The organism is Methylobacter sp. (assembly GCF_004322395.1).
Taxonomy (GTDB): Bacteria; Pseudomonadota; Gammaproteobacteria; order Methylococcales; family Methylomonadaceae; genus Methylobacter_A.
In genome coordinates, this window is record NZ_SCTW01000121.1 from 1 (window position 1) to 57,671 (window position 57,671).

Below are 57,671 nucleotides of genomic sequence, written 5' to 3' on the forward strand. Positions count from 1 at the left end.
ACGAAAAATCGGGAAAAACGGTTAAAAATGCTATTTATTAGATCCTGCAAAGCGGCGATTTTCGAAAAAAATCAGCTTGTCTGGCAAATAGGGAAAAAATGCGATTTGTTCAGTGCTTCCTTAGCAGTGGTCGTTTTTTTAACTATAATTTCAGGTCTTTGGCTTTTGATGACTAAAAGCGAACTGGTTAAGCGATTTGATAGCGCCTCTAGTACTATAAAGGAGATTCTAAAGCTTAATTACAATAAAGTTCTTATGGAATCTGAAATTGATGAATGTGTTGATCCGGTAATTACAAAAAACAGAATTTATCTAAAGACTCAGATTAAAAGGTACTCATGTTGGTGGATAGCAATATTAGGTGTTTTTATTTTTCTATTTGTTGTTGCTAATAGATATTTCTTATCCACTGAAAGTAAAAATGATAATAAAACTATGCAGCAACCTGTGAAAATTGATGAAAAAATTATAAAAAAATGACACCATCTCTCCCGATTCCCACCGATAACATTTATAAATTCGCATGCCTCTTCGGTCTTGCTCTGATCATGGCTTCTATTTTCTCGTACGTTTCGATTTACTCATCTTCCCTTGACAGAAAGGTCAAGTACATGGAAGTGATCATTCCGCTTGAGGCCAACGCGCAACGAAGTAAGGCCGATAACGATCTCATCGAATTAAACAAGACGCTCATCGAGGTATCGAAATCGAACGAAAAAATGGCAAAAATCATAATTGGCGTAGTGCTCGGTACAGGGATTGCTCTCAGCGCGGTCGGCGCACACAAATGGTACGAGAAGATTCAAAAGCGAGACGACAAACTTGCCCAGCTACAGATAGATAAGTTGGAGGTAGAAGTCACGAAGCTTCGTACCGAACTAGCTATCTCCATAGTGAGTTCTCCTGTAAGCGTCGACGAACCAGAAAATATTGCGCATGAGTAAGCCCCATAGATATAAGGTCGGGCATAAACAGCTTGCCCAACAGTTATTAAAAAATAAAAGTCTTGATCCCCCGAGCCGGAATTGAAGTTTTAGCCTGTAATCCCTGGCTCTTTAGATCGAAGTAAGTTGACTGCTCGGTGCGGTTCAAGACCACTACGGCCACGGTCCCATCGCTATTCAAAAATGCGCTTGCTTCAAGGCTGTCCAGGGTTTTGGCGCAGGCCACTCGGCGAGCCCCTGGGCGGATGAAACGGGAGAAATGACCGATGTAGTAATAAGAGCTTTGGTAGAGTATTTCTCCGGCCTGGGTGTCGGCAATAATCGGCGCGCTGCAAAAATTGCTCACATGGTTAGGGCCGCCCGTTTCATCCAGAACCATGTTCCAGTCCACCCAGGCCTCGGTCCAGCGGTTAAGATCGTTTATGATCGAGTGGGCATAACGCTCTCCGGTATCCCACGAACCGAGATGCGGTCCGGCTTCCTGGCAACCCTCTGTGAAAATCAGGTGTTTATCGGGATAGGCGTCATGAGTCAGCTGAACATTGTCGAAGTGATCCCCGCAATACCAGTGGAAACCGACGCCCCAGACATAATGAGCTGCCTTTGGATCGTCCAGCACGGCCTTGGCACGCTCAAACAGGCGGTCGCGATTGTGATCCCAGACAATCACTTTAACGTTGCCAAGCCCCGCATCATGGAGGGTTGGGCCAAGATGATCCCTGACAAAATCCCGCTCCTCTTCGCCTGTGTAAATACAGGAGTCCCAAGTTTGCGTGGCTTCCGGCTCGTTCTGCACCGTCAGCCCCCAAATCGGTATGCCCTCCTGCCCGTATTCTTGAATGTAACGGACATAGTAATCCGCCCAGGCTTGGCGATATTCCGGCTTAAGCTTGCCGCCGTTATTCATCATGCCGTTGGTTTTCATCCAGGCCGGAGGACTCCAGGGTGACGCGAAAAGCTTTAACTTGCCGCCGGATAAAGCAATCGCATCGAGAATCATCGGAATCAGGGCTTGCCGGTCATGCTCAATGCTGAAATGCTTAAGATCGACATCACCGTCCACTTCCGTATAGGCATAATTTCCAAGCGAGAAATCGCAGCTATTGATGTGGGTTCGGCATAAGCTATAGGCATTGCCGGTGTCTGGAGAGAAATAGGCTTGCAGAATTTCCTGCCGCAAATGGCTTGGCATTTTGTCTAAGGTTACCGCGGCCGCTTCCGTGAAAGCGCCTCCGAAGCCTTGAATTTCTTGAAACTTAACGGTCGTGTCTATGAACACGGAGGGATCGGAAAAATTCGTGGCAGGTTCGAACTCTACCGGCGCCAGTTCGGACAATCGATAAGCTGTGTCACGAGCCGTACAAAATTGCTTTACCAGACGCTGTTTTGTCATTTTGCTAACTCCATTTGTTGAGTGTTGCTAAAGAAGATAAGAGGGCCGCAGGATATGCTGAGGCACAAGTGCGCCTCCTTTCGTCGGTACATCCTATGCATTGTCTACATTCCAGTTAAGTTCTGTAACAATTCGGCTGAAACCGGCATCCAACGGAGCTTGAATTTCCAGTCGTTGTCCTGTGACAGGATGTGGAAAATTGAGCTGGGTCGAGGCAAGTAACAGTTGCCGACAATTTAATTGTTGCCGGAAAAAATCGTTGTGCTTACCGTCCCCATGAGTGGTGTCGCCGATAATCGGATGAAAAATATGCTTTAAATGCCGACGCAGTTGATGTTTACGACCCGTTTTTGGCGAAAGCTGTAATAAGGAATAACGACTGGTCAGGTAACGTCCCACCGCAAACGGTAATTCCACTGTGGCAAGACGTCGATAATAGGTAATTGCGGACTGGGCGGCTTTATCCTGTTGTGCCAGACGGTCGGTCATTTTATCCAATTGCTCCTGTAACGGATAATCGATAATCGCCCGCTCAGCGCTGTAACCGCGCACTACGGCCAGATAGGTTTTTTCCACGCTATCGGCCATAAAGATTGCCATCATTTTTCGGGCAATATCCGGATTTAACGCAAACACCAATACACCGGCGGTGGGTTTGTCCAGACGATGTAGCGGAAATACTCTTTGTCCCAGTTGGTCGCGTAACAATTGCACCGCAAAGCGCGTTTCATGGCGGTCTATATCTGACCTATGCACCAATAATCCTGCCGGTTTATTGATTGCCACCAGAAATTCGTCCTGATATAAAACAGGCAAGTCCGAATCAAACTCCGACCTTGGCGAGTTTGGCATTATTTCAGTCGTGTTCAAAATGGCTCCACTTTATAGCCGTGTTGGCGTAAGCGCCAATAAACCGTCTTTGCCTGCCAAATGCAATGCTCGGGTTAAAATTAATCTCATTTCCGATGGATCCCAAGCTCCTGCTTTTCCTCGTTCCCACGCGCTGCACTCATCGTTATACACATCTCGACGTAGGCCGGAATAAGCCTGTCCGCGCGTTAAGCGCTGGACTGGCGTTTCCGGCGCTCCGATTGCCGGAAACGCCCACCCTTGCTGACGCCGGGCGGTCTTATTCCGGCCTACATCCTGTCGGAATGACGACAGATCGGAGATACTTGTGTATAACGATGAGAGCTGGAGCTTGGGAACTAGCAAGGGCACAAAAACGCACCTTGCCAAACCTACCTCAACACCCCAGCCGGACTGGAATAACTGTCCAACACCTGCACATAATTCGCTCGTTCATACGCACTCGGATCGATGGCGTGTTGCTGGCTGACGCTGCCTTTTAGTTGATTGACCGACTCGTATTCATGCTCGCCCAGCCATTGTTCCATTTCAGTCAGGATTTCGGCTAAACGGCCTGTACCATGCTTTAGCAATACGCTGCACAAATGCACCACATCGGCTCCGGCCAACAGCGCTTTCAATACATCAGGTGTCTGATGAAAGCCGCCGGTTACCGCGAGCGATAGTTTCGTCCGTCCGTACAACAAAGCCGTCCATCGTATGCGCAACAAGGCTTCAGCTAACGATGACAGCTCCAGTTTCGGCACCACTTCCAGCGTTTCCAAATCAATATCGGGCTGGTAAAAACGGTTGAACAGCGCTATGCCGTTAGCTCCGGCAGCTTCCAGACGTTTGGCGAAATGAATCGGCGAACTGAATTGGGAGGAGAGCTTCATGATAATCGGCACACTGACCTGGCCTTTCAATTCCTGCAATATATCCAGGTAACGCTGCTCGACACTATCGCCGCTTTCCTCGGCATTGGCGGCCAGATGATAGATATTCAGCTCCAACGCGTCGGCGCCCGCCTGTTGCAATTGCTTGCCGTATTCGACCCAGCCGCTTAAGGAAGTACCGTTCAGGCTGGCTATGACCGGAATTGCCAAAGTCGACTTGAGCTGTTGCAGATGCTCCAGGTACTGTTCCTGGTAGGTTTGCACATTGTCCGGCACCGGATGGAACGAATCCGATTCATTATGTCCTATGGCTTGATTATAAAAAAACCGGTCCATTTGATGTTCTTCGGCTTCGATTTTTTCCTCGAACAGCGAATACATCACCAACGCCGATGCGCCTGCGTCTTCCAGTCTGCGCGCACTGTCCGTGTCCCTGCTCAACGGCGACGCCGACGGCACCAAGGGGTTAGCCAATTTCAAGCCTATGTAATCAGTCGTTAAATCAACCATTGTCGGTCTCCTTGGCGCTTTCGCTCTTGAGTTGGGCTTTCACCGCTGAAACACTGGTCGATTCGTTCCACTCCAGCTCAGACAGTTGTTTGTAATAATGGTAGCGGTTTTTAACATCCTGCTGCGCCTGTTCCAGAAAACGCTCGGCATCTTCGGGATGGGTTTGCCACAACATGCTGAAACGGGTTTCGGTTTTGACGAAATCGCGGTAAGGAATCGACGGTTCAGGAGAATCCAGGTGCATCGGGTTCTTGCCTTGTTTGATCTTGTCGGGATCGAAGCGGAACAATGGCCAATGCCCGCTTTTCACCGCCAGGTTTTGCTGCCGGTGATTGTTGGACATATCGACGCCGTGCGCGATACACGGTGCGTAAGCGATGATGATGGACGGGCCGTCGTGGGCTTCCGCTTCCAAAAACGCATTCAGGGTTTGTGTGTCTTTACCGGCATAAGCGACATGGGCGACGTAGACATTGCTGTAATCCATCGCCAGCAATGCCAAGTCTTTTTTAGCCGTCGCTTTGCCGCCGGCAGAGAATTTTGCGACTGCGCCCAACGGTGTCGATTTGGATGTCTGCCCGCCGGTGTTGGAATAAACTTCGGTATCCAGCACCAGGATATTGACATTGCGCCCGCTGGCCAAGACATGGTCGAGACCGCCATAACCGATGTCGTAAGCCCAGCCGTCGCCGCCGATAATCCAGACGCTTTTTTTGCATAAGCTGTCCGCCAACTGGGTTAAGGTTTGCGCTGCCTGACTGGTCAGGGGATGCAAGTGTCTTTTCAGTGCGACAACCCGCTCGCGCTGTTCGTAAATCCCCGCTTCATCGGACTGGTCGGCGTTCAGTATTGCATCGACCAATTCGCCGCCTAACGGCTCTCGCAGTGCAGACAACAATTCCCTGGCGTATTGGTTTTGCTTATCGAGGGCGATCCGCATGCCCAAACCAAATTCCGCATTGTCTTCAAATAAGGAATTGCTCCATGCAGGCCCGCGGCCTTCCGGGTTTTTAGTCCACGGAGTGGTCGGTAGGTTGCCGCCGTAAATCGAGGAACATCCGGTCGCATTGGCAACCACCATGCGGTCACCGAACAGCTGCGACGCCAGTTTTATGTACGGCGTTTCGCCGCAACCCACGCAAGCGCCGGAAAACTCGAACAACGGCTGCAATACCATCGAGCCTTTGATGGTATTGGTTTTCAACAGCCTGCGATCGTATTCGGGGATAGCCAAAAAGAAATCCCAATTGTCGCGCTCGGTTTCGCGTAGCGGCGGCTGGGGCTGCATATTGACGGCTTTGCGGCTGGCGTTGGATTTGTCCCGGATCGGGCAAATATCGACGCACAGCGTACAGCCGGTGCAGTCTTCCGGCGCGACCTGATAAGTGATCGACAAGCCGGCAGGAAAATCCTTGCCCAGCATAGCCGCGTGCTTGAAGGTAGGCGGCGCTTTGTTCAATACATCGTCAGAATAAATTTTGCTGCGAATGACCGAATGCGGACACACCATCACGCATTTGCCGCATTGAGTGCATAAGTCGGTTTCCCAAACCGGAATTTCCAACGCCAAATTGCGTTTTTCATAAGCTGCGGTACCGGTCGGGAACGTGCCGTCGATTGGCATTGCGCTGACCGGCAACGCATCGCCTCGTCCGGCAATGATTTCGCTGGTCACTCGTTTGATAAAGTCGGGAGCCGCATCGTTGATTCTGGACTGGATGTCGAATTGACTGCTAACCGCTGTCGGCAACGGAACCGAATGCAAGCTCGCCAGCGTTTCGTCGATGGCTTTGAAATTCAGCTCAACGATGCGTTGACCTTTCTTGCCGTAAGTTTTTTCGACCGCGTGTTTAATATCGGCAATCGCCTGCTCTTGCGGCAACACGCCGGATATTGCAAAAAAGCAGGTCTGCATGATGGTGTTGATGCGCTTGCCCATGCCGCTTTTTTCGGCGACTTCATAGCCGTCGATTACATAAAAGCGGATTTTTTTGTCTATCATTTGCCGCTGCATTTTGGCTGGGAGCGACGCCCAAACCTGTTCGACCGGTTCCGGCGTGTTCAATAAAAACACCGCGTTTTCCGCCGCATTAGCGAGCATGTCGTAACGCTCCAGGAAAATCGTCTGATGGCAGCCGATGAAATTGGCGTCGTTTTCTCCGATCAGGTACGTGGAGCGTATCGGTTTAGGGCCGAAGCGCAAATGCGAAACGGTAATCGCGCCGGATTTTTTCGAGTCGTAAACGAAATAGCCCTGGGCGTGCAGATCGGTCGCTTCGCCGATAATTTTGATAGTGTTTTTGTTGGCGCTGACCGTGCCGTCGCTGCCCAGGCCGTAAAACATCGCCTGGAACGTGTCGGCGTGAGCGTCGGTGCGATAACTCGCATCCCAATCCAGGCTGGTGTGAGTGACATCGTCGTGGATGCCGATTGTGAAATGGTTTTTCGGTTGCGGCTGTTTTAGTTCATCATAAATCGCCTTGATCATGCCGGGCGTGAATTCCTTGGAAGACAGACCGTAACGGCCGCCGACCACTTTCGGCATCACCGAGAACCTGGACTCGCCGCTGGAAAAGTCCTGGGCCACAGCGCCAAGCACATCCTTATACAACGGCTCACCATCCGCGCCCGGCTCTTTGGTGCGATCCAATACGCCGATTTTGCGGCAGCTAGCCGGAAGCGCAGCTAACAAGCTGGCGGCATCGAAGGGCCGGTATAAGCGCACTTTAAGCAAGCCGACCGACTCGCCTTGGCGGTTAGGATAATCGAGCGTCTCCGTTACGGCCTCCGCGCCTGAACCCATCATCACGATAACGCGCTCGGCCTCCGGCGAACCCACGTATTCAAACAAATGATAAGATCGGCCGGTCAGCTTGGCAAATCCGTCCATTGCGCCCTGCACGATCCCCGGCATCGCCTGATAATAGGCATTGACCGATTCCCTGGCCTGAAAATACACATCGGGATTCTGGGCCGTACCGCGTAACACCGGACTATCGGGCGTCAACGACCGGCTTCGGTGCGCCATTACCCATTCTTCGTGAATCATTGCCAGCATCACATCGTCATCCAGCATGGCAATCTTGGCGACTTCATGCGAGGTCCTGAAACCGTCGAAAAAATGCATCAGCGGAATGCGGCTTTCCAGCGCTACGGCATGGGCGATCAGCGCAAAGTCCATCACTTCCTGCGGTGAATTGGAACACAGCATGCCGAAGCCGGTCATCCGCGCCGACATCACGTCGCTGTGGTCGCCGAAAATCGACAAGCCCTGGCAAGCCAGCGAGCGGGCGGCGATATGGAACACGGTCGGCGTTAATTCGCCGGCAATTTTGTACATATTGGGCAGCATCAGCAGCAAACCTTGGGAGGCAGTAAACGTGGTTGCCATCGACCCGGCCTGCAACGCGCCGTGTATGGCTCCGGCGGCGCCGGCCTCGCTTTGCATTTCGGTCACTTGCGGCACCGTCCCCCATAAATTTACTTGTCCTCGTGATGACCATTCGTCGGCCCATTCGCCCATATTCGACGACGGCGTTATCGGATAAATCGCGATGACTTCGTTAAGCTTATGGGCTACCGTCGCGGCAGCCTGATTTCCATCAATTGTAAGTGTTTGCTGATGTTGCATTTGAACAGCTCCCGTGATGAACAAAAAAAGCGCAACTACCCTACTGAATTAAAAATTGGAAATTACGCATTGGCTGGCAGTATAGAACAGGCCGCATAGCCAATGAAAGAGCGGATTGTGATAAGGAATATTGTAACGTCTACCCGCAAAGCGGGATTAGAATCAAATAAAGGAATGTTGGGAAACAAACAGATGCTTAAAAATATTTATTCACCATAAAGACATGAAGTTTTATGTTCTTCGTGCCTTCGTGGTGAATTTTTTAAGTCTTTTAGCCGACTTACCAGCTATTTGAGATGAGACTGAGATTTCCGTAGGTCGAGTTAGTTTCAGCATAACCCGACCTAAGCAAGCACTACAGCGAATCGCCAATATACTTTTTGTAAAAAGGCCAGGTTTTAACGTGTAGATGTTTTCTAATCGGAGTTTTAATGACCGATACGCATAAAGCGATAGAGAACAAGCACCAAACCGCTGAGTATTCGTTCGGATCGGTGGTGGTAATATCGGAAATAAACGGCCCGATTAAATAATGGAAGCCGACAAAACGCCACGAGCCATACATAAGTGGCAGGTAAAAAGCCACCAGAATATAAGTAAGTGCGTGCAAACCCCAGTTAAAGCCGAACAGCCAGCTAACTGGATCTGACAACAGGCCGTTCAACGGCATTTGCCAAGCGATATGCCAGGAACCGGAAGTGGAACAGACACTTGGTCCGCAAAAGCCTTCTATGCCGATGTTGCAAGATCCCGCCCAGCCAAAAGGGTACATTTTGATCAGCATGGAGATCGTGCCGATAGCACAAATGGTATAGACCGTCGTGCGAATTTTTATTTTGACGCTTTCCGGGATGAAATACATCGCGACCATGTTGACAAAGAACGGCTGGAACGAGACGTGCAAATAGCCCAGCAGCGTGAGTATCTGGTTACTGGGGTTATCACATAAATCAATATAGACATAAGTGACCGCCTGTAATAATTCCATTAAGGCAAAATAAGTTAACGGAATCCAGAGTTCTTTCGATTCCCCTTGTTTAATCGCAACATAAGCTGCGGTACTAAGACCTGCGACGGCTAAAACGCCTGACGCTTCACCACTCCAACACATATAACTGACCTTTTTTTAATTATTAAATACTGTCTACTCATGAACAGGTAGCAGTAATGTTTTTATTGGCTATGCATTAGGTCGGTGTACCCGTTGAAAAATCAACAGGTAATCGACAGCCAACGCAGCTATAGCCTTGTTTCTTATAACCCGCCGGCAGGAACATTTGGTGATCGAACAAACGGTTGTAAACCTGCCCATTGTATTACAAATAGCCGGGAATTGAGAAAAGGTAATCCATCATGGAGAAGCGGTTTCAAGCGGCTAGCTAAATACCTTTATAACCCGAAGTGATCGGGTAACGCCGGTCGCGGCCGAACGCCCTGCCGGTAATCCTGATTCCCGGCGGGGATTGTCTGCGTTTATATTCGTTGCGGTCTACCAGACTGATGGCTCTTGCCACATCTTCGCGCTTGAATCCGGCTGCGATGATTTGATCGGCCGATTGATCCTTTTCGATATAACGCTCCAGAATCGGGTCCAGCACATCGTAAGGCGGCAACGAATCCTCATCGACCTGGTCGGGCGCCAACTCGGCGGAAGGAGGACGAGTGATAACCCGTTCCGGTATCACAGGAGATAGCGAATTGCGATAACGCGCCAATCGGTACACCAGCATTTTTGGCACGTCTTTGATCGGCGCAAAGCCGCCGGACATATCGCCGTACAGCGTTGCGTAGCCTACGCTCATTTCACTCTTGTTGCCGGTGGTCAATAACAGCTTGCCTTGTTTGTTCGACAATGCCATTAAAATCACGCCGCGGCAGCGCGCCTGAATATTTTCTTCGGTAGCGTCTTTGGCCGTACCGGCGAAAATATCGGCCAACATGCCGGTAAAGGCATTAACTGCCGGTTCTATCGGAATGATATGGTAGTGTACGCCTAAGGCTTTCGCTTCCAGCACTGCATCTTCGTTACTCATGTCTTGCGTATAGCGTGACGGCAACAGTACGGCTTCAACTTTATCAGCGCCCAATGCATCGACGGCTAACGCCAGAACCAGTGCCGAATCAATGCCTCCGGACAGGCCTAAAATCGCGCCTTGAAAGCCGTTTTTGCGCACATAATCTTTAATGCCCAGCACCAGGGCCTGATATTCGCTGGAGACCTCATTGTAGAGAGGAGCGCAGGTACTTTTCACAGGATGGTTGCCGTCAAACTCGACTACGCTAATTTGTTCTTTAAACTCCGCAGCCCGAAAGACGATTTGTCCCTGCGCATCGACGACAAAAGACGCGCCGTCGAAAATCAATTCATCCTGACCGCCGACCTGATTGACGTAGACCAATGGAATCTGCGCGGTTTTAACCTGACTGCAAATAATGGCTTCGCGTTGATGGATTTTTCCGGAATTGAACGGGGAAGCGTTAATGGTCAGCAGTAACTCGGCTCCCGCTTGTTTATTGTCTTCAATAATGCCCAGCTTCCAGACATCTTCGCAAATAGTCAGCCCTATAAACGTACCGTTGAACTCAAATACGCAAGGCTGGTTGCCCGCCGTAAAATAACGCTGCTCATCAAACACGCCATAATTGGGCAAAGCGCGTTTGCGATAACAGGCCACTATCGCGCCTTGATGCAATACCGCTGCACTGTTGTAAAGCTTGTCGCCATCGCGTTCGGGAAAGCCGACGATCATTGCAATACCGGCAACGCGGTCGGCCAGTTGATAAAGCGAGTTATTGGCGGCGGCAATAAAGTCGTCGCGTAATAACAGGTCTTCCGCCGGATAGCCGGTCAAGGTTAGTTCAGGAAAGACGATCATATCCGCGCCCAATTCATCACGGGCATGAATGGCGGCTTGAGTGATGTTGTCAACATTGGCGGCTATGTTGCCGACCAGAAAGTTGGTTTGGGCTAGGGCTATTTTTAGGGTCATTCGTTGAAATGTACTTAGGTAAGTTGTCGTGTTTTATTAACCATTTATGGCAAAGACTACTGGCATGTGGTCACTATATTCAAGCCAAATTTCCGGCTCTCCTATGAATATGCTGTTTTGATGATTAATTAAGTGGCTTGAAACAAAGGCATAGTCAATGTGATAGGGTCTTTCTTTTCTTCTATGAAGAAAGAATGTTGGCTGAGTTTCCTTGCCTTGTTCTTCATTTAACAGGGTGTGATAAACGCTCTTTACGTCATGTTTTTCCAATTCATTTATCACATCAGAATGATTCCACCATCTATCCCAAACATCCCAAATGCTGTTGCTATTAAGGTCGCCGCATAGCAAAACATCATTGCCGACAAATTTTTCCTTATGTAACTGTAGATACTTCCAAAGCTGACCAATATATCTAAATGTTGGTGAATTTGCTTGCTTAGTCCAAACGGCCACTAAAATGAATGAATCATTTACGATGCAAGGTAAAAAGGATTGAAGCCCTTCCGCACCCCATGTTAACGCTTTAATGTTATTCGCTTTCCTTGAGAAAATGCCAATGCCTTTGTTTTTATTTTCCCCAATCCATAAAAAATTATCAGCCCATTTTTTATATTCCGCCGATGACCTGTCAGGATCTTCGCATTCCTGAATAATTAATAAATCTGCGTCGAATTCTTCCAGAACCTGATATTTTTTTCGTAATGCACCATTACAATTCCATGTGATTATTTTCATTTTGCTTTATTTACAAACACCCTTTCATCGCCACGCCAATATCGGTCGGCGAACTGACTACCTCAATCCCCGCCGCTTTAAGCGCCGCGACTTTGCCTTCTGCCGTGCCTTTGCCGCCGGTGACTATCGCTCCGGCATGGCCCATGCGTTTGCCGGGAGGTGCGGTCTGCCCTGCGATATACGCAACCACGGGCTTGGTGACATGCGCTTTGATATATTCCGCGGCATCTTCTTCTTCGCCGCCGCCGATTTCGCCAACCATCACAATACCTTTGGTTTGGTCATCGTCTTGAAAACGGCTCAGCACATCGACGAAATTCATGCCGTGTATCGGATCGCCGCCGATGCCGACGCAGGTGCTTTGGCCCAAGCCTTGCGCAGTGGTTTGATGTACCGATTCATAGGTCAAAGTGCCGGAGCGCGACACGATGCCGATTGATCCGGGCAGGTGAATATGGCCGGGCATGATGCCGATTTTGCATTCGCCCGGTGTGATCACGCCGGGGCAGTTGGGGCCGATCAAGAACGCGCCGGTACCGGCCATTGCCGCCTTGACGCGTAGCATTTGCAATATGGGTATGCCTTCGGTAATGCAGACAATCAGTTTAATCCCGGCATCGACCGCTTCCATAATCGCGTCGGCCGCGAAAAACGGCGGCACATAGATGACGCTGGCAGTTGCTCCGGTATCGTTAACGGCATCCTGCACGGTATTGAACACCGGCAAACCTAAATGGGTTTCGCCGCCACGTTCCGGGGTCACGCCTCCGACTAATTGGGTGCCATAGTCTAGCGCTTGCTGGGAATGAAAAGTACCTTGTTTGCCGGTAAAACCCTGGCAAATCACTTTAGTGTTTTTGTCGATTAAAATGCTCATGCGGCCTCCTTTGCGAGTGCAACGACTTGTTCAGCAGCATGCGCCAAATCATCCGCCGCATAAAGATTCAGTCCGGTGTTGCTTAACAAGGCCCGGCCCTGCTCGGCATTGGTGCCCTCCAGACGCACCACGACGGGTACGCCGACATGAACTTGTTCGACAGCGGCCAAAATGCCCGCCGCGATAATGTCGCACTGAACGATGCCGCCGAAAATATTCACCAATACCGCTTTAACGCTGTGATCCGACAGGATCAGCTTGAACGCCTCGCAGACTTTTTCAACGCTGGTGCCGCCGCCGACATCAAGAAAATTGGCCGGTAACCCGCCTTTGAGCTTGACCAGATCCATCGTCGCCATTGCCAACCCCGCACCGTTGACCATGCAGCCGATATTGCCTTCCAGGGTGATGTAATTCAGACCGAATTGCTGGGCTTTGTTTTCTTTTTCATCTTCCTGCTCGGCATCTTTCATCGCCAGAATATCGGGATGCGCTTCGATTGCGTTGTCATCGAAATTGATCTTGGCATCCAGCGCCAGTAGTTCGTCGCTATCGGTTTCTATCAACGGGTTAATTTCAATTTGGCTCGCATCCTTGGCTAAAAAAAGGTCGTACAAGCCTTGCATGATTTTTCCCAAAGCTCTGATTTGTGTTCCTTTAAGCCCCAACGCGTAAGCGACTTTCCGGCATTGATAGCCTTGCAAACCGGCGGCAGGATGAACCGGAACCGAAATAATCTGCTCGGGCGTTTCGTGGGCGACGGTTTCGATATCCATACCGCCCGCGGCCGAGGCGATAAAAATAATGCGCTGGCTGGCCCTATCAACCAGTACGCTCAGGTATAACTCGCGCTTGATCGGATAGGTTTTTTCTATCAGCACCGAGTTAATCGGCAAGCCTTCCGCGCCGGTCTGGTTGGTCACCAGTCGCTTTCCGAGCATCTCGCGGCTAAACTCGGCCACTTCCGCCGAGCTTTTTGCCAGCTTTACGCCGCCGACTTTACCCCGACCGCCGGCATGAACCTGCGCTTTAACCACCCAACCGTCACCGCCCAGTTCTCCGGCAACCTGCTCGGCTCTTTCCGGCGTGGTCGCTTGCTTGCCGTCAGGCACCGGTATGGCGTAATACAAAAACAACTGTTTAGCCTGATACTCATGAATATTCATTTATTGCTCCTCAATTGACCGGGTTCGGCGGGTATTTTTTTCACACAGATGAAAACTAAATGCTACGCTTAATAACTTTATTGAGCATTTTAACGAAGTCCCTGCAAAACGCCATTTTAAAAGCAACATGCCGCCAAATACCAACGAGACCATCTTTCCCTGCCCCTTCTCCAAAGGCTACGGCATCCCCGCCCAGCAAGCCTGGTTATTACTGAAAGTTTTTTTAGGCTATCGGCTTATCCTGGCCGGTATGTTTGTCGCTTTGTTTTACAGTTACACGGATTCTTCATTGCTCGGCACTTACGACAGTAAATTATTCACGTATAGCAGCCAAAGCTACTTGGTACTTTCAATTATCTCCGTTATCTGCATAGCTTGGCGGCTCACAGGGTACACCACGCAAGCGCAACTGCTGATTTTTACAGACATACTCATTCTCACCTTGATAATGCACGCATCAGGCGGCATTGGCAGTGGCATGGGCACTTTGCTCGCAGTATCCATCGCCGCTGGCGGATTATTAATCGGCGGCCGCTGTGCGATGCTTTTTGCCGCGCTAGCCAGTTTGGCCGTATTAACCGAACAATTCGTTGCCAATTATTCGCACAGTTTTAATTCGACTTCTTATGCGAATGCCGGAATGCTGGGCGCAGCATTTTTTACGATTGCGTTGCTGTCATATATCCTCGCAAAACGTAGCGAACAAATATTTCAGCTTGCCGATCAACAGAAGCAAACCATCACCAAGCTGGAAGATCTGAACAAATACATTATTCAGCATCTGCAATCGGGCATCATTATCGCCGACAAGCAGCAGGCCATTCAGATGGCCAATCAATCCGCATTAAGGTTGGCAAATTTATCGAAAGTCCCAACCAAGCTTGGCGATATTTCGGCATATTTAGCTGAAGCCTTTCAAATTTGGTTATCCGATCCGGAACAAAATATTGTGCTGCTGCAACTACCGAATCAAACTGAAATTCATGGCCGGTTCATGCTCCTGCCAACAGGCCATGAGTTTTTTTATATGATTATTCTTGAAGATATTGCGCTTTATAATCAACAGGTGCAGCAAAGCAAACTCGCATCGCTAGGCCGGCTCACTGCCAGTATTGCCCACGAAATACGCAACCCGTTAGGCGCTATCAGTCACGCAGGGCAATTACTCTCGGAAAATTCACTTTTATCTATTCAAGACCAAAGATTGGCGGAAATCATCCAGACCCACTCGATCCGGGTCAATCATATTATTGAAGATATTTTGCAGCTTTCCAAAAGAACCGATTCAAGACGGGAAAAGATCCATCTGAAACCATGGCTGGACAATTACCTGAAAAATTTCACGCTTGAACATTCGGTCGATATTGACGCGTTCAAGCCCTCATGCCCTGCTGAATCCTTATGTGCGCTGATAGATCCCGGCCATTTAAGGCAGATCATGGACAACCTATGCAGGAATGCGCTGAAGTACGGTAAGCCTGAAGTTGGACCCATAGTTTTACGCGTTTTTGCGATACGGCATGCACCCTGCATAGAAATTATCGATAACGGGTCCGGCATCAGCCGCAAGCACCAGATTCACTTGTTTGAACCCTTTTTTACCACATCGTCCAGCGGCACAGGATTAGGACTTTATATCTCAAAAGAGCTGGCCGAATTAAATCAGGCAAAATTGAGCTATTATTTAACCGCCGATAACCGAAGCTGTTTTCGGCTTTGCTTATTGAACGCGGAACAGACATTAATTGATATATGAATAAACCACTGGCACTAATTGTAGACGATGAACCCGATATTCGTGAGCTGCTGGAAATCACCCTTAACAGGATGAATATTCAGACATGCTGCGCTGAAAATATTGTCAGTGCCAAAACATTATTACAACAAAAGTCCTTCGACCTTTGCCTGACCGACATGAATCTGCCCGATGGCAATGGTCTGGAGTTGGTTGACTTTATACAAACACTGCCTGTCCCGATACCGGTTGCCGTTATTACCGCACACGGCAACATGGAGTCGGCTATTCTGGCGATGAAAAAAGGCGCTTTCGATTTTGTTTCCAAACCGGTTGATCTACCTGCGCTTAAGTTGCTTGTTAACAATGCTTTAAAGCTTTCCGATGCGAGCCCTGCCAAAGAAAGAAGAACCCGGCACACGCTATTGGGCGAGTCTTTAATCATGCAGCAGATCAGGGCAAAAATTGAGAAACTCGCCCGCAGTCAAGCGCCGGTCTATATCAGCGGCGAATCAGGTTCGGGCAAAGAGTTGGTTGCAAAACTGATTCATCAGCAAAGCTCGCGTAGCGGCCATGCTTTTGTTGCGATCAACTGCGGAGCTATTCCGCACGAGCTGATGGAAAGCGAGTTTTTCGGACATAAAAAAGGCAGCTTTACCGGCGCGCTCAGCGACAAAAAAGGCTTTTTCCAGGCTGCGGAAGGCGGTACCTTGTTTCTTGATGAAGTCGCCGATTTGCCGCTGTCTCTGCAAGTTAAATTACTGCGTGCGATACAGGAAAAAAAGATCCGTCCAGTCGGGGAACAGCAGGAAATTCCGGTCGATATTCGCTTGCTCAGCGCCACTCATAAAAATCTTAGCGATATGGTCCGGGACGGCAGTTTCAGGCAGGATTTGTACTACCGTATCAACGTGATCGATCTTCACGTCCCGCCCTTGCGTGAGCGGCCTGACGATATACCTGCCCTTGTCGATCATATATTGGCCAAACTGACCGGCGCCGGCAAACAAGACAGGCCAACCCTATCGACATCAGCATTTGCTGCATTGCGACAGTATCGTTTTCCGGGCAATGTCCGCGAACTTGAAAATATTCTGGAAAGAGCCCTGGCGCTGTATGACGGCAATTGCATAGAGCGAGATGATTTGAATCTGCCGGTAGATGTGCATAATGTTGCTAAGTCTCCGGAATATGATCCGGCTTTGGGAACATTGGAAGAACATCTTGAGAAAATCGAAAGAAAGGCCATTACCCTTGTGTTGGAAGAAAATGAATGGGACAAAGCAGCAGCAGCCAAACAGCTGGGGCTGTCTTTCAGATCGTTAAGCTATCGCTTGAAAAAGCTTGAAATGGATAATTAACTGATGTTACGCATTGTCCACGAAAAGCACGAAAGCCAAAAGTAGGCGCCTCTACGACTGCATGGACGCAGGAGGTAGGCAGAAAACCGCTCCATGCGTTTTCTGCATTCGCCACATCCCTGTGGTTTAGCAACGCAGGAGCAGTTGCCGAGGCGACACAAAAAACATAGAACGGTATATTTCTTGGCTAACGATGTAATGCCAAGCATTCAGTTGCATCCCTTTTGACAACGTTCATACCAGATAGGTGACTTGATACAGGCATACCGGCCCCCCCTATCTAATCAGCAGGACACGCTTTGATTTTTGCATCCTTATTCCCCGCATACTCTTTTTGTGCTTTTCGTGCCTTTCGTGGACTACGCTTTCGCAGCTCGGATAAAAACAAACATCGCATAATCCCCTATGGGATAATTATTATTTTATCTCTAGCAACGCCATGAAATTTCCCACTCAATATCTGCTCAACCGGACAATCTGGCTTAAGATTCATCTTTATCTGGCATTAATCGCCGGATTCTTTTTTGCACTGATGGGCCTGACCGGCAGCATCAGCATTTACCGCGAAGAACTGGACGAACTGTTGAATCCAAAGCTGGTTATCGAGCAGCCATCGGGCAAACGCCAGTCTCTGGATAAAATTATGGCCGCCGTGCAAACAGCACATCCCAACCGTTACGGGTCATGGACTTTGGAAATGCCCCGGTCTCCCCATAGTATGATTACTGTCTGGTACGACAAGCCCAGAGAAACATTCTTTGAGTTATATGCGCCGCTAATGGTATCGGTAAACCCTTATACCGCCGAAGTTGTTGCCAGCCGGTTCTGGGGGCAGACACTGACCACTTGGTTACTTGATTTGCACACCCAGCTTCGTCTTGATCGTTTCGGTTGGAACGCGGTCGGCATTCTGGGACTGTTACTGATACTTTCCACCGGAACCGGAATCTACTTATGGTGGCCTGGTATTCGGGGGATAGGGGCAGCGTTCGTTTCACTTCCCAGCAAGTTTGGAATATACATTTCATACTCTACGGGGACAGAGGCCGCTCCTGGCCGTATCGGCATGGTGCAGCTTGCATTCGACCTACACCGCTTGGTTGGACTGTTCAGCGCATTAATCTTATTATTGCTGGCGTTCACCGGCTTTAGTCTGAGCTATCCATCGGTGTTGGAAACACTAGTCGGCTCATCCGGCATGGAACACGGAGAAACAGGGCGTAATATAGTCAGCACGGCGACTCCGAACAATCACCCGGTCGGCCTGGAATCGGCGGAATTTGTCGCACGCGGCCCGTTCCCAAAAGCCGAGCTCAGGCGGGTGACTACGCCCTCCGGCGATAACGGTATTTATCGCATCAATTTACGCCAAGGCAGTGAAATCAATCAGCGGCATCCCTACACTACGGTCTGGGTGGACCGCTGGAGCGGGCAAGTCAAAGAAGTGCGCGACCCATTCGGCTTTACTACAGGCGAAACTTTTACGTCCTGGATCTGGCCTATGCATACTGGCGAGGCTTTTGGCTCGACAGGCCGGTTTCTCTGGTTTCTTTCCGGTATAGGGCTATTCGTTCTTTATGTTAGCGGCCTGTTGCGCTGGCTGCATCGGCACGGCAAAGTCCAAGATCGGGAGATAGATTTTGCTGAACTACGTCCGCTATTGTATCGACTCAAAGATGGGACTTATCAAGCCGGTTTGATGCTCTTCCGGATAAGCATTTGGCTGTTGAATAGGGCAAAACTTTATGCGCCGCATGTTATAAAAAGCTGTGCAGCATTATTGCAGTGGCTACGTTCGATGCTAAGCCAACAAAAACGGCTAGAAAAAAATGACTGGGAGTGACGAGACTTCTTCCGGATCTACCGGACATATTTTGAAATTCGATCCCATAAATGCGGAAATTGATTTTTTATGATTTCAGGTTTAGCCAGTTCCATATCTTCGTATTCAAACCCGGGAGATACCGCTTCACTGATTAAGCCAAACTCGCCCGCCTCCAATACGGTCGCTTTCCAGCAACCTCCTCGGACAAGCAGTTGCAGTTGCTGTCCTCCATCAAGATCAAAGCCAAGCACTTTCCTGTCAAGGTTGCCGTCAGGATCGATGATTAAATAAGTTAAAGCGGAACCGCCGTGAAAATAATGGATGATGTCCGACTTATTCTTATGCAAATGGCCAATCGGACTGTCGTCAGTCAGCATATAAAAAATAGACGACAGTAAACATCTTTGCTTCGAATTAGGCAGCTCCGTTTTCAGACCGGAACTATAAGTTCTGGAAAAATAGCCGCCTTCAATATGGGGCTCTAACGATAACTTCTCGATGAGCTGTTGCTTATTCATATGAGACAGTTGGGTGGGACTTTCAGAAGGGCCCACCATAAAAGCTGTCGACTGACCGCCTTTACGGTGGGCTTGAGATTCGCCAGCTAGTTATGCGTGGCGATAATCAATTAGTTAGGCAGAGCAGCTAATTTTTGTTGAACTTGAGCTGTAACATCAATTTGTTCGCTGGCATAAATAACGCCATCGGTTAGCAGTAAATCAAAGTTTTGATCTTTAGCTATACCGCGAATAACTTCAACGATCTTGCTTTGCAATTTACCCAATTCTTCATTGCGGCGAACATTAAAATCTTCGCTAAATTCCTGTTGGGCTCTTTTTGCATCTCTCTTTTTGTTCAAGATGTCTTTTTCCATATTAGCTCGCGCCGATTCACCCATCACGGCCGCATCTTTGGCCATTTTATCGTCCATGCTTTGGATTTCTTTTTGTTGAGCAACTAATTGCTTGTCGCGCGGAGAAAACTCTTGTTCCAGACGTTTTTTAGCTTTTTCAGCTTGGGGGGCTTTTTCAAGAACGGCAGGTATATTCACAAAGCCAATTTTTAAATCGGCATAGCTTACATTGGTGATAAGTAACAGTCCTAAAAATAGGGCAATTTTCGTTTTCATCGTTAAACAGGTCTCGGGTTATAGTGAAATAAATTAAGAAATGAAAAAACTTGGAAGTTTTGTTGAATTATAAGGGCCGCAAGCTTTTTAAACAAAAAGATTTAAACAAACTGCTTTAAAATTTTGTTTTATGTCAATAAATTGTAGTATTGAGGACATAAATGGCGACCGACCGGCCGCCTCTATGGTTTATCGTTTGTTTAAAATTCCTTAGCGGCCTGCCTGACTGGCGCACTTTATACACATGCTGGAGTAGGGTATGGCTTTTAATCGTTCCTTGCCAATCGGCTCGCCGCAAACCTGACACAACCCATATTGGCCTTTATCTATTCTGTCGATAGCCTGTTTGACCATTTCTATTTCCGTTCTGGCCGCATTGCCCAAACTATCCAGCACTTCGTCATTCTCCGTTTGAGTAGCCTGCTCTTCAAAGTCCCTGTCTAAAGGTTCTTTGATATCCTGGGTAATTTTAGCAAGCCGATCATCAAGCTCTTCCAGCATGTCGATTAGACTGTGGCGCACTTCTTCATAGTCTTTCATAACAAATCCCTCTTTTTTGTCCAGTCATAGTGGCGTTTGAATCTTGCTCTATAATAAAGCCGAATTTCAATTCATTCGTAACTCAAACATCCTAACATCCCCCATGCAAAATGCAATCCATCAGCTTTTAGATTCGGCCAATCAAATTATTCTCGGCAAGCCCCGGCAAGTTCGGCTTGCACTTTGCTGTTTGCTGGCCCGCGGCCATTTGCTTATAGAAGATATTCCCGGCGTCGGCAAAACCACACTGGCGCACACGCTGGCAAAACTGCTGGGATTGAACTATCAGCGGATTCAGTTTACCAGCGACATTCTACCCGCCGACATCATCGGCTCTTGCGTATTCGATGCTAAAAATCACGAATTTAAATTCCATCCCGGCCCGGTCTTTAACCAGATGGTGTTGGCGGATGAAATCAACCGCGCCACGCCCAAAGCGCAAAGCGCGTTGCTGGAAGCCATGGAAGAGCGTCAGGTTACGGTCGAAGGAAAAACCTATCCGCTGCCCCAGCCTTTTTTTGTGATTGCCACTCAAAATCCGTCTCATCAAATAGGCACGTTTCCGTTACCTGAGTCGCAATTGGATCGTTTCTTAATGCGTATCGAGCTGGGCTATCCCGACCATCATGCGGAAAGACAATTGCTTAGCGGACAAAGCAGGCACAGCCTGTGCGAATCGCTGCCTGTGCAATTGCCGCCGGAACAACTGCAAGATATACAACAGGCGGTTACCCAGGTGCATGTGTCGGCTGCGCTGCTTGATTATTGCCAAGCCATTATTAGCTTTACCCGCAATTCGCCCGAGTATCACTGCGGGTTGTCGCCCAGAGCCGGTTTGGCGCTGTTGACTGCGGCCAAAGCCTGGGCATTTATGGATCAGCGTGATGCAGCTATCCCGGAAGATATTCAAGCCGTGCTGGCGGCTGTCGCAGGGCATCGGTTAAGAGCCGGCAACACCCAGTCGGAAGCGATTGTCGCCCCGATTTTAGCTAACGTCGCTGTCCATTGAACTTAAAAGAACGCTTTAGACTCAGCCGGTTTGTTTCAGGTGAAAAAGCCGTCGATATGCCGATCACCTTAAACCATCGGCGTATCTTTATTTTGCCTACCCAACGGGGCTTGGGCTTTGTCGTGCTGATTGTGCTGCTATTGCTGATTGCTTTTGTTTATAACAATAACCTTGCTTACATGCTGACTTTTTTACTGGCGAGTATTTTCTTCGTCACCATCTTACACAGCTATAAATCGCTAGCCGGCCTGGTTGTGCAAAAAGGCCGAAGTAAATCCGTGTTTGCCGGAGAAGCCGCAGGATTCGACATCCGTATCAACAACCCGACCGATATGGAACGCCACCAGCTAAAAGTTACATTGCAAGATACTCAAAATCTGACAATAAAAGCGCATAGCACTGAGCATATTACGCTTTACTCGATAACCCAAAAAAGAGGCTGGCACCAAGCGGGATCTGTCACGCTATCCAGCACTTATCCTCTGGGCCTGTTTCGTGCTTGGTCACCGATCCGCTTTAATCTTAAGGTCTTGGTTTATCCAAAACCGGCTCATGTTGAAATACCGTTTCCTCAAACGTCGTCAATAGACGTTCAACAGGGTTTTAGCCGCAAAGGCGGCGATGAGTTTTGCGGCTTACAGGAATACCAATCCGGCGATTCGATCAGGCACATACATTGGAAAACGTTTGCCAAAGGCTTGGGCGTGTTCAGCAAACAATACGGCGGCGAGCAGTCGTCAGAAGAAATTTGGCTGGATTACGACTATGCGCCCGGCCATAATATTGAAGAGCGTTTAAGCCAACTGTGCCGCTGGGTGGTCGATGCCGAGCAAGCAGAAATCCGTTACGGCTTTGTTTTGCCGGGATTGAATTTGCCGCCCGATAACGGTTTGGTGCATTATCAAAAATGCCTCGAAGCGTTGGCGCTGTTTTGATGATGTTAAAGAATTCACCACGAAGGCACGAAGAAAAGACTGGATGAGTTCACATTGGAGTCCTGAGAACGAGGAGAATGACCATGACGGATGTGGACACTTATCGTTATACATAAGTGCCTGGGTGACACGACGGTTCGTCATCCCGGCAGGGATTGCCGGGATCCAGACGCCATGGATGGCAATGCCAAAGCTAGCAACAAACCTTACAACGTGGAGTTAAAATCGAGCATTCACATCCCTGTGCTCTGGTTTCCGGCACAAATCCGTCTGGAACGGATTTGCATTTACCCGAAGGGCCCCGGGCAGGATAGCCCGGAGTGAATCCCTGCCGGAATGACGTGCTTTTAAATACTTGTGCGTAAAGACGAGCGCCGGGGCATGGGAACGATAAAACTTCATTACTTCGTGTCCTTCGTGCCTTCGTGGTGAATTCTTTAACTCTCGTAATAAAAAAACCCTAAGCCTATGAAACCCGAACTCGACAAGAACATTTTGATCTTCCTACTGTCCTCTATCGGGCTGATTGTTCTTCCGCATGTTTACAATATCCCACTAACCATCTTTGGCTTTTTTTGCCTGCTGTTTGGCTGGCGTTTTATCGGTATCTGGAAACAAAATTGGCTGCCGGGCAAACTGGTTATTTTGTTACTGGCCGTCATTGGAATCGCCCTGTTGTATAACCAGCATCAAGGCCTATTCGGACTCGATGCCGGAACTAATCTGTTTATTATCGCGCTAGGCCTCAAACTGTTGGAGATTAAAAAAGAACGCGATCTTTACCTGATCAGCTATCTGGCTTTTATCGTCGCGTCCTCCCAATTTTTATACGAGCAAAGCATGCTGATGGCGGCTTATATTCTGCTGGTTTGCTGTGTACTGTTGGCAACGTTGATTTCTATCAACAGCAGTAAAGTGCAAATATTCGGAGCATTAAAGACAGCGGCTATTATTACCGCTCAATCCCTGCCGATTGCAGTCGCTTTATTTATTTTATTTCCGCGTATTGAAGCGCCCAGATGGATGTTGTTTAACGAACAGCCCCACGCCAGGACAGGATTAAGCGACAGCATGGAACCCGGCTCGATCAGCGATCTCGGCGTGTCCGAAGAGCTGGTTTTCCGGGTGAAATTTGCAGGCGCTATTCCACCGTCCCGACAGCGCTATTGGCGGGGGCCGGTTTTGTCTTATACCGATGGCAAGCGTTGGACTCAGGCGGCTGTTCAAAAACCGTTGGGCAAACCTGTCGTTACCGGCACACCTTATCAATACACGATCCTGATGGAGCCGCAGGATAAAAACTGGGTTTTTGCGCTGGATATGCCCCAAGAGTTTTCTTCGCCTTTAACTCTGAATGCCGATTACCAGCTCACTACTTCAGGCAGACCCGATAAACGCGCCGAGTATAAAGTGACTTCCTATACCAACTACAAAACCGGATTGATCAACCCTAGCGAATATAAAGCCGCAACACAGCTGCCCGGCGAACCGTCCGATAAAATTAAACAGCTGGTCAGCCAGCTACACGGCTTTGACAGCCCTCCCGACAATTTTATCAATCAGCTGTTAAACCATTTCAGGACGGAAGACTTTCATTACACCCTGACTCCGCCACTGATGGAAGAAAATCCGATTGAAAGCTTTTTATTCAAGACCCATTATGGATTTTGCAGCCATTACGCTTCCGCCTTCGTGTATTTAATGCGCACCGCTCACATTCCGGCTCGCGTCGTTACCGGCTATCAGGGCGGGGAAATGAACAAAGTCGGCGATTTTTTGGAAATACGGCAAGCCGACGCCCATGCCTGGGCTGAAGTCTGGCTGGAGAACCAAGGTTGGGTTCGGGTCGATCCGACTGCGGCCATTGCGCAGGAAAGAATCGAGCAAGAGATTAGCGCAAACCGGCAAACTGCCTATTATGGTATCCCAACAGCCAACATACCGGCTTACAACTGGCTAAGAAAAACCCGGCAACTATGGAGCAGCGTCGATTACAACTGGCACCGCTGGGTTATCAATTACGACAACAAGAGCCAATCCAATTTTTTGTCGTCATTCGGCATCAATGATATTAAATCCATGATTTACGGGATGATCGCATTCATAGCGCCGATAATAGCCGCGCTTTGCTGGTTTATGCTCTATCAAAAACCGAAAACCGCCGACAAGGTTTTGCTTATCTATAACCGGTTTTGTAAAAAACTTGCCAAGCATGGATTGCTCAGAGGCGCCGGAGAAGGCGTTAAGGACTTTGGCGAAAGGGTGAAAATTAAATTGCCCGAGCAGACTGCGAATATTGATCAGATCACAGCACTATTTATCAAGCTGCGTTACGGACGAGTTGCGGCGGAAGAAGACTTTCGACAGCTCAAAACACTGGTTGGTTCGTTTCGGGTTTGATTGACAACCGATATTATTAATTGATGTTACCCCAGATACATAATAAAAAGCGTAGTCCACGAAAGACACGAAAGACACGAAAAAATTGGGACAGAGAAACATGGAACCCAGTGCACCTTTACTAAGCGTAATAGAGAGGATGTGAATGTTTTGGGTTACGCCGTAAGTCAAGAAACATACGGCTCTACCTTTTTTCGTGCTTTTCGTGCCTTTCGTGGACAATACGTAACATCAGTTACTAAATCGCTACAATCCGGAGATTGGGTTGCACCTTTTTGCAGCCCAACCGGATACGCTTTAAGCCTTTGAAAATTTCAACGTCTCATGTTCGACATCGACTTTTATGGTATCCCCGGCGACAAAATTACCGGCCAGTATCAACTGCGCCAGCGGATTTTCAAGCTGTTGCTGAATAGCGCGCTTCATCGGCCTTGCTCCGTATACAGGATCAAAGCCCGCCTCGCCTAACAAATCCAACGCCTGTTCTGAAATTTCAAAGCCGATTTCGCGATCCTGCAAACGTTTACGCAAGTATTCGATTTGAATATTGGAAATAGCGCGAATTTGTCCGCGGCCCAGCGAATGGAATACCACCGCTTCATCAATCCGGTTGATGAATTCGGGACGGAATTTAGTGTTAACAATTTCCATGACCGACGTTTTCATAACCGAATAAAGCGCTTCGCCGGACAACGATTGGATAATATCCGAGCCCAGGTTAGAGGTCATCACAACAATGGTGTTCCTGAAATCAACCGTCCTGCCTTGCCCGTCGGTCAAGCGGCCATCATCCAGCACCTGCAACAGGATGTTGAACACATCGGGATGGGCTTTTTCAATTTCGTCCATCAAAATGACCGAATACGGCTTGCGCCTGACCAGCTCGGTCAGGTAGCCTCCTTCTTCATAGCCGACATAACCCGGAGGTGCACCGATCAGGCGCGCTACGGAATGCTTTTCCATAAACTCGGACATATCGACGCGCACCATCGCATCGGGCGTATCGAACATAAACTCCGCCAGCGCCTTGCACAGCTCGGTTTTTCCAACGCCGGTCGGCCCCAAAAACAGGAACGAACCGTTCGGGCGATTCGGATCGGACAACCCGGCCCTGGAACGGCGAATCGCATTACTGACCGCTTTCAGCGCTTCTTCCTGGCCGACCACCCGCTTGCTAAGCTGCTCTTCCATCCGCAACAACTTGTCGCGCTCGCCCTCCATCATTTTCGATACCGGAATACCGGTCCATTTCGACACCACTTCGGCGATTTCCTCTTCGGTGACTTTGTTGCGCAACAAGGTCATTTTCTGCGCTTCAGCCGGTGCATCCGAATGCAACTGCTTTTCCAGTGCGGGAATAATGCCGTATTGCAACTCGGACATTTTTGCCAGATCACCGGCGCGGCTGGCCGCTTCCAGTTCGGTTCTGGCTTGTTCCAGTTTTTCTTTGATCGATGCCGAACCCTGTAACGAGGCTTTTTCCGCTTTCCAGATTTCTTCCAGATCGGAATATTCTTTTTCCAGATCGGCGATTTCTTCTTCCAGAATTTCCAGACGTTTTTTGGATGCGGCATCGGCTTCTTTTTTAAGCGCAACCTGCTCGATTTTTAACTGAATCAAACGCCGGTACAGTTTGTCCATTTCCTCCGGTTTGGAGTCGATTTCCATACGGATACGGCTGGCCGCTTCGTCGATCAGGTCGATAGCCTTGTCCGGCAACTGCCGGTCGGAGATGTAACGGTAAGACAGATTCGCCGCCGCGATAATGGCCGGATCGGTAATATCGACGCCGTGATGCACCTCGTACTTTTCCTTCAAGCCGCGCAAAATCGCCACCGTATCTTCAACGGACGGTTCATCAACCAGCACCTTTTGAAACCGGCGCTCCAAGGCCGCATCTTTTTCGACATACTTACGGTATTCGTCCAGCGTCGTAGCGCCTACGCAATGCAATTCACCGCGCGCCAGCGCCGGTTTCAGCATATTGCCCGCATCCATTGCGCCTTCGGCCTTGCCTGCGCCAACCATGGTGTGCAATTCGTCGATAAACAAAATAATCTGGCCTTCTTGTTTGGCAAGATCGTTTAACACCGCTTTCAGACGCTCCTCGAATTCGCCGCGAAACTTGGCGCCGGCAATCAACGCCGCCATATCCAGCGCCAACACTTGTTTGCCTTTGATGCCTTCCGGCACTTCGCCGTTGACGATACGCTGCGCCAGGCCTTCAACAATCGCGGTCTTGCCCACGCCCGGTTCGCCGATCAACACCGGGTTGTTTTTGGTACGCCGCTGTAAAACCTGAATCGTCCGGCGTATCTCGTCATCTCGTCCGATCACCGGGTCCAGCTTGCCTTGTTCGGCGCGCTCGGTCAGGTTGATGGTGTATTTTTTCAAGGCCTGCCGCTGCTCTTCGGCATTGGCATCATCGACCGGTTGCCCCCCGCGCATCGCATCGATGGCTTTTTCCACTGCTTGTTTAGTAACTCCGGCTTTTTTAAGCAAGTCCTGAAGCAAGCCTTTTTCATCAAAAGCCGCCAATAAAAACAGCTCGCTGGAGATGAATTTATCATTGCGCTTTTGCGCCAGCTTATCGGTTAAATTCAGCAGTCGCGATAATTCATTGGAAACCTGCACGTCGCCACCGGAGCCGCTAACCGTCGCCAAACGATCCAGTTCCCTAACCAGCTCGGTGCGCAGCAACTGCGTGTTGATGCCCATCTGGGCCAGCATCGGTCTGATGCTGCCGCCCTGTTGATCCAGCAAAGCCAGCATCAAATGGATCGGCTCAATGAATTGATGGTCTTTACCCAAGGCCATACTTTGAGCATCCGCTAATGCTGTTTGAAACATGCTGGTTAATTTGTCCATACGCATAATATTTGCCTCATTAAGAGTTTTTTAAGTTACAGCTAACATGGGGGATAGTCTGATTGTTTTCAAGCGGATGGTATAGATGAGGCAAATAACACGGGTAATTACGATAACTCTATAAATACCGGAAGCAGTATCGGAAAATACGATAAAGATAAAAACAGCATCGTCCGCCCCAGCAAACCGTCAATCGATACATAACATCAAAAATAATCGATCATAAAGTAATCTGAGCTTGGAAAATCCCAATCTGGAACGGGGTTCCAAGGTTTTGTTTTGACAAATTGCTAAATCGAACCATTGCCCTATCAAAAGCACCCTCCCTTTTTCTCATTATTGCTCAAAGTATATCGATAATATGTTGACGATTATCGGCTCCCTGAGGAAATGCGCCTGCATCATAACTTTGCCACTGCGCCAGAGCTTTGGAATACTTGTTGTGGCCTATTTCGCACGCCAGAGTTTTACCATTCATGCGTACAGGTTGATTGTTGGCAACGCCAGCCAACCAATGATGTGTCAGTTTCTTGATCAAATTCACATCGTATTGATCAACAGCATCCAAGCCTAATTCGCAAAGACGTACAAACTCTTTGACACTAAATCCAGGCAGCTCCCACGGAAACGGTGCTCCGGCAGCGGCTTTAATTGGCTGCACCAAAGGATTCATGCGAACTACTGGACCGTCTGTGACCGGGTCAGGGGTTGAGGGCAAACTTCCTCCCAACACCACATGTGCCGTAAAAGAAGCGGCATCGGGCGGGTCGTTAATGACGGCGCCTGCGAGCAGGTTAATATCGCTTATCAGACACGGTTTTTGGGGCAGCTTATATAAGCCGAAACTGTTGTTCCCTTCAGTCCCTAGCGGTAAAAAAACATTGCCGGTGCCGATACTCAGCGCTCGAATATTTTCAGGTTTTGGATTTTTTGCCAATACCTCCACTACGCCAGCCATTACAGGATTGTTGTAGCCGCCGACAGCTCCATCCCAAAAACGGGCTTTGCCGTCCTCAGGTTTGTGATAGGAAACTAGCGCCGGATCGTCGAAATATTTAACAGGTGCCGTGGATGACGCGTGTATGGCTTGGAGGAGAGTTAGGTTTTTGAAGTCTGAACCTCCAAGGGATGCCGTCAAAGACTTGGGATTAGAGCGGAAGAAAGTCGCTCGCTCCCGGTCATAATTGAACGCGCAAATTACAATTTCCGTGCTGATTTTAAGCTGGCTGCCAATTTCCAAAATTCTGCAATCAATCGGGTAACCTTCAAAAGCTTTTGCCAACCCTGTCAATTTGTCTTCAGTGCTGTATTTGCGAAAATCAAACATATTGATCCAATTATCAACAAAAATTCCCTTGCGTATGGGCTCATCATTAAACTGGTCAAATATTTTTCGCGGTGACATATCCATTACTAAGCCAGCCAGAACAACGCTTCCGCCCGAGTTGGCGATGGCCAAGTCAAAGTGCTTTAGAATATCCCGGCCTTTGGTATCCAAGCCGTAAATATCGGCCAAAGCAATAGCCTGAATCAACGCCCATGATCCGCCGCCATCAAGCGATAAAATTTTGTATGTCTTAGCTTCATTATCCATTTTTCAGTCTCCCGGTTGGAGGTTAAATAGATGCAGCACTTTACTTATTGGCGTAGCGGTCATACGGCTACCTAAAATATTTTAAGCATACTCAAAATTAAAACATCAGGTTGTCCAAGTCAAGGTAATAAGCATAAAAATATTTTATTTTCAGTAAGTTAATTTACTTAGGCATTATACGAACCTAAAACTCTTCAGATAAATAAGTCACCAAAGCTCCCAGGTTAAATCCAGAAAAGGGATATGCGTCAAATATTATTCTATTCGCAACAAAGAAGCATAATCGGTTGAGCATGGCGGGTTATCCTGCCAACAAGCGTCATTATGGAAGTGGCCGGAGTCGAAGCTTTTTAGCTCATCTGAATGACAAATGATTCGTCCACACAAAATCAGACTATAGCCGCATTGTTATTTTGATATAAAGACGTTGAAGCAAAATAGCTGTGCATGATGAGCCTGCTTGGAGCGGATGTGGCATTGGCCTGAAGGGTGCATGGACGGGGGGACAATACCGTTGACTTAAGCAGTTGGCTGAGCGTAGCCGACGTTCGCTGAGCGTAGCCGAAGCATGGTTCTTGGCTTCGGCTACGCTCAGCCAACGAACGCGGTGGCTTTGGTTAAGTCAACAGCATTAGGGCGGAGGGACAGCCATGCATAAAATCATCTGTGGTTTAATTACAAACCCGCTTAACCGGAAAGTAACAACTGAAACGGCTACCCTTGCCCAATTCGCTGGCTATGCTTAGCTTGGCGTCATGCCGCATCAGCACATGCTTGACAATGGCCAAGCCTAGTCCGGTGCCGCCTACTTTCTTGGTGCGCTTGACTTCAGATCGGTAAAATCGCTCGGTAACTCGGGGAATATCGTTTGTTGCAATACCTTCCCCCTGATCCTCAACATCCAGCACTATACTGTCGCCGGATCGATACCAGCGAACTTTTACCACAGTGTCTTCCGGCGAATATTTGAGCGCATTGCCCAGCAGATTGGTGAAGGCGCTGCGCAGTTCCTGCTCTTCGCCAACGATATGCACGTCTGTTTCCATAATTAACTCAATCCGGGCAGAGGATAAGGATGGGCCGGAAGCAGATGCGGCGGAAGTTCTACCGTGTAATGCCTCTGTTTCCTTGCAAATCTGGCTCAATAACGCCGGAACATTAACGCACTCGGTTTTCTTCTGTTGGGTTTCCAAACGTGTCAGCAGCAGCAAGTCATCGACCAGATGCTGCATACGCTCGGTTTGTCCCTGCATTTGCTGGAACGACGTAGTCAATAACGATGACTTGCCGTCATCCATGTCCTGCAAGGTTTCCAGATAACCTTTTAGCACGGTCAGAGGAGTTCTGAGTTCATGCGACACATTAGCCACAAAATCTTTGCGCATCCTTTCCATTTTTTTCAGCTGCGTAACATCCTGGGCCAACAACAGGCGCAAGCCCGCACCGTAGGTGATAATCCGTACTGCCAGCGTTATGCGGTGATCTACCGGGGAAGGCAATATGACGGCCTCGTGGTAATTTCCGGATTTAAGATAGCGGATAAATTCAGGAAAACGAATAAGGTTAGGAATGCGTTGGCCTTTATCCGATTGATGTAAACCGAATACTTCTCTGGCCGCCTTATTCGCCCATTCAATCTCGTCGTTGGAACCCAAAACGATGGCTGCATCCGGTAGCGCTTCGGTGGACTGGCGAAACTGGTCAACCATTTTGCCCAGTTTCTTTTTGCGCTTTTTTTCGTTCTTTTTAATGCGGTAGACATGGTAATAAATTTCTTCCCAAATACCGCTGGTTTTCGGGTATTTGGCCCTGCCGCCTGTTCGGATCCATTTTTCAAACCGGTTAATCTGGTATAGCTGACGCATTAAAACCGCCAGCGTTAGCGCCAGTGCCAAAGGCATAAAAAGCCCGGTTATTCCACCTATTATGGACACCGCCAAAAGCAGCAGCAATCCGGCAATGATTTCTTTTTGCCAAACCCCCATATTGGGTTACAAGAATTCAGGTGCAAACGGGGTTGACGAATCCACCACAGAAAACCGGTAGCCGAAACCACGCACAGTTTGGACTAAATCCTCCCGGCCGTGTTCACCCAGAATTTTTCGCAACCGGCGTATATGTACGTCAACGGTGCGTTCTTCGATGTATACACTCCGCCCCCAGACCTGGTCCAGTAATTGGGTACGATTGAAAACCTTGTCGGGATGGGTCATAAAAAATTGCATCAAGCGAAACTCAGTCGGGCTTACATCCAGTTGTTTATCGCCGATGCTGAGCCGGTGCTGTTCGGTATCCAGAACCAGATCGCCCAAGGTGATTTGCGCCAGATCGTTTATTTTTCCGCTTCTGCGCAAAACTGCGCGGATACGCGCCACTAATTCCTTGGGTGAAAAAGGTTTAGTCATGTAATCGTCCGCGCCGATTTCCAGGCCTCTAACTTTATCCTCCTCCTCGCCTCGCGCAGTCAGCAAAATGATGGGCAGTCCGCGGTACATGGGTTCTTTCTTTAAACGTCTGGCCCACTCCACACCGCTCATTCCAGGCAACATCCAGTCCAGCAGAATCAAGTCGGGCAAAGCCTCATCCAAGGCTTTTTGCGCATCATTTGCATCCGCCGCCGCAGTCGACCTAAAACCGGCCTGTTCAAGCACCATCATCAGCATCTCTCTGATGGCGTCTTCATCTTCAACAACGAGAATTTTTAAATTAGACATAATTAAATTTTCGAATAAGGATAATCTGTCATTCTACCAAGCTACATATTACCTTTTTATGACAAACAGGATTTGCTTATTGTCATGTTGAAGTTAGAAACTCTTAACAAAATAGGTTTAAAAAATTCCAAAACTGACCTATTGCGGGTATCATTCCGATCACTTTACCTACGTAATAATACTTATATTTTATAGATTAACGTAGCGCACCCTACGACTTCAGCCGCAGAGCTTCAACATTATCATGATTGAAATTTTACGCCGATATAGCCTCATAACGCTGTTGTTGATCTTTAATTGCGCTGTTCTTGCCGACACCCCTTCATTGGAAACCCCGGCAAACAAAACCAAACCTGCCCAAGTATCTAAAAATGATTCCGAAAGTGAAGAAACCGTTTTCATGAAATGGTGGAAATTATTATTGGACTTACCGTTGCTTTCGGGCTCGAACAAACAGTCCAATGACGCTTATGAGCCCAGTTTCAGCGCACAAAGCAAATCTAAAGCGACCAAATATGTGATCGGCATTCATCCTTTGCATAATCCCAAACGGCTGTTTGAAGTTTACGGTCCTATCGTCGATTTTATTAACGCAAACATATCCGAAGCGGATTTTACTTTAGAAGCATCGCGTAATTATGAAGAATTCGATAAGAGGCTTTACAGCGGATATTTCGATTTTGCGATGCCCAATCCCTATCAAACTATCAACTCGCTTAAGCATGGTTATCGTGTGTTTGGCAAAATGTCCGATGACAATGACTTCCGGGGCATTATTCTGGTACGTCGCGACAGCGGCATTAACACCATCGCCGATCTCAAAGGCAAAACCGTATCCTATCCTGCGCCGACTGCACTGGCTGCGACCATGATGCCCCAGTATTATCTGCACACCCACGGCATTGATATTAACCTCGACATTGAAAACCGCTATGTCGGTTCGCAGGAGTCTTCCATCATTAACGTGTTGCGCGGTCATGTTGCGGCCGGAGCGACTTGGCCAGTGCCATGGAAAACATTCAGCAAGGAAAATCCCCAGTTAGCAGAACAACTCGAAGTTAAATGGCAAACCGAACCACTGCAAAACAACGGTTGGGTGGTGCGCAAAGACATCCCCACAGCGCTGGCTGATAAGTTTGCTACTCTGCTGTTTAATCTCGATCAGCATGCGCAAGGCCGGGAAATGTTGGCGCGTATCCCGGTTACCCGTTTTGAGCCGGCTAACGATGATAGTTACGGACCGGTACAGGCATTTATTGCGACCTTCATCAAAACAGTACGGCCTTTAGAGTAAAGGGACATAATGACAACTGCCCGTAATCGAAGTAAAGCACAACGTTTTTTTTTTAGCGGTTCCATTCGAAATCAATTAGCGTGGTCATTTGGCGGCGTTGCGTTGATCATGATGATAGGTCTTGCAGGCCTATTATTCGAGCGGCAACGTAATTTTCTTTATAGCGCTGCCATTCAGCAAGGTAAATCGTTGACCACCTCGCTTGCCAATAGCAGTACATCATGGGTATTAGCTAACGATATTGCCGGATTAAAGGAAGTGTTGCAGGGTTTTGTCGGCTTACCCGATCTGGAACAGGCCTATATCTTATCGTTGCGCGGCGAAGTACTGTGTTCCACACGGTCTGACGAGGCCGGGCTATTTGTTACCGACGCGCAAAATCAAAAATTGTTAGGTTCGCCGCCTCAAACTCAAGTGTTGCTCGCCAATGCTCGTCAAATTGAAGTTGCCGCGCCGGTGATGGCCGGACAGCGCCATGTCGGATGGGCACGGGTGAAAATGACTATGAACGGAGTCAACGCCAATCTCCGCTCCGTCCTGATCATGGGTATAAACTTTATTGCATTTGCGGCGTTGACGGTGCTGGCTGCTGCAATACTGCTGGCGCGAAGACTCACAAGAAGATTACACCACCTGATGCAAGTAGCCGCCGAGGTCGAGAGAGGGAATCTGAATGTACGGACGCATATTTCCGGTGAGGATGAGGTTGGCGTATTGGCGCACGGTTTTAATCAAATGCTGGATGCACTGTCCAATTCGGAACGGCAACGAGAGCGAATCAACCGTTTATATGCGGCATGGACTGAGAGCGCAGATATTATTGTGCGCGAGTCGAACGAGGTAAAGTTACTGACTGAGGTATGCCGGATCATAGCTCGTCATGTTGCCTTTAAACTGGTTTGGGTGGGCATGACCGAACCTGATGGCTGGGTACATGCAGTAGCTGCCAGTCATCCCGATTCCGCCTACCTCCGGAATATCAAAATTTCGGTGGATGAGGCATTGCCGGAGGGACGTGGACCGCTGGGGACGGCAATCCGGGAAGGCGTGCCGAAAATTCTTAATAATTTTCTCAATGACCTCAGTACGCAGCCTTGGCAATCCATGGCCGCTGCTGAAAAAATTAATGCGGCGGCGGCTTTTCCGCTTATGCGCGGCGGTCGCTGTATCGGAGCTATTGCGGTCTATTCGGACGAGCAAGACTACTTTACTCCCGACCTGATTGACCTGATGCGTGGACTGACCGATGACCTTTCTTATGCATTGGATAATTTCGACCATGAGAAGTCGCGTCTCAAGGCCGAGCATGAGCTACGAATTGCGGCAGCGGCGTTTGAATCTCAGGAGGGCATAATCGTTACCGATGCGGACAATAACATCTTGCGAGTCAACAAGTCGTTTACCCAGTTAACCGGTTACAGTGCTGATGAGGTTATCGGCAAGCCCGCAGACATACTCAGGTCCGGTCGGCAGGATAGTGCATTTTATGCAGCCATGTGGGAAAGCATCAATCACGAAAAATACTGGCAAGGCGAAATCTGGAATAAAAAGAAAAATGGCGTCATCTTTCCTGGATGGCTGTGTGTAACTGCTATTACCAATCCCGAAGGACTGATTACTAACTATGTCGGCACTTTTACCGATATTAGCCAGCGCAAAGCCGACGAAGAACGCATCAAAGACCTGGCGTACTACGACTCTCTGACCAAGCTCCCCAACCGCACTTTGTTGTTTGACCGGCTCAACCTGGCGCTCAATACTAGCGGTCGCAATAGGACGTACGGAGCGTTAATGTTCCTCGATCTTGATAATTTCAAAACGCTTAACGATACGCTGGGGCATGATCAGGGCGATCAATTGTTGATTGAAGTGGGGCAACGATTACAAAACTGTGTTCGGGAAGTTGATACGGTAGCTAGGCTGGGCGGTGATGAATTTGTGATCATGCTGGAGTATCTTGATGAACAGGAAGTTGAGGCAGCCATCCAAGCCCACGCGATTGCTGAAAAAATCCGCAGTAATTTGGCCGAATTCTACCTATTGAAAAGCAATCTCGATCGCGCTGGTTCCGTACCAGCCGCGACACTTCCGCCATCCCTGGCGGTCGAAAATAAAACACAACATTTTGTCGAGCATTATTCCACGGGTAGTATCGGTTTTGTATTATTTAAGGGGCACGAAACCAGCAGCGAAGAACTGCTTAAACGCGCCGATCTGGCCATGTATCAGGCCAAACAAGCCGGTCGTAATGTGATACGCGCTTTCGTCCCTGAAATGCAGGAATCCTTAAACTTGCGAACATCGTTGGAAGCCGATTTACGCAACGCTTTAGACCGCAACGAATTTAGCTTGCATTATCAGGTACAAGTTAATTCTTCGAGACAGCCGGTCGGCGCGGAGGCGCTGATACGCTGGAATCACTTCAAGCGCGGCATGATTTCTCCAGCCGAATTTATTCCGCTGGCCGAAGAAACCGGACTGATTTTGCCCATCGGCCATTGGATATTAAGACAAGGCTGTAAAACGCTGGCCGACTGGGCAAAATACCCTGAAACCCGTGAGCTGAAATTGGCGGTAAATATCAGCAGTAAACAGCTTAGTCAGGCTGATTTTGTAGAGCAAGTGCGCGCGATATTAGCGGAAACCGGTGCCAATCCCGCTCTGCTCAAACTGGAAATTACCGAGTCGGTGATTTTGGATAATGTGGAAGACACTATTATTAAAATGCACTCTGTCCGGGACTTGGGGGTTAATTTTTCGATGGATGATTTCGGTACCGGCTATTCTTCGCTGTCTTATCTGCAAAAGTTACCCTTGGAGCAGCTGAAAATAGACCAATCGTTTGTCAGAAATATGGTTTTTAACAATCATGACTCAGCCATCATCCGAACTATTCTGGCGCTCGGAAAAAATCTTGCCCTTAACGTTATTGCCGAAGGAGTGGAAACGGAGATTCAGCACGAGCATTTGGTAAATTACGGATGCGAGATATTTCAAGGGTATCTGTTCGGCAGGCCGGTCCCTGCGGACAAATTCAAACAGAGCCTGTTAATTGAAAAGGTTGAATAGACGTGGAAACTACTGATGAAAGAATTCTAAAAGTAGGCGTTTTAGGCGATATATTCGCTTGCGCTTATGCGGTTTTCGCATACCCATACATATAATTTGTCAGTCCAACAGAAGGAAGATTTTATCTTGCTATTTAACACGCTGCTTTTCGCCCTTTTGCTAGCGTTCCAGTCTTGCGTTTATGCAGACAATTTTAATTCATCTTACTTTAAAGGCGGAAAAATTGATGCTTTTTATGATCGTAAGGATAACGGCGATTTTCAGGTCAACAGTATTTTATGGACTCCGGTTTTTAAAGGCGGTCACGGCGTACAAATATCTGAAACAGGTGGACAAGATATTAACTATTTCGGCGGCTTTGCCCGCCCTTTGCTGACCCGCCCCGATCTCGGCGATTTAATTCTGGGGGCTCAGGAAGTTCTACAGGGAGATAGTAAACAAACCGAAGTACAAGGCGAATACCGCTTGCCGTCCGGCTTGGGCTTCGGCGGCGGATTTGTCGATAGAAAATTCAGTAATCAAGATATCAAATTCGCTAAAATTTCTTACCGGAACGAGTGGCAGTCCATTAAATATATCGCGTCCACTCAATGGCAAAGATTTCAAGGACAAGATTATCCTGGCGGTTACGTCGCCTTATACAATAAAGAATTAATGGCGGTTTGGGGTAGTGATGGTGAGCAATGGCGCGGCACCGTGGCTTATGTTGCGCCCGACTTGGGAGTACACGAATTAAGACCGGCGATTGAAATGTTTTACGTAGATAACTCAATCGGCCAAGTCAACGGCTCCAAAGATATGATGGTCACCGGCAGCTTAGGGTTTCGCAAAGGTTTTTTAGGGCATGAAGCCCGGCTAGGGCGAGCCATGGGCCCGACCGGTGTGGAGTTCTCCAATCCGCTGGGCTATCTGAACCCTAACTTCAATCGTCGCCTTACTGCATGGGAAGTTGGTGAATTTGTCAATTTTCGTTTCATTCATAAAACCCTGCCTAATGCCGGGCGCGAAGAAACGCTGGAGACCGCTATTTATCCAACCCAATTGCTGGGAATCGACAGTCTGGTCAACGCTTTGTTTGTGGGAGTCGGCGTTACCAGCCCGAATCCCGGACAAAACGGAGTCAGCGGACTGCTGGGCTATCACAAGCGCGTTGAAAACATTGAGTCCAGCTTTAGGCTGCAACACGATTTTGACCGCGACGACACGTCAATTTTTTTCAGCTTGATTCACTGGCTTTGATTTATTGGTTTGGCTTACATTCAAAACGAATCGATTTTGCTTACAGTATGTAGGTAAAGAGTGTAAACACGGCACGGAAGAAATTGTCGCAGAGCGGAAGCTTTGCAATTCTTCAGACATCGTAAATATACGTGGCGGACTTTCATAAAAATTGAATATTACTCGGCCGAATCTTGAAAAACACACTCTCTGTAAGTGTTCTAACCTATTGAAGTAAACTTAAACAAATCTAAAATAATCTGCTCGTTAACTCGCTAATACGTCCGATGTGTTTTTACTTTTACAGAACCCTGCTTTTTGCATATAACTGACTCTTAATCAAAACCAACCCAATAAAGGTGAACCCGATGAAGCACTTATATAAATCAACTGCCGCTCTGTTGCTGTTATTGTCCATAAGCATGATGAGTTCCGCAGCAGAACCGCAAAAAACCGACGCGCCAATGAAAGAAAAGGGCATGGGCATGGGCATGATGGAGAACATGACTGAAGAACAAAAAGATGAGCATATGCGTTCCATGCAGGAACACATGCTGAAAATGCACGACCTCTCGAATCAGATTTTGTTAGAGAAAGACCCCGCTAAAAAAGAATTGTTAAAAAATCAGCAATTGGAGCTTATGAAGGCTCACCACGCTCAAATGAAGGAACACCGTCAAAAAAAGATGCAGGAAAAAAAGTAAATATCAAAAAACGAAAACTGGAAGCTTTAACCCTAAGCTGCCCGTCCTCTCACGTCTAAGACAATGAAGGGCTACAGGATGATGATATTTTAAGCGATAACACTTTCACAGTCTCTAAAAAGCCCGACCGCTAAGTTTACGCGGGGGCGTCGTACACCGTTCCAATAGAAATACATTTCCTGTAGTCTTTCGTTGTAGCCGGCCACTACCAAATCAAAAAATGCAATCTTTACAAATTCCATGGCGTAGACCGGGTATTGACCGTTTACCGTTTGATAAATAACGTTATTCGCCAAAATGGCGTGAGCATTATAGGGGGGCGACCGGCCGGTCGCCCTTTATGCCGATGTATAACAATGCATGAAAGATAAACAATTTGCCTTCATTACATCACTCCTACTGCTTCAGCTTCCGTTCAGCAAACAAAGCGCATTTTAATATGCATTACAGAAATTATTGTTTTTCATGACAAAAAATTTATCTGTATTACACTTAATTTTATATAAATTAGTCGCGGAACAGGAAGGTAAAAGATGCTTAACCGAAATCTCGATACATATAATGATATTGCCGCTCCCATGAATCAGGCTTTTGATAATGGTAATTTTTATGGACTGGAATATATCCTTGATGAGTTGGTTAGCGAAAAGCCGACGCCTGTAAATCAAAACACGGTAGACTGGTTTGGCGCCACCGATTATTTTGCTTAAATATTCTTAATTAACTCAGTGTGATATGAACGGAAAACGTCTTAGGCGCGTGGTCGTCATGGAAATTGGCCATTAATAAAAGCCTCTAACGAATACCAACTCAACACCCACTTGAGATTTACTATAATTCCGTCGTTTTACCGTCAAAATGTTCGTTGTCGGCCTCTGCGTCGTCGCGGGTATGATGGATGACGCCGTCCCGATGATTCGGCGGCGCATACAGCGTATAAAGCTTTAGCGGAACATTGCCGGTATTGATGATGTTATGGCTCATCCCGGCCGGGACGATTATCGCGAAACCGTCCCGAATAGAGGTCCGAACGCCATTAAGAACTACCTCGCCGACGCCCTCTTCTACGCGGAAAAACTGATCAAGCTTGTGGACTTCAGCGCCGATCTCTTCCTTGGGCTTTAACGCCATCACAACGAGCTGGCAATGTTTTGCTGTGTAAAGCACTCGGCGAAATTCCTCATTCTTGACCGCAAGATCTTCGATATCCTGCACAAAGCCTTTCATAACGGCTCCTCTTTTTCGTCTCATGGAAAGAAATACTGCCGCTTTAATTGTTTGAACGGGAATTGAAGCATGAGTTCAAAGCTTCAGATTTGCTTAGCCAACAGCAATTTCGGCAGCTCTTTCATTTCCTAAAAAATCAGTTGGATTTGATATTTCCAAGGGCGACCAGCCGGTCGCCCTTTATGCGCCTGGGTACTACAACGGTCATACCATTTGGATGACAAGCTCGTGGTTTAACATCACTAATTCAGGTATTTCAGTTCACACACTTTGGTTAACTGATTTTTTAGGATTATAGGCGCACTCGTCTATCACATGGTTGGAGTTGTCGACCACTCTCTCATCGCTTGATCACCCGGACGATCTACTTTAACTTTGCCTCCTTCGGTTGAGGTTACCCAATTTACCGGAATGTAATGGTGCTGCCCGGTCTTATCTTTATTCAACTTGATGGTATTCTTTCCTTCCATATGATCGACAGTGGCAAACTGGCCGTCTTGAGAACAGACGACAGGCATACCAGGCTTAATTTTGTCGGTGTTAATCATTGTGGCGGTAGTCATAGTTTTGCTCCTGTTAGCTCAATTTGAGCGGGTTATAGGGATAAGTGATTCAGACAAGGCTTTAGGTTATTCAATTTTTAACCGGATTTATTCTTTACCTGCTTAAATCCCCTTGCCTGTATTTTAAATTTATCTCCTTAACCAAGATTCGTCTGTACGATTACCCACAGAAACTGCCGCTCAGCCAGCCGATCACAATAGTAGTGGCCCAGAAGGAAAAATCAGCAAGCACTGCAAATTCCCAAAACAGTACCCGGAGCATATAGGGCTGTGTTATGCTTTTTTTCATCAATACCGGTCTGCATGAAATACACGAGGAAACTGATATGGGGTTAGCATTAAAAGATAGTCAGCACCATTGCTACGGCGATTATCTGACTTGGCCTGATGATAATCGCTATGAGCTGATCGACGGCAGCGCCTATGCGATGTCCCCGGCTCCTGATCTCGCGCATCAGGATGTGGCAGGGGAAATTTATCGGCAGGCGGCTAATGCTCTAACCGGGAAACCGTGCCGTGCTTTTATTGCCCCGGTCGATGTTCGTCTGCCGAAACAGAATGAAGCGGATGAAAGCATCGATACCGTCGTGCAGCCGGACGTATTGGTGGTCTGCGACAGCAGCAAGCTGGATCGGCGCGGCGTGCGCGGCGCGCCGGACTGGATCGTGGAAGTGTTGTCGCCATCCACGGCCGGTCACGATCAAATCAAAAAACGTAATCTTTACGAACGCCATGGCGTAAAAGAATATTGGTTGATTCACCCGATTGATCGAGTGTTGACCGTTTACCGTTTGATCGACGGCGAATACGGCAAGCCCGAGCTCTACGAATTAAACGGCGAAACTCAGGTCAGCGTGTTGCCGGACATTATGATTCGATGGGATGAATTAGCTGCACGGTTGCCGGTTGATTATTAACGATTGGAAACCCAAAAATAGCGACAGCGCCAAAACCGTCTGGGACGGAGTTACAAACTCCGTCCCGCTTGGGGGTGCTTAATGTGCCGAATGTGACGGTGCTGATTCTGTTGTATCAGTTCTACGTAAAATATAGCGGTCTGCAAGTTTGCCAGAGATACGATTGCCATTGTTATCAAGCTGAATGAGCATTTTTTCGCCGACAAAATATTGCCGTGTCGTTGAGCTATCGCGTGGCGTTAAAATAACCGTATTGTTTTCATTATTCGAAGTAAATTTCCCTTTTTCCACAAATTCCCTTTCTGATTTGCCAACGTATTGGGTAAGCAATATATAACTGTTGTTTTTGTTCAAAGCGAGTGTTGTTTTAACTCCCTTACAGTCATCACAAGGCAAAAAACCGCGATAAATACCCGGCCAATCAAGGCTATTTTGGCCATGATGCGCATCTATATCCTTTATCTCAGCCGTTTCAGCAAAAACAGAGTTGTACCCCGAAAAAATTGCGACGAACAGAAAAAGAGCCAGGATTTGTTTAAATTGTTGTCTAAATGTTCGCATATTTTTTCCTCAGCAAAACGACGATAATAGTAAAGTGGAACGGACAAAGAGTAAGACAGCGAAATCCATCACCGTCAATTCCAAACATCAAACATTGCCCAGACTGTGCATATTAACCCATCCGCAGGTTTCTCGCAGAATCCATAGATACTGGTAGTGTCAAAACGTTCGGGATGGGGATACAAATTCCGCTTCTCTTGGGTTATTGCCCATAAGTACCGTCCTCCTCAATCCCTGGAAGCACCGCCCAATTTGGCGGATAAAGCCTAAGGCGAAGATAGCGGTGAAAGCTCGAATAGGGCCACGCACCGGGATGAGATACCAAACCATGTTTCAACGGGTTCAAATGAATGTAATCGCAATGTTTTTCGAAGTCACGGTCATCTCGGATTTGGTGTTCCCAATAGCGCGGTTGCCAGATAGTTTGCGCCCGTTTTCGTCGTTGGGATGGAGAGGGCGGTAATTTTAGGGCATCCGGGCAACGGCAGGTGAAATAGTTTTTGATTGTATTCCAGCGCATCGGATAATCATGTTCGCCCGGCGGTAACATCCACATACTATGCAGGTGTTCCGGCAGCAGCACAAAGGCATCGATGGTAAAAGGATGAGCCGATTTAACGATTCGGAACGCCGTACGCAACAATTCGACATTGTCCGGTTCGCAGAGGAATTTACGTCGCCGAAAAGTCACGACGGTGAAGAAATAAGTGCCGCCGGGAGTTTTAGCGCGACGATATTGCATAATGAAGATTCCCCCAAGTAGGTCGGGTAACAGCTTTTTCGTTGCCCGACATTTTAGCATCCGAAGATTGAACAGTGATCAAACTCGAAGTTCGTCACCCCCTTTGAAACTTGGAAATGTCGGGCATAAACAGCATGCCCGACCTACGGAACTCTGGACTTTCACCGACATAGTAACGTGCCATGCCCGGCACACACGTCTGAATTCACCGACCTGCGCTTTTTGCGCAGGTCCGGTGGAATGATGGGTTATGCCGCGGTGGTAACTGCAATATAGATTTGCCTGCATACTTCGTCCTCTCCGAGAGCACTCCAGTCAACACCTTTCACGTTCAATAGGCTGGGGCTGTACTCGTATACCTCATGCTTTGTGACGCCGCACCAAATCGGCAATACCAGTTGTGCTTCTTCAAGTATTTCGCGGGTGAAGATAGATTCGAACTCCTTTTTCCCCCATCCGTTATTGACGAAGAAGTTTGGACTCAGGATAAGAACGCATTTTCTGCACTCCTTCAAACCCTTTTCAATGCTTTGCCGCAAGTTTTCACCGAGTTTTAGGGAAAACTCGTCGTACCAAACCGGACACAACTTTCTTTGCAGGTTTAGAGCGATTGGTCTTGCAATTGACTCTTTGTCCTTTGAGTCATGGCTGATGAAGGCTTGTGGCTTCTCAAACTGGCTACGACCGAAAGCGTACCTATCTGCGCGGAACTGCAAGTCATGGCCCATTGTGTCTGCTTCGGATTGAAGCCTCTCAATATCGGATGGCGATAAGTTGGTCTCAGAGTAGAAGAACACCCGGCGACTGGTGTGTATTGAGAAAAGATCTCTCCAAGACGGGTCGCCAAACAACTGATAATGAATTACGAATGGATTGGAGTTTTCCACTCGCAGTTGTCCCGGAAATTGTTTGGCGCTAGGGAGGACTATTTCTCCATTGAGATTGAGGCCAGTCTCCCCATAGTTAAGCGATCTGAGAAAGGTTAGAAAGCTTTCGCAGGTGTGCGCGGCGCCTGGAAAGTAGAACGCAACAAAGGCCGATTTCGCGCTGGCGTCGTATAGAACGGCGCCCTCATACGAATCGCCACCAAGGTCGTACTTAATCTTTACCCGGAGGCAATAGTCGAAGTCGGTTTCAAAGTATTGCCTAATCGTGGCCATGGCTAGGTATGAGCGGCATAACTAATATTAAACATCCTAATAGACGTATAACATTGCGTCAAAGATTTACCTAATGCCTTATAAAAATTAAAAATCTTTGTACTTTTATTGAATCGCATATATTTAGTGCATCCTAAAACAAATCCGGATAGCGTCATATAAAGTGCGGATAATTTACGTATTAACACTTACAACGGGAAAGATAGTAATCTTAAACGCTAGACACCGCAATCTTTTAGAGCTTATGCTTAAACCCCTTCCTCCTTATCATCCTCATCCGTAGCCATATCCGAAATCTCTTTCAACCGGGAGATAGCTTTACAATTAATACTGCCTTCCGGATAAAAGCCGTCGCTATCTAACACTCCGGCGGATTCCCCAGTCAATAATTCCAGCGTTTCATCGACGCAGCACACCGCATAAATCGCAAACTTGCCTGCCGCTACCGCATCTATCACTTCCTGTTTCAGCATCAAATTGCGCTTGTTGGCAGCCGGGATAATGACAGCGTGCTCGCCGTTTAGGCCGCGCGCCTTGCACAGCCTGTAGAAACCTTCTATTTTTTCGTTAACGCCGCCTACCGCCTGCACTTCGCCGTACTGGTTGATTGAGCCGGTCACTGCAAAACTGTGCTTGATCGGCGTCCGTGTCAGCGCCGAAATAAGGCAGCACAGCTCGGCCAGCGAGGCGCTGTCGCCGTCGATATAACCGTAGGATTGCTCAATCGCGATGCTGCCCGATATAGCCAGCGGGAATTGCTGGGCGTAGGTGTGCCCCAGATAGCCGGTCAAGATCATTACGCCTTTGGAATGAATGGCTTGACCCAGCTCAGCTTCCCGCTCGACATCGACTATGCCTCTGGAACCGGGATAAACGCTGGAAGTAATGCGCACCGGCGCGCCAAAGCTGCTGCCGCCGACTTCCAGCACGGTTAAACCGTTGACTTTGCCTATCGCCTCGCCTTCGGTATCGATCAGTATGGTGCCGACCAGCATTTCTTCGAGGATGTTCTCGGGTATTCTGCCGTTACGATGATCTCTTGCGGCCAAGGCCTGCTCTATCTGCAAGCGATCGCAAACCGGCTGATTGTGCCGTTTACAGAACAGGTTGGCTTCGGCGATGATTTCCAGCGAATCTTTAACGCGGGCGGAAAAATGATGCTGGTTTTCCGCAATCCGGCAACTGTGCTCAATCAGGCATTCTATAGCTGACCGGGTTAACGGCTTGGCGCCGGAATCTGCGGCATGCTTGATCATCAGGTCTATAAAACGCTGAATCGACTCATCGGTGCGCAGGATGTACTCGTCAAAATCGGCAAGAATTTTGAACATCTCGTTAAATTCGTCATCCAATTCTTCGAGCAAATAATACACATCCCTGGAACCGACCAGAATCACTTTAACGTTTAGCGGGATGACTTCGGGCTTGAGGCTAATGGTGCTAATGCCTAAATCGGAATAAGGCGATTCGATTTCAATCAGGCCGGATTGCAGTGCGCGCTTAAGGCCTTCCCAGACGAACGGGTAAGTCAGCAGTTTTTCGGCATCGAGAATCAAATAACCGCCGTTGGCCTTGTGCAATGAACCGGCGCAAATCCGGCGATAATTGGTGACTAGCGTGCCCTGGTCGCTGATGTATTCAATGCGACCGAACAGGTTTTGGTAAATCGGATGCGGCTCGCAAATAACCGGCGCGCCGCTTTCCTGCTTATTGTCGACCAGGATATTGGGCGCATACAGCTCGGTCAGCAACTGCCTCTTTGCGGTAGTATTGTCTTGCTGCTCCGGCGTCCGGCTCGGCATCAGGTAATCGGCAATGGTGTTGCAGAGGTTCTTTTTGATTTCCGCTAAATAGGTGATGACGTCATCGATATTTTGGTAGCTGTCGTTCAGCTCGGAAAACAGCGGATCTATCGCCAGACTGATAGTGTCATTATCCAGCTGCCTGATTTTCTCGACCATCTCTCTGCGCCACTGGGGCAACTCCAGCAATACATCGCTCAGGTATTCTTCCAGTTCCTCGACATGTTTGTGAAAGATTTCCCGTTCCGGCAGCGATAATTGAGTAAATTGATCTTCATTCAACGCCTTGTTGTCCCGGATAGGCGCAAAAGAAATCGTTTCATTCTCCCTGAACAACGCTATCTCTAAGGACAGAGCTTTCTTATCGACCAGGTCGATGGCATTGTTATAGTACTGGTTAAAATCGCGTTCGATGGCGCTCTTTTTTTGCTGATACGTAGGGCTTTCAAACGCGGCGGGAAAGGTCGCCAGCAGGTTATCGATCAGCTTTTCAATGTCTTTGCTGAGCATTTGGCCATGCTCTGCGGGCAGCTCAACGGCCACCGGCTCTCTCGGATTATCGAAATTATCGACATAAGCATAGGATGGCGGCGCAGGCAGCGTTTTTGCATGGGCATCCAGATGATTGATAATCATCGACAACCGGCCCAAGCCCGGCTCGCCCATCACAAAAATATTGTAGCCGGGATTGCTCATCGCAACGCCGAACTCCAGTGCGGATTGGGCTCTGGACTGACCTAAAATGGTGCCGGGCAATTTAGGTGCGGTTGGAAACTCAAAGCCAGTCAAATCGATATTTAGTTTCAGTGATTCAAGGGGAAGCTTTAAGGTATTAGACATGATTAAGAAAAGTTCTCGAATTACACAAAAATGGCGATTCTATCATTTATTGCCGTGTTACCGGCAATTGCCTACATTACTCTACTACACCGGCATTCACCAGCTCATCTGAAATTATGCAGAAAGTACGAGTCTACAGATAGAGAGTAAAGTAGCAATAAAATCTGTCAGCCATACAATTAATTCCAAAACAGGACGAATCTCAGAACCATAAAATCATGGGCCTGTTTTACTTCTACTAATAAAGTTTAATGTCATATTTTTGTCATATAACTGTCACGTAAATTTAACTATGCTGTTGGATAATCGATCTGTTTTTTATCAATTACAAAAAGGCATTCTGATGATTATCAATTGGGTTGCAGAAAAGGCACAGCAGTTTATATCGGCACAAGATGCCGAGCTCGACGAGCTTAGCATCAATTTTGACTTTGCGCTGAGCGCTGAAATTATAGGTTTATTGTATGCTCAAAATAACGGCTTCATGAATGCAGAAGATGCGCCCCCCAAGGACGGGAAAGATGGAATCGCGCCTCAAACAGCGATCGAGAGCAATGCAGGAGCAGTTGCCGAAGCCGCTCTACAGGATGAAGTAAACGACGTTACTCTACCGCAATTTGTATTAGATGAGCATGAGTTGGCATTAGCCTAAAATTAGGTTACTCCTGCACATCCGGCTACACGCCATACATGACTTTATGCGAATCTGCATTCACCACATCCATGTGGATTATGCAGTTATGACTATTTTACAATTAAACTGTTATTAACCGACTTTACACCTTTAACCGTTCTTGCGAGTTCCACCGCCCGGGCGGCGGCGGCAGCAGAATCCACGAATCCGCTTAGCTGCACAGTACCCTTAAAAGTTTCAACGGTGATTTGCAGTAGTTTAAGCCTGGAATCGCCCAATATTGAAGTCTTGACTTTAGTGGTTAGGACAGAATCATCCAGATATTCTCCAGTGCTTTCATGGGTAGTCCCTCCAGCACAACCGGCAATCAATATTATCGATAAAAGACTTATTATCAACTTGAATTTATTCATAATGTTTAACCTTTATTATATTTTAACCTGGTGTAAGTTTAAGAACGGTTGGCCGGTATTAATCCGCATTCGGAATTGCTTTATGTATCGACTCAGCAATTACTCCTCTTTTAAATAATACAATAATATCGGATAGATGTATCCTGACCTAATGCTGAGTTACGTGAGACTTTGACGGCACGAACAGTAATTTAAAGGCTGCTCGGTTTTCTTTCTGCTTAAAGTCATCAAATCTCGACGCAAAGTCTTTACGGGCAGCGCATCTATGAGTATCAAGATTCTGGATCAATACGCCTATAGCTAAAAAAGTGTTAGCGGGAGAGGAGGTAAGCCTCATCATTTCTTCACTAAACAATTTTAGATTATTTTCTTGAACGGCATAATCTTGAAAGTTACCCAAAACTTCCTGGAGTTCTTTCAAATTTTTAATCAAATGCTTGATTTGCTGTTCGGGATAAAGGCTTTGAAAAAACTCCATCAAATAACGCAGCTTTTTGCAGGATTTTCTTAAATCATGCAATGCTTCAGCCGATGACAAGGCGGTAATCGCATCCCCTTCCTGCAACACTCGGGTAAATATTTTCCAAATTCTCCGATCTGCGAGTTCTTTAATAGTCAGTCTGGCATTTTGCTCAAGCGGTACTTTATATAAAGGCTCTTTAAGGTACTGCTCCCATTCTGAGAGAGTGGACAGATATTTGTCGGATTTCAGTTTTTTTGCCAGCTCCTTCTGAGCTTTTTGCTGTTTGAGGAGTAAAAAATCGTATAAAGGATTGAGGTCTTCTCTGATTGAATCCGGCAGGCTGCTTTTGTAGCGCTCAAAATTCAGCAGATAAACATCCAAGTCCCGTGTTGGTCCGGTAATTTGCCCTAACCACGAAAAAAAATCGGCATAGTATGCGTTGATATCAGCCGGCAGTATGCCCTTGATCTGACTGAGCCCGGTTCGGGTTCTTCTAACAGCAACTCTAAAATCGTGCAAAAACTCGCTGTCGGTAGCAGCAATAGTGCCTTGCTCATTGACTTTAATCGCTTTTAGCAGGTGGCTGTAGATATATTTGCCGGCAATGTCGGCGCGCATGCCGGGATCTAAGTTGATGTTCAGCTTTGATGAATAATCTTTAGGCTTTCGGCCCTGAAGTTGTAGAGCTTTCAGCAGAACAGATTCCTCGGTGACTTTTAAGCCTAATGTTGCGGTCAGTATTTCAGCAATATGCTCCACAATCTTGTCATAACCTTTTACCGGTTGCAGCAAAACGCGGTTGTTGAATTGCTTGTACTCTTCGATTAACAGCCGAAGGATGGTTTTTTGATCCTTATTAAGAATGTTTAAGTGATAAATTTGATAATCCAGTTTGCAAACAGGCAGTAATGCGCGCATTTCCAACAGTGGTTCCAGAATGTCTCGTATTGTTTCCGGCTCGAGTTCTTTGCCGAATAAAGGAACTTTGTTAAGCTCTGCATCGGCAATAACGGCACCTGTTTTAGTCGATCTTAAAATTAATGACGAGCCGCTTTTTGCTTTATTAAACTCGCAAGTAATATCGTTGGAGTACAAGCGCCAGTCAAAGCTGTCATAATAGGTTTTGCAAGAAGATTGGCTTGAAACCAGTTGCGTTTCCACCTGATCACTTAATTCGGCAATAAGTTTTTCAACCGTTAAATTCAGGGGAAATTCAAATTGTAAAGACATATTTTAAGATAAGTAGTTCAGAAGTAATCTGATTGCTATGCATTCAAGGATATCAGCATAGTATGAATATTTAATGACATATCAATTAAACGGCAAGAAATCAGTTTCTGTAAACTGTTATTTTGCGCTAAAGGCCGGTTTAGCAAAAAAAAAACCGTATTGTAATATTATTGTCATATTCTATTTCGATAATAGTCCCACTTTAAATTATTTTGAGAGTTGATTATGAAACTATCTTTTAAGACTAAATCGCTGGTTACCGCGATGGGTTTTGGTATCGCTGCATTAACCAGCAACGTTGCCGGTGCTGTACAAACTGTTGATGCGGGTGTACCCGAGTATCAAAAAGCCAGCGGCATTTCCGGCAACCTGTCCAGTGTCGGTTCCGATACGTTGGCAAACCTGATGACATTATGGGCTGAAGAATTTAATCGCGCTTATCCTAACGTCAACATTCAAATTCAAGCTGCCGGCTCCTCTACCGCACCTCCTGCGCTGACTGAAGGCACTTCAAATCTAGGTCCTATGAGCCGTGAAATGAAAGATGACGAGCTTGAAGCCTTCGAAGATAAATACGGCTACAAACCTACTGCTATTCCGGTAGCTATCGATGCACTGGCTGTTCTTGTTAACAAAGACAACCCGGTTAAAGGCCTGACCATGGAACAGGTTGATGCGATTTTCTCTTCGACTAATAAATGCGGCGGCGAAAAAAGTATTGAAACTTGGGGTGACGCGGGTGTTGCTGCTTGGGGATCAAAAAGCATTCAGTTATACGGACGTAACTCGGTTTCCGGTACTTACGGTTATTTTAAAGAGCATGCTTTATGCAAAGGCGACTTCAAAAACAACGTAAACGAGCAACCCGGCTCAGCTTCCGTCGTCCAGTCGGTTACTACATCGGTTAACGGTATCGGTTACTCCGGCATGGGTTATACAACATCGGGCGTTAAAATGGTGCCTTTAGCAAAGAAAGGCAGCACGACGTTTGTCGAAGCAACGCCTGAAAATGCAATTGCCGGCACTTATCCTTTGACGCGCTACTTGTATATTTATGTCAACAAGAAACCTAACCAACCTTTGGCACCGTTAGAAAATGAGTTCATCAAAATGGTGATGTCCAAAACCGGCCAGCAAGTGGTTATCAAAGACGGCTATATTCCTCTGCCTGCAAAAGTTGTTGATAAAGTGTTAGCTACACTTAAATAAGGCTAAGGATCGCTCTAAATTAAGGATATAGTGTTGTGTAAGGACGCACAGACAAGGATGTTTCTAACTGAATGTGTTGTTATCTTCCCCCTCAGAAAGTAAAAAACACATCGGACAATAACAACGGCTGAGATTCGCATTGTGAATCTTGGCCGTTTTTTTTGGTTTTTGTTATATCATTGTCACATTTAACTTGTAGTCTTCTAGCATGTCAGAAATAAACATACCCATTAATCAGCCGCCTTCCATAACAATCAGTTCCGGCGAATATCACCAGCGCTGGCGACTCATTAAAGATGCTTTGGCGCGCTATGGCGTGGTAGCAGGCGGACTGGGCGTAATCGTCGCGATCGTACTGATTTTCTTTTATTTACTGTATGTGGTTTTTCCTTTGTTCATATCCGCTAACGCTGAATCGGTCAGCGAGTACGCGGTGCCGGAGCAGGCTTTGGGCCGCACGTTGCTGCTGGATATAGAGGAGCAAAACGAGGTAGGGTCCAGATTTACCGACAGCGGGCAAGTGGCGTTCTTTGAGGCCACTACCGGTAAAACCATTTTGACACAGGCCGTGACAATACCTGAAGGAGCACATATCACAAGCTTTGCTCAAGGCAGCCCTATCAATGAGGGCGCAGTCGTATACGGGTTATCCAATGGCCGGGCAATCGTTGTTAAACATCAATATAAAGTCACTTATCCCAACAATGTACGGGTTATTACCCCATCGCTTAAATATCCATTGGGCGAACAGCCTTTAGTGTTGGACGATTCCGGCGCAGCTTTAGAGCAAGTCGCGGTTAAGGTCGGCGAGGATAGTACGACAATAGTCGCTAAAACGGCCGATACCCCACAAGGCACGGGCAAAATACGCCTGATCAATTTCCAAAAAGAACAATCGTTGTTTGCGGATGAAGCCGCCTTAACGCGGACCGATTCAGTTCTGGAGCAGTCGGCGTCAAATATTGCCGACATTTTAATCGACAAGGACGAATCCAACCTGTACCTGATAAGCAACGACGGACAGATGGGTTTTTTCGACATCAGCGACAAAAGCAGCCCGACTATCAGGCAGCAACAGAATGTAGTTGAAGCAGGGCAAAAAATTACCAGCGTGGCTTTTTTAAACGGCGATATTTCACTGATGATCGGCGACTCCACAGGTTTGGTGTCGCAGTGGAGCATGGTTAAAGATAAATTGAATCGTCCGGCCATGCAAAAAATCAGGTCTTTTAAAGTGTCAGATAAAGCGGTCGTTGCGATCAACGCCGAACAGCGGCGCAAAGGCTTTATGACTACCGACGCAGACGGTATTGTGGGCATTTACCATTCAACCGCCGAACGGGAACTGATTAAAGAACGGGTTAGCGACGCCCTGCCGTCAGCGGCAGTATTGTCACCCAGAGCCAACGCCTTGTTAGTTGAATCGGCAGACGGCAAAATGCATTTTTGGCATGTCGATAACGAGCATCCCGAAGTGTCAGTCAAATCGCTTTGGCAGCAAGTCTGGTACGAAAGCTATCCAAAACCCGATTACGTTTGGCAGTCTTCTTCCGCAAACAATGACTTCGAACCCAAATACAGCTTAACGCCATTGGTTTTCGGCACCCTGAAGGCGGCATTCTATGCGATGCTGGTGGCGATACCACTGGCGCTGATGGGGGCGATTTACACTGCTTATTTTATGGCTCCGCGGATGCGGATGTACGTAAAACCCTCGATTGAAATCATGGGCGCGTTGCCGACGGTTATTTTGGGATTCCTTGCCGGTCTTTGGCTGGCCCCGTTTATGGAAGAACATCTGACCGGACTGTTTGCTACGCTGATGATTGTGCCAATTGGCGTCATGCTGTTTGCCTTTACTTGGCAATTCGTACCTAAGACTATTACCAATAATCTCTCGGAAGGCTGGGATGCCGCTATATTGATTCCTGTCATTTTACTCAGCGGCTGGTTTGCTTTTAAAGTCAGCGTACCGTTAGAAACGTTTTTGTTTCACGGCACTTTGCGCGACTGGTTTAAAGCGGAACTGGGCATAGGTTATGACCAGCGCAATTCGTTGGTAGTCGGCGTGGCGATGGGCTTTGCGGTTATTCCGACGATTTTTTCAATTGCCGAAGATGCCATTTTCAGCGTACCGAAACATTTGACCGTAGGCTCCCTGGCACTGGGTGCTACGCCTTGGCAAACCATGATCCGGGTTGTGCTGCTAACCGCAAGTCCGGGGATTTTTTCCGCCATCATGATCGGCTTCGGCCGCGCGGTCGGGGAGACCATGATTGTGTTAATGGCGACCGGAAACACGCCGGTAATGGATTTAAGCGTTTTTCAGGGTATGCGTACTTTAGCTGCGAATATTGCCGTGGAAATGCCGGAATCGGAAGTTGACAGCACGCATTACCGGGTGTTGTTTTTGGCCGCGCTGGTATTGTTTATGTTTACTTTTGTTTTTAACACGCTGGCCGAAGTTATTCGCCAGCGTTTACGTGAAAAATACAGTTCATTATGATCAGATTATGGTTTAAAAGCGGAACTCCTTGGGTTTGGCTAAACGCAGCGGCGGTCAGTACTTGCCTTATTATGGTGATCGGTGTGCTGGGCTTGATAGTAGTGCGAGGGGCCGGGCACTTCTGGCCCGCCCAAGTGGTACAGTTCGGCTACCAGGAACCGGGCAGGGAATTTCAGACTATCATCGGCGAGCATGTCGATACCAGCATTACGCCGGCCGCGATGGCCAAATCAACCGGTCATATCATGTCCGATGATGAAGATACCTTGGTGCAGTACTTGATTAAAACCGGCAACCGCGACATTACCGGCACCGATTTCCGCTGGATATTGGAGCGCAATATTAAGCAGCAACAATCGCCGGCTGAATTGATGGTGGTAGAAAGACGCGAATGGGGTAACTTTTACGGCCAATTGCTTGCGGTTAAAGAAAACGGCAAGATTATCGCGGAAGGCGATCAAGCTTGGCCTACCGTTCAGACCAGAATCGATCAGGCTTTAGCAGTTTTTGAAGAAATTGCCCACCTGGAAAAAAAGGAAGTGGGCGCGATCAACTACAGCTTGGAAAAATTAAGACTGGAACAAAAGAAGCTGCAATTGGAAAACCGCTGGGACTCAGCAGCCGAGCAGCGGGTCGCCGCCGAGAAAGCAGAATTGGAAATCGACTATAAAGAATATCAAACGCAGTTAATTGAGCTGTATCGCCAAATCAGACGGGATAGCTTGGTCGCAAAGACAGAAACCGGTAACGAAGTTGAAATCCCCTTGGCAAAAGTAGTCAGGATTTACCAACCGAACACGATGAGCCTGTTTGATAAAATCGGCCATTACGGCATCAAGATGATTGAGTTTTTAAGCGATGAACCGCGCGAAGCCAATACCGAAGGCGGAATTTTCCCGGCCATATTCGGTACGGTGATGATGGTGATCATGATGTCGATTATCGTGACCCCGTTTGGCGTCATTGCGGCAGTATATTTGCGCGAATATGCCAAACAGGGTTTCATCACCCGCCTGATCAGGATTGCGGTCAATAATCTGGCGGGCGTTCCTTCTATTGTTTACGGGGTATTCGGCCTGGGCTTTTTTGTCTATATCCTGGGCGGCAACATCGACCGGCTGTTCTTTCCAGAGTCCGCCCCTGCGCCAGTCTACGGTACGCCCGGTCTGGTATGGGCATCCATCACGCTTGCTCTGCTTACTTTACCGGTGGTTATTGTTTCAACCGAAGAAGGTTTGGCGCGTATCCCCAAGTCTATCCGCGAAGGCAGTCTAGCCTTGGGTGCAACCAAATTCGAAACTTTATGGCTGACGGTATTGCCGATGGCCAGCCCGGCGATGATGACCGGATTGATTCTGGCGGTGGCGCGAGCGGCCGGCGAAGTGGCTCCGTTAATGCTGGTCGGTGTGGTTAAACTTGCGCCCACGTTGCCGCTGGACGGCAATTACCCGTTTTTGCATTTGGACAGGAAATTTATGCATTTAGGATTTCATATCTACGATGTCGGCTTTCAAAGCCCCAATGTCGAGGCGGCGAGACCCTTGGTTTATGCGACATCATTATTGTTAGTACTGGTCATTGTTGGGCTGAATTTATCGGCCATTTTAATCAGGAATCATTTGCGGGAAAAATACCGGGCACTGGAAGGTTAAAGAAATGACAGCACAACACACACGTACACATGCCATTGATGTAAGTTCAGTTTTACAAGGCCAGAAAAAATCGAGCGAGCCAAATGAGCCCTGCATCAAAGTTGAAAACTTAAATCTTTTCTATGCCCAAAAGCAGGCTTTGCATGACGTCAGCATGGAAATGTCCAAAAAAAAGGTAACCGCCTATATCGGCCCCAGCGGTTGCGGCAAATCAACGCTGCTACGCTGCATCAACCGCATGAACGATCTGGTGGACAATGTCACCATCGAAGGCAAGGTGCTGCTGGACAATGAAAATATTTACGACAAGACCGTCAATGTGGCTGCGTTACGCAGACGCGTCGGCATGGTGTTTCAAAAGCCGAACCCTTTCCCGAAGTCCATTTTCGAGAATGTCACTTACGGCCTTAGAATACAGGGCATCAACGACAAGCGGATATTGGAGGAAACGGTTGAAAACGCGTTACGCGGGGCAGCGCTTTGGGATGAAGTTAAAGACCGTCTGAACGATAATGCTTTAGGCCTGTCAGGCGGACAGCAGCAGCGTCTGGTAATTGCCAGGGCGATTGCGATAGAACCTGAAGTGCTGTTGCTGGATGAACCCGCGTCGGCGCTGGACCCTATTTCAACCTTAAAAATTGAAGAACTGATCAACGAGCTTAAAGAAAAGTACACTATAGTTATCGTAACGCACAATATGCAGCAAGCGGCGCGGGTTTCAGACTACACCGCGTTTATGTTTATGGGCGAATTGATTGAGATGGGCACGACCAGCGAGTTGTTTACCAATCCTAGAAAAAAACAGACCGAAGATTACATTACCGGTCGGTACGGCTAATCAGGAGCAAATAATGGACAATAGCAAAATAGGACACCATATATCGGGCCAGTTTAATAAAGAACTGGAGGATGTGCGTAACAAAGTCTTAACCATGGGCGGGCTGGTTGAGCAGCAGATCGAGCTGGCGGTAACGGCCTTTTCGACCGGAGACCTGGAAATGGCCGAGTTGGTCATCAAGCAGGACAATCAGGTCGATGCATTGGAAATGGCTATCGATCAGGAATGTATGCAGATTTTAGCGCTAAGGCAGCCTGCGGCGTTCGATTTAAGATTGTTGATTACGGTAATGAAGGTTATTAATGAGCTGGAGCGCGTCGGTGACATGGCCGAGCGTATCGCCGAAATGGCGATACAGTTATCCGGCGGCGACAATAGTAAGCATGACCAATATTATGAGCTGGAGCATATGGCCGAATTGGTTCAGGAAATGCTGCACGGCGCACTGGACGTCTTCGCGAGGATGAATATTGAAGACGTAGTCACCATCACTGGCTTGGATGAAAATGTCGACCGTGAATACGGCAGTATCATCCGGCAACTGATTACAAAGATGATGGAAGATCCGAGAAATATTACCCGGATGTTGGATGTGCTGTGGATCGCCCGCTCGCTGGAAAGAATCGGCGACCATGCCTGTAACATCTGCGAGCACCTGGTTTATATGGTCAAAGGCGAAGATGTACGGCATTTGACCCAGAAAGAATTGGAAAAGAAGATGAAAGAATAAGAAGTTGAAGTTGGGTGGTAGGCCGGAATAAGCCAGTTCGAGCAGCAGCGGGAACAGGCGTTTCCGGCGCACTGCCTTAACTTAAGCCCTTATACCTATCCGTAATTTCAGGAATATGAGTTTCCTCGTATTGTTCAATTAAAACACTCACTAATTCCATTAATGAAGCTAAAGGATGATTTTCGTTTTCGCCGACTACGTCAATTAGGCTATCCAGTAATTCAACAGCTTGTTCGTAATTGTTTAATATTGTATCGCACATTAAACTTCGAAGATCAGGCTGCAGCCACTTCACTATCTAAAAGCTGATATTCATCCCCCGTAAACAACTGAAATCCTTGCGGCAGCTTAAAAATGGCCTTACACAGCAAACGAAATTGAACTGGTGCATCATGGTTTAAACACTCTACAGTTAGTTGTACTGTAGTTTTTTCCATAACTCTACGCATATCCCGATTTAAATAACGCGGACAATACCCAATTTTGATAGCCTCTTCGGTTTCCAACACTAAAGCAAAACGATCATGTTCGTTGCTATCTTCACACTTTAATACAATATGGTCGCCGCTTTGCAATCGTTCGATACGATCTAAGCTGGCTGGCTCAAGATGACGCAAGCCGTGACTGAGAAAAAATAATTCCATTTCTCCTTGATCGTTGATTTCAGGATGGGGATAAACGCATAATTCATCGGTCGCTCGAATCCCGCCGGAACGAGCCAGCAATTGCATGGGGTCATTTTCTGTAGCAGGATTCATGGCTAACCAACGTACATAATCAGGATATTCCGGGCGCGAACTATTTAGCACACGATTGGCGAATAGCGGAAATAATTCATGAGAATAGTAGTTTTTATGTAAATCCAACATCCTGCCCAAATATTTAAAACGTGGTGACGCTAACGCGCCTTGGGTATAGGCAAATCTGTATAAACCGTTTTCCCGTGTCAATTGCCCCACAGTATGCCAAAGACGCGTCTCTGGGTCTTGCCAAGCGACATAAAGAGCCTTCATGGTTTTATCTCCAGTAATCTTTTTTGATTTAATTCTAATAATTTCATAGCGAATTCAATTGCCGTTTCGCTGATTTCAGACGACGGTATTTTGTTAAAGACATTTTGACACTGTTCAGGTGAGATGTCGCCCAATCTTTGTAACCATAGTTTTGCCGATTCGGGTCTTTTAGCCGCAAATTGCCAAAAAACATTCAAAGTATGTAATGGCTTTTGCTCTGATTTATTTAAATAAATCGCTGAACGGGCTTTTTCTATATAACTGCTGATATGCCGTTCTTGGTTGCGTGTTGTTAACAGCTCTTTGCGTTTGGTATCACTTTCATTTTGTCCCATCGAAGCCGCATGATCGTACGTCGGAGCTAAATAAATTTCACCGTGGCGTATTACGGCCCAGTTTTCATGATGCCGATCTTGATTAGCAATCCATGTATCCAGTAATAAATACCCCAAAAATACATCAACCGCATTTTGTATGACATCGCTTGGCGGTTGCCAGTTCATAGGCAATAAAATATCCGGGCTATTCAATAGAGCAACAATTCGACCAAAAGTATGATCCTGTACTTTATATCGTTGCTGTTCTGGATAGGTACTGTGAATTTCTGCTAACAATTCATTACCCATCACCAAGCGACCATCAGGCGGAACAATCGTTTCAGAGAGAATCCCTTTTTGGTTCATCCATACAGCAAGCTCATAATGGGCATGAGGCAAACCTAATAATGTACATAACTCACAAGCAACTTTTTCTGCCCAGTTTTCGCCAGTATTCGGCCGACC

48 protein-coding genes (1 of these 48 running past the window's edge) are annotated in these 57,671 nt (G+C 47.6%); 21 read left to right on the forward strand and 27 right to left on the reverse strand.

The window, feature by feature from the left end; all coding sequences use genetic code 11:
• Both EPO18_RS16350 and EPO18_RS16355 read left to right on the forward strand, forming a co-directional pair.
• Positions 1–480, forward strand: a 480-nt coding sequence (locus tag EPO18_RS16350) for a hypothetical protein (protein WP_292435120.1), incomplete at its 5' end; no start/stop codon positions are given.
• Between the two features lie 131 nt (positions 481–611).
• A complete protein-coding gene (locus tag EPO18_RS16355) occupies positions 612–944 on the forward strand; it encodes a hypothetical protein (RefSeq protein WP_292435121.1) in 333 nt (110 codons plus the stop codon).
• A 46-nt stretch (positions 945–990) separates the two neighbouring features.
• On the opposite strand, the gene EPO18_RS16360 is transcribed toward EPO18_RS16355, so the two are convergent.
• The 10 genes from EPO18_RS16360 to sucC all read right to left on the reverse strand — a co-directional run bounded on the left by EPO18_RS16360 (position 991) and on the right by sucC (position 13,994).
• Positions 991–2,337, reverse strand: a complete 1,347-nt coding sequence (locus tag EPO18_RS16360; protein WP_292435123.1) for a glycoside hydrolase family 30 protein — start codon at positions 2,335–2,337, stop codon at positions 991–993.
• Positions 2,338–2,430: 93 nt separating this feature from the next.
• The gene (gene truC, locus EPO18_RS16365; RefSeq protein ID WP_292435126.1) at positions 2,431–3,207 is read right to left on the reverse strand and encodes a tRNA pseudouridine(65) synthase TruC; all 777 of its coding nucleotides are present in this window, start codon (positions 3,205–3,207) and stop codon (positions 2,431–2,433) included.
• Positions 3,208–3,219: 12 nt separating this feature from the next.
• Positions 3,220–3,558, reverse strand: a complete 339-nt coding sequence (locus tag EPO18_RS16370; RefSeq protein WP_292435128.1) for a hypothetical protein — start codon at positions 3,556–3,558, stop codon at positions 3,220–3,222.
• 20 nt (positions 3,559–3,578) lie between these two features.
• Positions 3,579–4,592: a dihydroorotate dehydrogenase-like protein gene (locus EPO18_RS16375; RefSeq protein WP_292435129.1), complete on the reverse strand. Its 1,014-nt coding sequence runs from the start codon at positions 4,590–4,592 to the stop codon at positions 3,579–3,581.
• Complete coding sequence (gene nifJ, locus EPO18_RS16380) at positions 4,585–8,223, reverse strand: pyruvate:ferredoxin (flavodoxin) oxidoreductase (protein WP_292435131.1); 3,639 nt, start codon at positions 8,221–8,223, stop codon at positions 4,585–4,587. The genes EPO18_RS16375 and nifJ overlap by 8 nt, the downstream gene beginning before the upstream one ends.
• A 355-nt stretch (positions 8,224–8,578) precedes the next feature.
• Positions 8,579–9,334 carry a DUF5765 domain-containing protein gene (locus EPO18_RS16385; protein WP_292435134.1) on the reverse strand — a complete coding sequence of 252 codons (756 nt, stop codon included), beginning with the start codon at positions 9,332–9,334 and terminating at the stop codon, positions 8,579–8,581.
• 268 nt (positions 9,335–9,602) lie between these two features.
• Positions 9,603–11,213, reverse strand: coding sequence for an NAD+ synthase (locus EPO18_RS16390; RefSeq protein ID WP_292435137.1), 1,611 nt, complete (start codon positions 11,211–11,213; stop codon positions 9,603–9,605).
• 36 nt (positions 11,214–11,249) lie between these two features.
• The gene (locus EPO18_RS16395; protein WP_292435138.1) at positions 11,250–11,951 is read right to left on the reverse strand and encodes an endonuclease/exonuclease/phosphatase family protein; all 702 of its coding nucleotides are present in this window, start codon (positions 11,949–11,951) and stop codon (positions 11,250–11,252) included.
• 10 nt (positions 11,952–11,961) lie between these two features.
• Positions 11,962–12,828: a succinate--CoA ligase subunit alpha gene (gene sucD / locus EPO18_RS16400; RefSeq protein WP_292435140.1), complete on the reverse strand. Its 867-nt coding sequence runs from the start codon at positions 12,826–12,828 to the stop codon at positions 11,962–11,964.
• Entirely contained in the window at positions 12,825–13,994 is a 1,170-nt protein-coding gene (sucC, locus tag EPO18_RS16405; protein ID WP_292435141.1) for an ADP-forming succinate--CoA ligase subunit beta, read from the reverse strand. Before sucC ends, sucD begins: the two co-directional genes overlap by 4 nt.
• Positions 13,995–14,121: 127 nt before the next feature.
• Between sucC and EPO18_RS16410 the strand changes: the two genes are divergently transcribed.
• From EPO18_RS16410 to EPO18_RS16420, 3 genes are all read left to right on the forward strand, one after another.
• Positions 14,122–15,750 (forward strand): sensor histidine kinase, encoded by a 1,629-nt coding sequence (locus tag EPO18_RS16410; protein ID WP_292435145.1) that lies wholly within the window; start codon positions 14,122–14,124, stop codon positions 15,748–15,750.
• Positions 15,747–17,090, forward strand: a complete 1,344-nt coding sequence (locus EPO18_RS16415; RefSeq protein WP_292435147.1) for a sigma-54-dependent transcriptional regulator — start codon at positions 15,747–15,749, stop codon at positions 17,088–17,090. The genes EPO18_RS16410 and EPO18_RS16415 overlap by 4 nt, the downstream gene beginning before the upstream one ends.
• A 439-nt stretch (positions 17,091–17,529) precedes the next feature.
• Positions 17,530–18,933 carry a PepSY-associated TM helix domain-containing protein gene (locus EPO18_RS16420; RefSeq protein WP_292435149.1) on the forward strand — a complete coding sequence of 468 codons (1,404 nt, stop codon included), beginning with the start codon at positions 17,530–17,532 and terminating at the stop codon, positions 18,931–18,933.
• A 17-nt stretch (positions 18,934–18,950) separates the two neighbouring features.
• Here EPO18_RS16420 and EPO18_RS16425 read toward each other — a convergent pair whose 3' ends face one another.
• From EPO18_RS16425 to EPO18_RS16435, 3 genes are all read right to left on the reverse strand, one after another.
• Positions 18,951–19,433: a cupin domain-containing protein gene (locus tag EPO18_RS16425; protein WP_292435151.1), complete on the reverse strand. Its 483-nt coding sequence runs from the start codon at positions 19,431–19,433 to the stop codon at positions 18,951–18,953.
• Positions 19,434–19,543: 110 nt separating this feature from the next.
• Positions 19,544–20,044, reverse strand: a complete 501-nt coding sequence (locus EPO18_RS16430) for an OmpH/Skp family outer membrane protein (protein WP_292435153.1) — start codon at positions 20,042–20,044, stop codon at positions 19,544–19,546.
• A 210-nt stretch (positions 20,045–20,254) separates the two neighbouring features.
• Positions 20,255–20,584 carry a TraR/DksA family transcriptional regulator gene (locus EPO18_RS16435; RefSeq protein WP_292435155.1) on the reverse strand — a complete coding sequence of 110 codons (330 nt, stop codon included), beginning with the start codon at positions 20,582–20,584 and terminating at the stop codon, positions 20,255–20,257.
• Between the two features lie 103 nt (positions 20,585–20,687).
• On the opposite strand from EPO18_RS16435, the gene EPO18_RS16440 reads away from it, so the two are divergent.
• The 4 genes from EPO18_RS16440 to EPO18_RS16455 all read left to right on the forward strand — a co-directional run bounded on the left by EPO18_RS16440 (position 20,688) and on the right by EPO18_RS16455 (position 24,928).
• On the forward strand, positions 20,688–21,593 hold the full coding sequence (locus tag EPO18_RS16440; protein ID WP_292435157.1) for an AAA family ATPase: 906 nt from the start codon (positions 20,688–20,690) through the stop codon (positions 21,591–21,593).
• The gene (locus EPO18_RS16445) at positions 21,590–22,528 is read left to right on the forward strand and encodes a DUF58 domain-containing protein (protein ID WP_292435159.1); all 939 of its coding nucleotides are present in this window, start codon (positions 21,590–21,592) and stop codon (positions 22,526–22,528) included. Before EPO18_RS16440 ends, EPO18_RS16445 begins: the two co-directional genes overlap by 4 nt.
• Before the next feature lie 90 nt (positions 22,529–22,618).
• Positions 22,619–22,852 carry a hypothetical protein gene (locus tag EPO18_RS16450; protein WP_292435161.1) on the forward strand — a complete coding sequence of 78 codons (234 nt, stop codon included), beginning with the start codon at positions 22,619–22,621 and terminating at the stop codon, positions 22,850–22,852.
• A 144-nt stretch (positions 22,853–22,996) separates the two neighbouring features.
• Entirely contained in the window at positions 22,997–24,928 is a 1,932-nt protein-coding gene (locus tag EPO18_RS16455; RefSeq protein WP_292435163.1) for a transglutaminase TgpA family protein, read from the forward strand.
• Between the two features lie 297 nt (positions 24,929–25,225).
• Here the strand turns inward: EPO18_RS16455 and clpB are convergent, their stop codons facing one another.
• The 4 genes from clpB to phoB form a co-directional block, all read right to left on the reverse strand.
• Positions 25,226–27,802, reverse strand: coding sequence for an ATP-dependent chaperone ClpB (gene clpB, locus EPO18_RS16460; RefSeq protein WP_292435165.1), 2,577 nt, complete (start codon positions 27,800–27,802; stop codon positions 25,226–25,228).
• Positions 27,803–28,139: 337 nt separating this feature from the next.
• On the reverse strand, positions 28,140–29,390 hold the full coding sequence (locus EPO18_RS16465) for a patatin-like phospholipase family protein (RefSeq protein WP_292435167.1): 1,251 nt from the start codon (positions 29,388–29,390) through the stop codon (positions 28,140–28,142).
• A 671-nt stretch (positions 29,391–30,061) separates the two neighbouring features.
• Entirely contained in the window at positions 30,062–31,375 is a 1,314-nt protein-coding gene (gene phoR, locus EPO18_RS16470) for a phosphate regulon sensor histidine kinase PhoR (protein WP_292435169.1), read from the reverse strand.
• A 6-nt stretch (positions 31,376–31,381) separates the two neighbouring features.
• Positions 31,382–32,104 (reverse strand): phosphate regulon transcriptional regulator PhoB, encoded by a 723-nt coding sequence (phoB, locus tag EPO18_RS16475; protein ID WP_292435170.1) that lies wholly within the window; start codon positions 32,102–32,104, stop codon positions 31,382–31,384.
• 244 nt (positions 32,105–32,348) lie between these two features.
• Here phoB and EPO18_RS16480 point away from each other — a divergent pair, with 244 nt between their 5' ends.
• The 5 genes from EPO18_RS16480 (at position 32,349) to EPO18_RS16500 (ending at position 39,099) form a co-directional block, all read left to right on the forward strand.
• Complete coding sequence (locus EPO18_RS16480) at positions 32,349–33,398, forward strand: phosphate/phosphite/phosphonate ABC transporter substrate-binding protein (RefSeq protein WP_292435172.1); 1,050 nt, start codon at positions 32,349–32,351, stop codon at positions 33,396–33,398.
• A gap of 9 nt (positions 33,399–33,407) precedes the next feature.
• Positions 33,408–36,467, forward strand: coding sequence for an EAL domain-containing protein (locus tag EPO18_RS16485; protein ID WP_292435174.1), 3,060 nt, complete (start codon positions 33,408–33,410; stop codon positions 36,465–36,467).
• A gap of 126 nt (positions 36,468–36,593) precedes the next feature.
• On the forward strand, positions 36,594–37,706 hold the full coding sequence (locus EPO18_RS16490) for a hypothetical protein (protein ID WP_292435177.1): 1,113 nt from the start codon (positions 36,594–36,596) through the stop codon (positions 37,704–37,706).
• A gap of 347 nt (positions 37,707–38,053) precedes the next feature.
• Entirely contained in the window at positions 38,054–38,389 is a 336-nt protein-coding gene (locus EPO18_RS16495; protein ID WP_292435179.1) for a hypothetical protein, read from the forward strand.
• A gap of 533 nt (positions 38,390–38,922) precedes the next feature.
• Positions 38,923–39,099 (forward strand): hypothetical protein, encoded by a 177-nt coding sequence (locus EPO18_RS16500; RefSeq protein WP_292435181.1) that lies wholly within the window; start codon positions 38,923–38,925, stop codon positions 39,097–39,099.
• A 121-nt stretch (positions 39,100–39,220) separates the two neighbouring features.
• Here EPO18_RS16500 and EPO18_RS16505 read toward each other — a convergent pair whose 3' ends face one another.
• Positions 39,221–39,616 (reverse strand): cupin domain-containing protein, encoded by a 396-nt coding sequence (locus EPO18_RS16505; RefSeq protein WP_292435183.1) that lies wholly within the window; start codon positions 39,614–39,616, stop codon positions 39,221–39,223.
• 311 nt (positions 39,617–39,927) lie between these two features.
• The gene (locus tag EPO18_RS16510; RefSeq protein WP_292435185.1) at positions 39,928–40,179 is read right to left on the reverse strand and encodes a DUF2171 domain-containing protein; all 252 of its coding nucleotides are present in this window, start codon (positions 40,177–40,179) and stop codon (positions 39,928–39,930) included.
• 326 nt (positions 40,180–40,505) lie between these two features.
• On the opposite strand from EPO18_RS16510, the gene EPO18_RS16515 reads away from it, so the two are divergent.
• Positions 40,506–41,096, forward strand: coding sequence for a Uma2 family endonuclease (locus EPO18_RS16515; protein WP_292435187.1), 591 nt, complete (start codon positions 40,506–40,508; stop codon positions 41,094–41,096).
• Between the two features lie 78 nt (positions 41,097–41,174).
• Here the strand turns inward: EPO18_RS16515 and EPO18_RS16520 are convergent, their stop codons facing one another.
• The 4 genes from EPO18_RS16520 to EPO18_RS16535 all read right to left on the reverse strand — a co-directional run bounded on the left by EPO18_RS16520 (position 41,175) and on the right by EPO18_RS16535 (position 46,201).
• Entirely contained in the window at positions 41,175–41,657 is a 483-nt protein-coding gene (locus EPO18_RS16520) for a copper resistance protein NlpE (protein ID WP_292435189.1), read from the reverse strand.
• A gap of 202 nt (positions 41,658–41,859) precedes the next feature.
• Entirely contained in the window at positions 41,860–42,399 is a 540-nt protein-coding gene (locus EPO18_RS16525; protein ID WP_292435191.1) for an REP-associated tyrosine transposase, read from the reverse strand.
• Positions 42,400–42,647: 248 nt separating this feature from the next.
• Positions 42,648–43,559, reverse strand: a complete 912-nt coding sequence (locus EPO18_RS16530) for a toll/interleukin-1 receptor domain-containing protein (protein ID WP_292435193.1) — start codon at positions 43,557–43,559, stop codon at positions 42,648–42,650.
• Positions 43,560–43,807: 248 nt separating this feature from the next.
• On the reverse strand, positions 43,808–46,201 hold the full coding sequence (locus EPO18_RS16535; RefSeq protein ID WP_292435197.1) for a Lon protease family protein: 2,394 nt from the start codon (positions 46,199–46,201) through the stop codon (positions 43,808–43,810).
• 292 nt (positions 46,202–46,493) lie between these two features.
• Here EPO18_RS16535 and EPO18_RS16540 point away from each other — a divergent pair, with 292 nt between their 5' ends.
• On the forward strand, positions 46,494–46,853 hold the full coding sequence (locus EPO18_RS16540; protein WP_292435200.1) for a hypothetical protein: 360 nt from the start codon (positions 46,494–46,496) through the stop codon (positions 46,851–46,853).
• Between the two features lie 92 nt (positions 46,854–46,945).
• Here EPO18_RS16540 and EPO18_RS16545 read toward each other — a convergent pair whose 3' ends face one another.
• On the reverse strand, positions 46,946–47,248 hold the full coding sequence (locus tag EPO18_RS16545) for a BON domain-containing protein (protein WP_292435203.1): 303 nt from the start codon (positions 47,246–47,248) through the stop codon (positions 46,946–46,948).
• Between the two features lie 148 nt (positions 47,249–47,396).
• Positions 47,397–48,941 (reverse strand): CHAD domain-containing protein, encoded by a 1,545-nt coding sequence (locus EPO18_RS16550; protein WP_292435205.1) that lies wholly within the window; start codon positions 48,939–48,941, stop codon positions 47,397–47,399.
• A 225-nt stretch (positions 48,942–49,166) separates the two neighbouring features.
• On the opposite strand from EPO18_RS16550, the gene EPO18_RS16555 reads away from it, so the two are divergent.
• The 5 genes from EPO18_RS16555 to phoU all read left to right on the forward strand — a co-directional run bounded on the left by EPO18_RS16555 (position 49,167) and on the right by phoU (position 55,876).
• Positions 49,167–50,150: a PstS family phosphate ABC transporter substrate-binding protein gene (locus EPO18_RS16555; protein WP_292435207.1), complete on the forward strand. Its 984-nt coding sequence runs from the start codon at positions 49,167–49,169 to the stop codon at positions 50,148–50,150.
• Between the two features lie 208 nt (positions 50,151–50,358).
• Entirely contained in the window at positions 50,359–52,656 is a 2,298-nt protein-coding gene (locus tag EPO18_RS16560; RefSeq protein ID WP_292435209.1) for an ABC transporter permease subunit, read from the forward strand.
• Positions 52,653–54,308, forward strand: a complete 1,656-nt coding sequence (gene pstA / locus EPO18_RS16565) for a phosphate ABC transporter permease PstA (RefSeq protein WP_292435211.1) — start codon at positions 52,653–52,655, stop codon at positions 54,306–54,308. Before EPO18_RS16560 ends, pstA begins: the two co-directional genes overlap by 4 nt.
• Before the next feature lie 4 nt (positions 54,309–54,312).
• Positions 54,313–55,146, forward strand: coding sequence for a phosphate ABC transporter ATP-binding protein PstB (gene pstB / locus EPO18_RS16570; protein WP_292435213.1), 834 nt, complete (start codon positions 54,313–54,315; stop codon positions 55,144–55,146).
• 13 nt (positions 55,147–55,159) lie between these two features.
• Positions 55,160–55,876: a phosphate signaling complex protein PhoU gene (gene phoU, locus EPO18_RS16575; RefSeq protein ID WP_292435215.1), complete on the forward strand. Its 717-nt coding sequence runs from the start codon at positions 55,160–55,162 to the stop codon at positions 55,874–55,876.
• A 275-nt stretch (positions 55,877–56,151) separates the two neighbouring features.
• Here the strand turns inward: phoU and EPO18_RS16580 are convergent, their stop codons facing one another.
• On the reverse strand, positions 56,152–56,889 hold the full coding sequence (locus tag EPO18_RS16580) for an HIRAN domain-containing protein (protein ID WP_292435217.1): 738 nt from the start codon (positions 56,887–56,889) through the stop codon (positions 56,152–56,154).
• Positions 56,886–57,671, reverse strand: the 3' portion of a protein-coding gene (locus tag EPO18_RS16585; protein WP_292435220.1) for a HipA domain-containing protein. Its footprint extends 120 nt past the window's final position; the window shows 786 of its 906 coding nt (coding positions 121–906); its start codon lies off the right edge, out of view; its stop codon occupies positions 56,886–56,888. Before EPO18_RS16585 ends, EPO18_RS16580 begins: the two co-directional genes overlap by 4 nt.

Bases quoted from the DNA above. Each gene is read 5' to 3' on its own strand.
- EPO18_RS16525 (WP_292435191.1), bottom strand. From the start codon at position 42,399: ATGCAATATCGTCGCGCTAAAACTCCCGGCGGCACTTATTTCTTCACC.
- EPO18_RS16375 (WP_292435129.1), bottom strand. From the start codon at position 4,592: ATGGTTGATTTAACGACTGATTACATAGGCTTGAAATTGGCTAACCCC.
- phoR (WP_292435169.1), bottom strand. From the start codon at position 31,375: ATGGGGGTTTGGCAAAAAGAAATCATTGCCGGATTGCTGCTGCTTTTG.
- EPO18_RS16480 (WP_292435172.1), top strand. From the start codon at position 32,349: ATGATTGAAATTTTACGCCGATATAGCCTCATAACGCTGTTGTTGATC.
- EPO18_RS16390 (WP_292435137.1), bottom strand. From the start codon at position 11,213: ATGACCCTAAAAATAGCCCTAGCCCAAACCAACTTTCTGGTCGGCAAC.
- pstA (WP_292435211.1), top strand. From the start codon at position 52,653: ATGATCAGATTATGGTTTAAAAGCGGAACTCCTTGGGTTTGGCTAAAC.
- clpB (WP_292435165.1), bottom strand. From the start codon at position 27,802: ATGCGTATGGACAAATTAACCAGCATGTTTCAAACAGCATTAGCGGAT.
- EPO18_RS16355 (WP_292435121.1), top strand. From the start codon at position 612: ATGGAAGTGATCATTCCGCTTGAGGCCAACGCGCAACGAAGTAAGGCC.
- EPO18_RS16520 (WP_292435189.1), bottom strand. From the start codon at position 41,657: ATGCGAACATTTAGACAACAATTTAAACAAATCCTGGCTCTTTTTCTG.
- EPO18_RS16505 (WP_292435183.1), bottom strand. From the start codon at position 39,616: ATGAAAGGCTTTGTGCAGGATATCGAAGATCTTGCGGTCAAGAATGAG.
- EPO18_RS16430 (WP_292435153.1), bottom strand. From the start codon at position 20,044: ATGAAAACGAAAATTGCCCTATTTTTAGGACTGTTACTTATCACCAAT.
- EPO18_RS16540 (WP_292435200.1), top strand. From the start codon at position 46,494: ATGCTGTTGGATAATCGATCTGTTTTTTATCAATTACAAAAAGGCATT.
- sucC (WP_292435141.1), bottom strand. From the start codon at position 13,994: ATGAATATTCATGAGTATCAGGCTAAACAGTTGTTTTTGTATTACGCC.
- EPO18_RS16440 (WP_292435157.1), top strand. From the start codon at position 20,688: ATGCAAAATGCAATCCATCAGCTTTTAGATTCGGCCAATCAAATTATT.
- EPO18_RS16535 (WP_292435197.1), bottom strand. From the start codon at position 46,201: ATGTCTAATACCTTAAAGCTTCCCCTTGAATCACTGAAACTAAATATC.
- EPO18_RS16410 (WP_292435145.1), top strand. From the start codon at position 14,122: ATGCCGCCAAATACCAACGAGACCATCTTTCCCTGCCCCTTCTCCAAA.
- EPO18_RS16515 (WP_292435187.1), top strand. From the start codon at position 40,506: ATGGGGTTAGCATTAAAAGATAGTCAGCACCATTGCTACGGCGATTAT.
- EPO18_RS16465 (WP_292435167.1), bottom strand. From the start codon at position 29,390: ATGGATAATGAAGCTAAGACATACAAAATTTTATCGCTTGATGGCGGC.
- EPO18_RS16450 (WP_292435161.1), top strand. From the start codon at position 22,619: ATGTGGACACTTATCGTTATACATAAGTGCCTGGGTGACACGACGGTT.
- EPO18_RS16415 (WP_292435147.1), top strand. From the start codon at position 15,747: ATGAATAAACCACTGGCACTAATTGTAGACGATGAACCCGATATTCGT.
- EPO18_RS16425 (WP_292435151.1), bottom strand. From the start codon at position 19,433: ATGAATAAGCAACAGCTCATCGAGAAGTTATCGTTAGAGCCCCATATT.
- sucD (WP_292435140.1), bottom strand. From the start codon at position 12,828: ATGAGCATTTTAATCGACAAAAACACTAAAGTGATTTGCCAGGGTTTT.
- EPO18_RS16500 (WP_292435181.1), top strand. From the start codon at position 38,923: ATGCTTAACCGAAATCTCGATACATATAATGATATTGCCGCTCCCATG.
- nifJ (WP_292435131.1), bottom strand. From the start codon at position 8,223: ATGCAACATCAGCAAACACTTACAATTGATGGAAATCAGGCTGCCGCG.
- EPO18_RS16555 (WP_292435207.1), top strand. From the start codon at position 49,167: ATGAAACTATCTTTTAAGACTAAATCGCTGGTTACCGCGATGGGTTTT.
- EPO18_RS16580 (WP_292435217.1), bottom strand. From the start codon at position 56,889: ATGAAGGCTCTTTATGTCGCTTGGCAAGACCCAGAGACGCGTCTTTGG.
- EPO18_RS16510 (WP_292435185.1), bottom strand. From the start codon at position 40,179: ATGACTACCGCCACAATGATTAACACCGACAAAATTAAGCCTGGTATG.
- EPO18_RS16455 (WP_292435163.1), top strand. From the start codon at position 22,997: ATGAAACCCGAACTCGACAAGAACATTTTGATCTTCCTACTGTCCTCT.
- EPO18_RS16395 (WP_292435138.1), bottom strand. From the start codon at position 11,951: ATGAAAATAATCACATGGAATTGTAATGGTGCATTACGAAAAAAATAT.
- EPO18_RS16560 (WP_292435209.1), top strand. From the start codon at position 50,359: ATGTCAGAAATAAACATACCCATTAATCAGCCGCCTTCCATAACAATC.
- EPO18_RS16485 (WP_292435174.1), top strand. From the start codon at position 33,408: ATGACAACTGCCCGTAATCGAAGTAAAGCACAACGTTTTTTTTTTAGC.
- pstB (WP_292435213.1), top strand. From the start codon at position 54,313: ATGACAGCACAACACACACGTACACATGCCATTGATGTAAGTTCAGTT.
- EPO18_RS16360 (WP_292435123.1), bottom strand. From the start codon at position 2,337: ATGACAAAACAGCGTCTGGTAAAGCAATTTTGTACGGCTCGTGACACA.
- EPO18_RS16550 (WP_292435205.1), bottom strand. From the start codon at position 48,941: ATGTCTTTACAATTTGAATTTCCCCTGAATTTAACGGTTGAAAAACTT.
- phoB (WP_292435170.1), bottom strand. From the start codon at position 32,104: ATGTCTAATTTAAAAATTCTCGTTGTTGAAGATGAAGACGCCATCAGA.
- EPO18_RS16420 (WP_292435149.1), top strand. From the start codon at position 17,530: ATGAAATTTCCCACTCAATATCTGCTCAACCGGACAATCTGGCTTAAG.
- phoU (WP_292435215.1), top strand. From the start codon at position 55,160: ATGGACAATAGCAAAATAGGACACCATATATCGGGCCAGTTTAATAAA.
- EPO18_RS16385 (WP_292435134.1), bottom strand. From the start codon at position 9,334: ATGTGTTGGAGTGGTGAAGCGTCAGGCGTTTTAGCCGTCGCAGGTCTT.
- EPO18_RS16495 (WP_292435179.1), top strand. From the start codon at position 38,054: ATGAAGCACTTATATAAATCAACTGCCGCTCTGTTGCTGTTATTGTCC.
- EPO18_RS16530 (WP_292435193.1), bottom strand. From the start codon at position 43,559: ATGGCCACGATTAGGCAATACTTTGAAACCGACTTCGACTATTGCCTC.
- EPO18_RS16435 (WP_292435155.1), bottom strand. From the start codon at position 20,584: ATGAAAGACTATGAAGAAGTGCGCCACAGTCTAATCGACATGCTGGAA.
- EPO18_RS16545 (WP_292435203.1), bottom strand. From the start codon at position 47,248: ATGAATAAATTCAAGTTGATAATAAGTCTTTTATCGATAATATTGATT.